Annotated in this window: 48 protein-coding genes; 31 read left to right on the top strand and 17 right to left on the bottom strand. The window is 61.0% G+C overall.

Going from position 1 to position 50,872, the window contains the following annotated elements; translation table 11 throughout:
- Positions 1-179 precede the first annotated feature (179 nt).
- Complete coding sequence (locus PLU72_15965) at positions 180-614, top strand: hypothetical protein (protein ID HOT29672.1); 435 nt, start codon at positions 180-182, stop codon at positions 612-614.
- Positions 615-829: 215 nt separating this feature from the next.
- Here PLU72_15965 and PLU72_15970 read toward each other — a convergent pair whose 3' ends face one another.
- Entirely contained in the window at positions 830-1,825 is a 996-nt protein-coding gene (locus PLU72_15970) for a PrsW family glutamic-type intramembrane protease (GenBank protein ID HOT29673.1), read from the bottom strand.
- A gap of 210 nt (positions 1,826-2,035) precedes the next feature.
- On the opposite strand from PLU72_15970, the gene PLU72_15975 reads away from it, so the two are divergent.
- The 18 genes from PLU72_15975 to PLU72_16060 all read left to right on the top strand — a co-directional run bounded on the left by PLU72_15975 (position 2,036) and on the right by PLU72_16060 (position 18,750).
- Positions 2,036-3,229: an ATP-binding protein gene (locus tag PLU72_15975; protein HOT29674.1), complete on the top strand. Its 1,194-nt coding sequence runs from the start codon at positions 2,036-2,038 to the stop codon at positions 3,227-3,229.
- The gene (uvrC, locus tag PLU72_15980) at positions 3,226-5,046 is read left to right on the top strand and encodes an excinuclease ABC subunit UvrC (protein HOT29675.1); all 1,821 of its coding nucleotides are present in this window, start codon (positions 3,226-3,228) and stop codon (positions 5,044-5,046) included. The genes PLU72_15975 and uvrC overlap by 4 nt, the downstream gene beginning before the upstream one ends.
- A gap of 196 nt (positions 5,047-5,242) precedes the next feature.
- Complete coding sequence (locus PLU72_15985; GenBank protein ID HOT29676.1) at positions 5,243-6,025, top strand: DUF2993 domain-containing protein; 783 nt, start codon at positions 5,243-5,245, stop codon at positions 6,023-6,025.
- Positions 6,026-6,027: 2 nt separating this feature from the next.
- Complete coding sequence (locus tag PLU72_15990; GenBank protein ID HOT29677.1) at positions 6,028-6,729, top strand: TrmH family RNA methyltransferase; 702 nt, start codon at positions 6,028-6,030, stop codon at positions 6,727-6,729.
- A gap of 261 nt (positions 6,730-6,990) precedes the next feature.
- On the top strand, positions 6,991-7,410 hold the full coding sequence (locus PLU72_15995; GenBank protein ID HOT29678.1) for a hypothetical protein: 420 nt from the start codon (positions 6,991-6,993) through the stop codon (positions 7,408-7,410).
- Between the two features lie 123 nt (positions 7,411-7,533).
- Complete coding sequence (locus tag PLU72_16000) at positions 7,534-8,802, top strand: TIGR00300 family protein (protein ID HOT29679.1); 1,269 nt, start codon at positions 7,534-7,536, stop codon at positions 8,800-8,802.
- 160 nt (positions 8,803-8,962) lie between these two features.
- Positions 8,963-9,490 (top strand): signal peptidase I, encoded by a 528-nt coding sequence (gene lepB, locus PLU72_16005; protein ID HOT29680.1) that lies wholly within the window; start codon positions 8,963-8,965, stop codon positions 9,488-9,490.
- A gap of 99 nt (positions 9,491-9,589) precedes the next feature.
- On the top strand, positions 9,590-10,240 hold the full coding sequence (locus PLU72_16010; protein HOT29681.1) for a DUF2225 domain-containing protein: 651 nt from the start codon (positions 9,590-9,592) through the stop codon (positions 10,238-10,240).
- Positions 10,241-10,345: 105 nt separating this feature from the next.
- Complete coding sequence (locus PLU72_16015; protein ID HOT29682.1) at positions 10,346-11,107, top strand: metallophosphoesterase family protein; 762 nt, start codon at positions 10,346-10,348, stop codon at positions 11,105-11,107.
- Between the two features lie 49 nt (positions 11,108-11,156).
- Positions 11,157-12,374 (top strand): type II secretion system F family protein, encoded by a 1,218-nt coding sequence (locus PLU72_16020; protein ID HOT29683.1) that lies wholly within the window; start codon positions 11,157-11,159, stop codon positions 12,372-12,374.
- A 17-nt stretch (positions 12,375-12,391) separates the two neighbouring features.
- Positions 12,392-14,284, top strand: coding sequence for a GspE/PulE family protein (locus PLU72_16025; protein ID HOT29684.1), 1,893 nt, complete (start codon positions 12,392-12,394; stop codon positions 14,282-14,284).
- On the top strand, positions 14,281-15,360 hold the full coding sequence (gene pilM, locus PLU72_16030) for a pilus assembly protein PilM (protein HOT29685.1): 1,080 nt from the start codon (positions 14,281-14,283) through the stop codon (positions 15,358-15,360). Before PLU72_16025 ends, pilM begins: the two co-directional genes overlap by 4 nt.
- 9 nt (positions 15,361-15,369) lie before the next feature.
- The gene (locus PLU72_16035; GenBank protein ID HOT29686.1) at positions 15,370-15,957 is read left to right on the top strand and encodes a PilN domain-containing protein; all 588 of its coding nucleotides are present in this window, start codon (positions 15,370-15,372) and stop codon (positions 15,955-15,957) included.
- Positions 15,954-16,487 (top strand): type 4a pilus biogenesis protein PilO, encoded by a 534-nt coding sequence (gene pilO, locus PLU72_16040; GenBank protein ID HOT29687.1) that lies wholly within the window; start codon positions 15,954-15,956, stop codon positions 16,485-16,487. Before PLU72_16035 ends, pilO begins: the two co-directional genes overlap by 4 nt.
- Positions 16,484-17,089 (top strand): hypothetical protein, encoded by a 606-nt coding sequence (locus PLU72_16045; protein ID HOT29688.1) that lies wholly within the window; start codon positions 16,484-16,486, stop codon positions 17,087-17,089. Before pilO ends, PLU72_16045 begins: the two co-directional genes overlap by 4 nt.
- Entirely contained in the window at positions 17,086-17,487 is a 402-nt protein-coding gene (locus PLU72_16050; protein HOT29689.1) for a type II secretion system protein, read from the top strand. Before PLU72_16045 ends, PLU72_16050 begins: the two co-directional genes overlap by 4 nt.
- Positions 17,474-17,902 (top strand): type II secretion system protein, encoded by a 429-nt coding sequence (locus PLU72_16055; GenBank protein HOT29690.1) that lies wholly within the window; start codon positions 17,474-17,476, stop codon positions 17,900-17,902. The genes PLU72_16050 and PLU72_16055 overlap by 14 nt, the downstream gene beginning before the upstream one ends.
- 257 nt (positions 17,903-18,159) lie before the next feature.
- The gene (locus PLU72_16060) at positions 18,160-18,750 is read left to right on the top strand and encodes a hypothetical protein (protein HOT29691.1); all 591 of its coding nucleotides are present in this window, start codon (positions 18,160-18,162) and stop codon (positions 18,748-18,750) included.
- Between the two features lie 340 nt (positions 18,751-19,090).
- On the opposite strand, the gene PLU72_16065 is transcribed toward PLU72_16060, so the two are convergent.
- The 5 genes from PLU72_16065 to PLU72_16085 form a co-directional block, all read right to left on the bottom strand.
- Positions 19,091-20,125, bottom strand: coding sequence for a M23 family metallopeptidase (locus PLU72_16065; protein HOT29692.1), 1,035 nt, complete (start codon positions 20,123-20,125; stop codon positions 19,091-19,093).
- Between the two features lie 122 nt (positions 20,126-20,247).
- Entirely contained in the window at positions 20,248-21,273 is a 1,026-nt protein-coding gene (locus tag PLU72_16070; protein HOT29693.1) for a hypothetical protein, read from the bottom strand.
- Between the two features lie 10 nt (positions 21,274-21,283).
- A complete protein-coding gene (locus PLU72_16075) occupies positions 21,284-22,291 on the bottom strand; it encodes a peptidoglycan DD-metalloendopeptidase family protein (protein HOT29694.1) in 1,008 nt (335 codons plus the stop codon).
- A gap of 57 nt (positions 22,292-22,348) precedes the next feature.
- On the bottom strand, positions 22,349-25,222 hold the full coding sequence (locus tag PLU72_16080) for a dynamin family protein (GenBank protein HOT29695.1): 2,874 nt from the start codon (positions 25,220-25,222) through the stop codon (positions 22,349-22,351).
- Entirely contained in the window at positions 25,219-27,054 is a 1,836-nt protein-coding gene (locus PLU72_16085) for a dynamin family protein (GenBank protein ID HOT29696.1), read from the bottom strand. Before PLU72_16085 ends, PLU72_16080 begins: the two co-directional genes overlap by 4 nt.
- An 80-nt stretch (positions 27,055-27,134) precedes the next feature.
- Between PLU72_16085 and PLU72_16090 the strand changes: the two genes are divergently transcribed.
- The 6 genes from PLU72_16090 (at position 27,135) to PLU72_16115 (ending at position 33,625) form a co-directional block, all read left to right on the top strand.
- The gene (locus tag PLU72_16090) at positions 27,135-27,665 is read left to right on the top strand and encodes an RDD family protein (GenBank protein HOT29697.1); all 531 of its coding nucleotides are present in this window, start codon (positions 27,135-27,137) and stop codon (positions 27,663-27,665) included.
- Positions 27,655-28,704 carry a HEAT repeat domain-containing protein gene (locus PLU72_16095; protein ID HOT29698.1) on the top strand — a complete coding sequence of 350 codons (1,050 nt, stop codon included), beginning with the start codon at positions 27,655-27,657 and terminating at the stop codon, positions 28,702-28,704. Before PLU72_16090 ends, PLU72_16095 begins: the two co-directional genes overlap by 11 nt.
- A 104-nt stretch (positions 28,705-28,808) precedes the next feature.
- On the top strand, positions 28,809-30,086 hold the full coding sequence (locus tag PLU72_16100) for a hypothetical protein (GenBank protein HOT29699.1): 1,278 nt from the start codon (positions 28,809-28,811) through the stop codon (positions 30,084-30,086).
- Positions 30,083-31,357, top strand: coding sequence for a DUF4350 domain-containing protein (locus PLU72_16105; GenBank protein ID HOT29700.1), 1,275 nt, complete (start codon positions 30,083-30,085; stop codon positions 31,355-31,357). The genes PLU72_16100 and PLU72_16105 overlap by 4 nt, the downstream gene beginning before the upstream one ends.
- Entirely contained in the window at positions 31,350-32,309 is a 960-nt protein-coding gene (locus tag PLU72_16110; protein HOT29701.1) for a MoxR family ATPase, read from the top strand. The genes PLU72_16105 and PLU72_16110 overlap by 8 nt, the downstream gene beginning before the upstream one ends.
- Entirely contained in the window at positions 32,306-33,625 is a 1,320-nt protein-coding gene (locus PLU72_16115; GenBank protein ID HOT29702.1) for a DUF58 domain-containing protein, read from the top strand. Before PLU72_16110 ends, PLU72_16115 begins: the two co-directional genes overlap by 4 nt.
- Here the strand turns inward: PLU72_16115 and PLU72_16120 are convergent.
- From PLU72_16120 to PLU72_16130, 3 genes are read right to left on the bottom strand one after another with little or no spacing between them, the layout of a single operon-like run.
- Positions 33,592-34,554: a stage II sporulation protein M gene (locus tag PLU72_16120; GenBank protein HOT29703.1), complete on the bottom strand. Its 963-nt coding sequence runs from the start codon at positions 34,552-34,554 to the stop codon at positions 33,592-33,594. The two genes, PLU72_16115 and PLU72_16120, sit on opposite strands and share 34 nt — an antisense overlap.
- On the bottom strand, positions 34,554-35,057 hold the full coding sequence (locus PLU72_16125; protein ID HOT29704.1) for a hypothetical protein: 504 nt from the start codon (positions 35,055-35,057) through the stop codon (positions 34,554-34,556). Before PLU72_16125 ends, PLU72_16120 begins: the two co-directional genes overlap by 1 nt.
- Positions 35,058-35,115: 58 nt before the next feature.
- Entirely contained in the window at positions 35,116-35,622 is a 507-nt protein-coding gene (locus PLU72_16130) for a zinc ribbon domain-containing protein (GenBank protein ID HOT29705.1), read from the bottom strand.
- Positions 35,623-35,863: 241 nt separating this feature from the next.
- Between PLU72_16130 and PLU72_16135 the strand changes: the two genes are divergently transcribed.
- From PLU72_16135 to PLU72_16145, 3 genes are all read left to right on the top strand, one after another.
- Positions 35,864-36,544: an SH3 domain-containing protein gene (locus PLU72_16135; GenBank protein ID HOT29706.1), complete on the top strand. Its 681-nt coding sequence runs from the start codon at positions 35,864-35,866 to the stop codon at positions 36,542-36,544.
- Positions 36,545-36,582: 38 nt separating this feature from the next.
- Entirely contained in the window at positions 36,583-37,317 is a 735-nt protein-coding gene (locus PLU72_16140) for a DUF1045 domain-containing protein (GenBank protein ID HOT29707.1), read from the top strand.
- 167 nt (positions 37,318-37,484) lie between these two features.
- Positions 37,485-37,799, top strand: a complete 315-nt coding sequence (locus PLU72_16145) for a hypothetical protein (protein HOT29708.1) — start codon at positions 37,485-37,487, stop codon at positions 37,797-37,799.
- A gap of 66 nt (positions 37,800-37,865) precedes the next feature.
- On the opposite strand, the gene PLU72_16150 is transcribed toward PLU72_16145, so the two are convergent.
- From PLU72_16150 to PLU72_16185, 8 genes are all read right to left on the bottom strand, one after another.
- Entirely contained in the window at positions 37,866-39,158 is a 1,293-nt protein-coding gene (locus PLU72_16150; GenBank protein HOT29709.1) for an alpha-amylase family glycosyl hydrolase, read from the bottom strand.
- 20 nt (positions 39,159-39,178) lie between these two features.
- Positions 39,179-39,688, bottom strand: coding sequence for a hypothetical protein (locus PLU72_16155; GenBank protein ID HOT29710.1), 510 nt, complete (start codon positions 39,686-39,688; stop codon positions 39,179-39,181).
- A 58-nt stretch (positions 39,689-39,746) separates the two neighbouring features.
- Positions 39,747-41,933 carry a hypothetical protein gene (locus PLU72_16160; protein HOT29711.1) on the bottom strand — a complete coding sequence of 729 codons (2,187 nt, stop codon included), beginning with the start codon at positions 41,931-41,933 and terminating at the stop codon, positions 39,747-39,749.
- Positions 41,934-44,306 carry a glycosyltransferase family 39 protein gene (locus PLU72_16165; GenBank protein ID HOT29712.1) on the bottom strand — a complete coding sequence of 791 codons (2,373 nt, stop codon included), beginning with the start codon at positions 44,304-44,306 and terminating at the stop codon, positions 41,934-41,936.
- Positions 44,281-44,571, bottom strand: a complete 291-nt coding sequence (locus PLU72_16170; GenBank protein ID HOT29713.1) for a lipid-A-disaccharide synthase N-terminal domain-containing protein — start codon at positions 44,569-44,571, stop codon at positions 44,281-44,283. Before PLU72_16170 ends, PLU72_16165 begins: the two co-directional genes overlap by 26 nt.
- A complete protein-coding gene (locus PLU72_16175; GenBank protein HOT29714.1) occupies positions 44,561-45,277 on the bottom strand; it encodes a glycosyltransferase family 2 protein in 717 nt (238 codons plus the stop codon). Before PLU72_16175 ends, PLU72_16170 begins: the two co-directional genes overlap by 11 nt.
- Positions 45,278-45,353: 76 nt before the next feature.
- Positions 45,354-46,274, bottom strand: coding sequence for a hypothetical protein (locus PLU72_16180; GenBank protein ID HOT29715.1), 921 nt, complete (start codon positions 46,272-46,274; stop codon positions 45,354-45,356).
- Complete coding sequence (locus tag PLU72_16185; protein HOT29716.1) at positions 46,271-47,515, bottom strand: SH3 domain-containing protein; 1,245 nt, start codon at positions 47,513-47,515, stop codon at positions 46,271-46,273. Before PLU72_16185 ends, PLU72_16180 begins: the two co-directional genes overlap by 4 nt.
- Before the next feature lie 143 nt (positions 47,516-47,658).
- Here PLU72_16185 and moaA point away from each other — a divergent pair, with 143 nt between their 5' ends.
- From moaA to PLU72_16200, 3 genes are read left to right on the top strand one after another with little or no spacing between them, the layout of a single operon-like run.
- Entirely contained in the window at positions 47,659-48,624 is a 966-nt protein-coding gene (gene moaA, locus PLU72_16190) for a GTP 3',8-cyclase MoaA (GenBank protein ID HOT29717.1), read from the top strand.
- 21 nt (positions 48,625-48,645) lie between these two features.
- Entirely contained in the window at positions 48,646-49,602 is a 957-nt protein-coding gene (locus PLU72_16195; GenBank protein HOT29718.1) for an ROK family protein, read from the top strand.
- Between the two features lie 3 nt (positions 49,603-49,605).
- A complete protein-coding gene (locus PLU72_16200; GenBank protein HOT29719.1) occupies positions 49,606-50,535 on the top strand; it encodes a hypothetical protein in 930 nt (309 codons plus the stop codon).
- Positions 50,536-50,872: the final 337 nt, after the last annotated feature.

A 50,872-nucleotide genomic window follows, 5' to 3' on the forward strand; every position in this document is an offset into this window, starting at 1 on the left:
CTGATTGCTGGAAAGCTAAATTTTGGTCTACCCACGTAAAATAGCGAGGAACCACTTTTTGAGACAAGTAGTAATCGGAAATGATCCATGTATTATGGCATGTATATATACATTCGGTTGCGTTGGTTCCATGAATCAGAATATCAGATGACATAATACTCATTTTGTGAGAGGTTTACATGGTCGATTTCGGTTTTTGGGCCCTGGTGTTGATTCTTGGCGTGGTTTTCACCTTCTGGGGCTGGTTCGGCCGGAAGCGGGAGGCGGAGCTGAAAAAACACCTGCTGGGGAAGGTCCCGTCGGTCACGATCACGGCCCCATTCCCTGGGCCGTCGGTCAGCACCGACAGCGGCACCCCGGCGAAAACAACGTGCAAAAAATGCGGGGTCGTGTTCGAACCGGCCATTACCCTGAGACTGCCCCTCACCGCCGCAGGGATGCTTCTGGGGTACAGTATCGGCGCGTCAATCGAGAAAATCCCCATCATCCCGATGCTGATGATGCTGATCGGCAACCGCTACATCGACATGATCATCTTCGGCGTCCTGGGCCACCAGATCGGCCGCAGATATGGGCGCTGTCCCGCATGTGGAGCGTTTCAACGGCTTTATTGAGTCCTGCATATCAAAAACCAGCTTCGTGTCTCCGTTCGTGCTGAGCTTGTCGAAGCACGAACAGCCACTTGCCGATGGTTCCTCATTTCGCCCTTCGACAAGCTCAGGGCGAACGGTTGGTTTTCATTCTGAAGGACTCAATAGATCGTCCTGAGCCTGTCGACGAGGCAAGGACTTCTCGTGCTTCGACAGGCTCAGCACGAACGGGCTGGGCCTTACGCTGAAGGGGCGGGGCGGGAGGCCTGGAATTTTCTTGCTTGTCGCCAGTAGGATGACGAGAGGAAGCGGGCGAGGATGAGGGGGAAGGCGGTCAGTATGACCGTGCCGAGGAGGGTTTCCTGGACGGGTGTCCAGCCGTATTGGCTGGGGTCTTGGGCCTGGGCGTACAGGCCGAGGAGGATGAGGGCCCAGAAGCCGGCCGCGAGGGTGTAGATCAGGCGGGCGACGTAGAGTTTCAAGGCAGAGGGGGCGGTGGCAACGGGTTCTTCCGTTTCTTCCACGACGGGCGGGCCGCCGTGGCTGGCGATCCGCTGGAGGGAGAGGCGGCGGCCGGTTTCGAAGAGGTTGCGAAGGGTCTTCCAGATGTAGACAGGGCCGGCCAGGAACATGATCAGAACGAGAAGGGGCTGCTGGCTGAGCAGGAAGGCGTCGTAGAGGCCGTGGCCGAAAACGGCGTAGAGGTAGCCCCGGACGATGAGGGATTGCTGCTGCTCGGGCGGGGCGAACTTCGCAAGACCGGCGTAATACCCCATCATGGCACCCCAGGCGAGGTGGCCGGGGACCGACAGGACGGCGCGCAGGACACCGACGCCGGCGCCGTGGTCGAGGACGTAGAAGAAGTTCTCGACGCCGGCGAACCCGAGCGATGCGGCCGAGACGTAGACGATGCCGTCGTTTTCCTCGTTGAAGTTCGGGTCGTTCCAGACGGGAACGAGGCCGGCGAGAAGTTTTCCGAGCTCTTCGACGGCGGCGATCCCGAGGAACGAGAAGAGGAAGATGCCGGCGAGGTCTTTCGGCGGGCCGCCGAACGCGAATTTCTCGATGGCGACCTCGACGATCACAACGGGAACGATCGCCATCGCGCCCCATTTCATGACCTTCATGACGAGCTCGACCGGCTCCGGCTCGGCGCGGTCCATATAGCGGAGATACCGGAAGAACATCACGATCGGGGCAATCGACAGAATTGTCAATACAAGAAACGGCAGCACGTGCGAACCTCCCGGAAAATCCTTCTCACATTGCCATTGTTCCCCATCGCCCCCTGAAAAGTAAAGGGCGATTTTCGAACCGGTTTTTCGCCATTCCGGATAAGGTCGTCACCGTCACAGATCTTCATCTGAACTACTTTTCAGACTAATCGGGTATTTTTGCAAGTTGAACTTGCATAAATACCCTCCCGATCGTATGATTAGGTTGGAATGATACCGCGCACGATCGAAAACCTCCTGAAGAAGCTGGCCCGGCAGTATCCGGTGATCACCGTAACGGGGCCACGTCAGAGCGGAAAAACCACGCTCTGCCGGGCCGCGTTTCCGAAGATGCCGTATGTCAGTCTCGAAGCCCATGATATCCGTTCATTTGCCATGGATGATCCTCGCGGCTTTCTGGCACAGTATTCCGGCGGTGCGATTCTCGACGAGATCCAGCGTGCACCGGAACTGCCCTCGTATATCCAGACGCTCGTCGATGAAGACCCTGCGCCTGGGCGTTTCATCCTGACCGGCAGCCAGCAACTCGAAATGACGAATGTCGTTTCGCAGTCACTCGCGGGCCGGACGACGCTTCTGAAGCTTCTTCCGTTCAGTATCGACGAACTCGGGCCGAGGCGGTTGCCAAAGAGTCTCGACGAGGTTCTTCTCACGGGGTTCTATCCTCGGATTCACGATCGGGGCCTCGACCCGGTGCGCACTCTGGCCGATTATTTCGAAACGTATGTCGAGCGTGACCTCCGGCAGTTGGCCCATCTACGCGACCTCAGCCTCTTCACGCGGTTCGTCAAGTTGTGCGCGGGAAGGGTGGGGAACCTCTGCAATCTCCAGGGACTGGCCGCCGACACGGGCGTCTCGCATACGACGGCCCGGGCCTGGATGAGGCTTCTCGAAGCCTGCTACGTCGTCTTTCTCCTGCCGCCATGGTATCGAAACGTCAGCCGCAGACTGATCAAATCACCCAAGCTCTACTTTTACGACGTCGGGCTCGCGACGCATCTCCTCGGCATCGAAACGCCGGAACAGGTTTCCCGTGATCCTCTGCGAGGCGCCCTGTTCGAGAACCTGATCGTGCTCGAATGCCTGAAGCATCGATATCATCGCGGTCAGCGGAGCAACCTCACCTTTTTCCGGGATGTGAAAGGCAACGAGATCGATCTCGTCATCGAAGAGGGTCGCGAGGTGTTTCCCATCGAAGTAAAGTCCGGCGCCACCGTTCCCGGCGATGCCGGCAGAGGGTTCGAGTCATTCGAGCGTCTTGCCGGCCCCTTTCCCCGGGGAAGCGCCGTCGTCTACGGCGGCGATCGCCCCGAGAAGCGCACCGACCGTTCCTTCGTTCCCTGGCGCGATCTTCACGACCTGCTGAACGGGCTCAGCGGTACAAGCGGTGGGAATTCCCCGTGATCGACAGGGAGATACTCGACAGGTTGCTGGCGCAGATACCGGCGAAGCCGGGGGTGTATATCATGCGCAATACTTCCGGGCAGGTGATCTACGTCGGGAAGTCGCGGCGGCTGGTCAGCCGGGTCAGGTCGTATTTTCGGGCCCGGCATCGGGATGCGAAGACGAACCGGCTCGTCGCGGCGGTGGCGGATCTCGAGTTCGTCGTGACCGACACCGAGTCGGAGGCGCTGATCCTCGAGAACAACCTGATCAAGAAGCACAAGCCCTGGTATAACATCCTCCTCAAAGACAGCAAGACGCACCCGTATCTGATGGTGACGACGAGCGAGACGTACCCGCGCATCCTGAAAGTGCGGCGGGTGACGTTCAACGATGGCAACCTGTATTTCGGGCCGTTCACGGACGAGTACGGCCTCAAGCGCATCATCGAGTTTCTGAACGTGACGTTCCGGCTCTGTTCGTCGGGAAAGGTGATCGATCCCGACAAGCCTGCCCAGCGGAAACAGTGCCTCCGTCACGATCTCGGCGCATGCCGCGGCGCCTGCTACGGCAGGATTTCCCCCGATGAATACCGGGCTCTCGTCGACAGGGCCGTCCGGGTACTCACCGGGAAAGAGCCGCCCGACCTCGGCGCCCTTACGAAACAGATGGAAACCCTCTCCGCGCAGTTCCGGTTCGAGGAAGCGGCGGAGCTCCGCGACACGATCGGGGCCTTCACAGGCTTCATGGCCGCGCAGAAAGTCGAGTTCCTCAAGCCCGTCGACGGCGACGTCTGGGGACTTTCCGAGAGCGGCGACACCTTCATCGCGTCGGTCTTCTTCATCCGCGACGGGAAACTGATCGGCCGGCGCACGATCGAAGCCGAGCGGGAGCCCGGCTCGAACACAGGCGAGCTTCTCGGCACGCTGATGTCGCGGTTCTACGACGCCAATATCATTCCGCACCGAATTCTCACCTCGATCTGCCCGCATCCGCTGTCGGCGCTCAGGGACATGCTTTCCGCAACCAGCGGCCATGCCGTGCGCATCGCGACGCCGCGGCGCGGCAGGTTCAGGAAGCTGCTCGCCCTCGCGAACCAGAATGCCCTCGAACTGATGAAGAACATTCGCGCCGAAGGGGAGGGCAGGGTGGCCGACGGGGTTCTCGAACTCGAGCGCATGCTTTCGCTGAAGCGCACGCCGCGCCGCATCGAGTGCGTCGACATCTCGCACGTCGGAGGCGTCGACCCCGTCGCGTCGCTCGTCACGGCGATCAACGGCGTCCCGAAGAAGAGCGAATACCGGCTGTATCACATCAAGACCGCGTCCGGCGGGGACGACCCGGCCTCGATCGGGGAAGTCACCCGGCGCCGGTTCACCCGCAGGCTCGAAGAGGGCAGCCCATTGTGCGACCTGTATGTGGTCGACGGCGGCATCACCCAGGTGCGATCGGCCAGGGCTGTGCTCGACGAACTGGGCGTCGACCGCGAGGTGTGGGGGCTCGCCAAGAAGGAGGAGCTCCTCGTGCCGCCCGAGGGCGAGCCCGTGAGGCTTCCGCACACGTCGTCGGCCCTGCGCATGCTCGTGAAACTCAGGAACGAAGCGCACCGGTTCGCGAACTCGTTCCAGAAGAAAGTTCACGGGAAATCGACGATGCGGTCTTCGTTGTTGAATCTGCCGGGCGTCGGGGAAAAGACGCTCCGCAAGGTGATCGATGCGTTCGGGTCGGTTCTCCGGGCTTCTGAGGCCACGGCCGAGGAACTGGCGCATCGTGCGGGCATACCGCTCAAGACGGCGAACCTGATTTGGACGGCCCTGCGGGGGAAGGGGGGGGCGTGATACAATGTTCGCCATCCCTCCGCGACGGGTATTCATGGATCGCGGACGGGGCACACAACGCGTGCGGGTGTGCCGTTTGCATTTGCTGGCTGGGGGCGGGTTTCAAACCCACCCCTACGGAAGATGGGGTTGTCATATTATCAGCAATATAGATTTTATTCGGATTCGTTTGTTTGTATACATATTCGTATGTTGCATGATGATGCCCGGTCATGCCACACCGGCAAGCGGGGCGGATCAACTCCTTGCGGAGGCTTTTTCGACGGCGTTTCGGGACCCGGAGGAGTTTCGGGCGACGGGATTGTTCGAGAAGCTCGGGTATGCGCCGGACCAGGTCAGGGCGATGGCCGAGATCACGCCGCGGCCGGCATCGCTGACGGTCGAAGCCGAGCCGGCCGGCGACGCTTCGGGGGCGTTCCGGCTGATTCGGGTCAGGTGTTCGGGAGTGCAGTATTACAACCTGACGATCGATCATGCGGGGTTCGAGTTTCCCGACGTGCGGGTCGACCCCGAAGCCCTCGCAAACGGGCATCTGCGGTTTGTTTCGGCCGGGCGCATCGATCTCGAGACGCATGTTTCCGCCGACGACATTCTGAAGGTGTTCCGTTTTTTCGCGAAGGCCCAGCGGCTTTCCCAGATGTCGCTCCGGATCGCGCCGCAGGAAACGGTTCTGACAGGCAATGTCCGGAAGGGGATTTTCGTCGCGAGATTCCGCGTCAACGGACAGCCGAAACTCATTTCGACGGACCGGATCGCGTTCGACTGCCGCAAGATGGACATCAACGGCGTTCCCCTTCCCGCCGCCGCGATCAGGGCGATGTTCTCGCGCATCAACCCCGTCTTCGACGCCAGGAAAACCTGGCTGAACCTGAAACTCCGGGAAATGGGCGTCGAAAGCGGTTTTGTCGCGACGAAAGCCACGATTCACCCGGCGCAGGCCACGGCCGCGTCGGCAACTTCCATTCTTCCGCGAGGATGACCATGCCCAGCCCACGACGCATTCACCGCATTGCAACGTCCCTGCACAACCGTCAGACGGACATCATCGTCGCGCTCGACGGGGTGCACGATCCACATAACGTCAGCGCGATCCTGCGCACCTCCGACGCGGTCGGCGTCGACCGGGTCATCTGGCGCCCAGATCCCGAAGCGAAGTGGGTGAACCCCGAAGTCACGCGCGGCTCGGAACGCTGGGTGGCTCTCGAGGATTACGATGACTTCCTCGGCGAGATGCAGAAGTTCAAGAAGGCGGGGTACAAGATCGCCGCGACCCATCTCGCGCGCAACGCCGTCGATTTCCGCAAGATCGACTGGACGAAGCCCTGGATCGTCGTCATGGGAAACGAGCATCGCGGCTGCACCGACGAAGTGCTCGAGATCGCCGATGAAAATATATTCTTACCTATGTACGGTCTCGTCCAGAGTCTCAACGTCTCGGTCGCAACCGCAGTCACCCTGTACGAGATTCAGCGCCAGCGCGAACTCGCCGGAATGTATGGGCGCCAACGATCTTCAGAGCACGTCGAATACATGATGCAGCGCTGGAATCTCGGAGTCGAGGGATTTACGCTGACTGACCTCCTCGAGTATCCCAGCTCCCCCCTTCCCGCCGAATCTGGTGATCATCAGGACGGACGGAAGGTTCCTCGCAAACGGAAAAAAGTCGTTACGGCAGCCTGTTGAACGTCTCGACCATGGCCGGGTCTGTCGTTTCGTCCAGTTTGACCGTCCTGGGCAATTCTGATACGCTTGTGTCGTATCGCACAGATTATTGATTCCTGCAGAATGAAAGCCACCCCTTCGCCCTGAGCCTGTCGAAGGGCGAATTGAGGAATCATCGGCAAGTGGCTGTTCGTGCTTCGACAAGCTCAGCACGAACGGAGACACGAAGCTGGTTTTTGATATGCAGGACTCAATAGTATTTTTCCCGAGGAGGATATCGAGATGGAAATGCCTCGTGTTTCCCGTCGTTCAGCCTTCGTTGCTGCTTTGACCTGCATGGTGTTTTTCCTGGCTTCCTATTGTTCCGTCCCCCTGTCTGCTGATCCCGACACGATCCAGAAGATCAACCAGATATTCGACATGAGGCTGGAGAACGAACTTCAGCTCAGACAGACACATAAAGAGTATTTGAAATATTATAAGAGCGACCATCCGCAGGACATGCAGAAAACCTATGAACTCGAAGCGCAGATGAATATCCTGAAAGAAAAGGGCGAACGGCTCTATCATGAATATCACTGGCTTCTCGCGAAAATTCCTGAACCGCAGAAAACGCAGATTGTCATTGCCAATAACGTGAAAGAAATGGAATTCTTTAAGAAGCATTCTCAGAGCAGTTCCGGGAATCATCGTACCGACTGACGCCCCTCGGGTTGCAGAGGAAGCAAACAGGCCGGGTTCGTTCCCCGGCCTGTTTGCTTCCCCGACGATGTTCCTTTATCATTCAACATTCATTCTTCATCCCCCTTTTGAAAGGACATTTTCATGAATCCCACCAGGCCTGGCTACCCCTTTTCGCGCGAGCTTCATGTCGAGGGGCATCTGATCGATTCGGGCATCATGTCAGCCTGTATGGATCTGATCATCAAGAACGAAGGCGAGTACGAGATCCACGAGTTCGTCGTCGGAAAGTCGCACGAACAGCCGTCCCGTGCCAGGTTCACGGTGTTCGGAAGGACGGAGGCGGAGCTTCAGACGCTCTGCGAAGGACTTCACGGGCACGGCTGCCAGCCGGTCGTCGAAGAGAACGCGGTTCTGAAACCGGCTTTGCAAGACTGGGTCGTTCCCGAGGATTTTTACGCCACGACAAACCACCTGACCGAGGTCCGTCTGGACGGCGTGTGGTACAAAGCGCGAAACCAGCGCATGGACGCGGTTCTCGTCTGCTCGAAGCAGGGAAGCGGCTGGGACATCGTCTGCCGCAAGTTCCGCGACGTGAAGGCCGGCGACCTGATCGCCTGCGGCATTCGCGGCATACGCATCAAGCCGGAATCCAAGGAGCGCGACCGGGAAGAGTTCGCGTTCATGAACAGCGAGGTCAGTTCCGAGCGCCGTGTCCGGATCGCGGTGAAAAAGATCGCGCAGACGATCATCGACAAGCGGAAAAACGGCGGCAAACTCGGCATCACGCTCGGTCCCGTCGTTGTACACACGGGCGGCGCCGAGTACCTTTCGCGCATGATCCGCGACGGGTACGTCGACTTCCTTCTTTCCGGCAACGCGTCGGCGGTACACGATATCGAGCAGAGCCTCTTCAGGACGTCGCTGGGCATCGACATCGAAAGCGGCGAACCGGTCGAGGACGGCCATCGCAATCATCTTCGGGCCATCAACGAGATCTTCCGGTGCGGGTCGGTGAAGAACGCGGTCGAACAGGGCGTTCTCACACACGGCATTTTTTACGAATGCGTGAAGCGCAATGTTCCGTTCGCGCTCGCCGGAAGCATCCGAGACGACGGCCCGCTTCCGGAGGTGTACACCGACATGGTCGTGGCGCAGAAAGCCTATTTCGACCTGATGCAGGGATGTACCGTGATGCTGATCCTTTCGACGATGCTCCACGGCATCGGCGTCGGGAATATGCTTCCCGGTTGGGTCAAGACGATCTGCGTCGACATCAACCCTGCGGTCGTCACGAAACTCGCGGACCGCGGTTCCCACCAGACGATCGGCATCGTGACCGACGTCGGCAGCTTTCTGGCCGCGCTGTACCACGAACTGAAGAAGCTCGACCCCGGAACGACTTCCGCCTGACGGAGAAAACTTTTCTCTCGCGCGCGAAAATTCGTTAAGAAACCTGCGCTTCCGGCCGAAGAGGGATAAAGCGGACCGGATATACCCTCCAGCCGCGCGTCGTCGAGACGCATACGGGGTATTGGCGCTCGGTCGCCGGCACGTCAGGGAGTCGTTCCATATGGGCGAATACAAGGAAGCTGTTCGCGAGTGGGTCAAAGATTTCGTGAAGGCGTTGATCTTTTTCGTCATCCTGCAGACCTATTTTCTGCAGGGCTTCATCATCGAAGGCGCCTGCATGGAGCCTCAACTGAAGTCGCACGAGAAGATCCTCGTCAATAAGATGATCTATCATCTTCGGAAACCGTCGCTGGGTGAAGTCGTCGTCTTCACGTTCCCGCTCGACCCCAAGAAAGATTTCATCAAGCGCGTCGTCGGCGGCCCGGGCGATCTTCTCGAGGTTCGCGACGGGTATCTGTACCGAAACGGCGTCAGGGTGTCGGAGCCCTTCGTGAAAGAGTATGTATTCGGCTCGTATGGCCCGCTGCGCGTTCCGAAGGATAAGATCTGCGTCATGGGCGACAACCGGAACAATTCTCACGACAGCAGGGCGTGGGGGTTTCTCGACATCTCCCAGGTGAAGGGCCGCGCAGAGTTCAAGTTCTGGCCCCCCTGGGACATGGGTCCGATCCCCGCGATTCCCTATTGATGCGGAGTTTCATTTGACATGATCGATTTGCAGCGATACAATGACACCGGTTCCGGATGCCAGCCGTCCGCAACCAGTCACATACGAGGGAGCGGTCAGGTGACCACGAGATTGGCTCTGCAACATTTCCGTTGTCCAACCTGCCTCGCCGAGTTCGATGCGAACATCGTCGAGGCCGTCAGCCACCAAGGCCAGGACTCGGATTTCTATCCCCACTACATCGGGGAAGACCCTCTCGAACATTTCCTCGTTCAGTGTCCGACCTGCCTTTTTTGCGCGTATCCTGACGATTACGCAAAGACAGATGACGTCGAAGCGATCAGCCAGGAGCGTATTCGGGAGATTCTCGAGCAGCCGCTTGCGAAAAAGCTTCCGAGAGTCGCTCAGATGTATTATCTGGCGGGAAAACTTTACGAATACCAGAAAAAAAATCCCTACCATATCGGGAACCTGTATCTGCGCGGCTCCTGGGTCTGCCGCAAGTCAGACAACCGGAAAGCGGAGATCGAGATGCAGCAACTCGCCGTCAAGTTTCTTCGCGTTTCCGTCGAGCGCTCGACCGTCGCCAATCCCGACAATCTTCCCGTCGTGACGTATCTCGTCGGCGAATTGTACCGAAGGCTCGAGGATAAGTCGCAAGCCCGCGAGTGGCTGAACAGCGTCGAAGAAGTTCTCATCGACCAGGACCAGCAGTGGCTTCTCGAACTCGCAAAGAAGCAGGCCGAGTTGAACGAACATTTCATCAATTAGCGCCGGTATACGATCATGGAACGAACGGGGTTGAAAAACCCCGTTTTTTTCTCTCATCAGAACCACGCATCGTTCCGATAGCAGGGAACCGGGAGAGATTGCAGCATGCGCGTTCTTCTCGTTTCTGACATTCACTCGAACATCGAAGCTCTTACGGCAGTCATCGAAGCAGCAGACTTGTCGCGGTTCGACGCGGTCTGGTGCGCCGGCGACGTGACGGGGTACGGCCCGAACCCGGATGAATGCGTCAAATTCTTCTCGGGCCTTCCCAACCTAAAAATCGTCCTGGGAAACCATGATTCGGTCATCTCGAAAGTCTCCGCGCCGATCGGATTCAATCCCAACGCGATCAATGCGGCACTGAAGAACATCGAGTCGATCACTCCCGAGTCGCAGCAATGGCTCGCCGAGCTCGAGCCTTCCCTTCGTATCGATCCGGAAATGATCCTCGTTCACGGGAGTCCTCTCGACCCGGATGAGTATCTTCTGTCTCTCGAACTCGCGATTCCCTCGCTTTCCTCGATGGCGAAGTCCGGCATCCGCGTGGGCATGTTCGGGCATACGCACATGCCCGCCGTCTACGCCTACGACAAAGCGAACGATCAGTATTCCGAGGAGTCCGTCAAGGCCGACAAGGATATAGAACTTCGTATTTCAAGCGAATTCGTCTATCTCGTCAATCCCGGGTCCGTCGGGCAGCCCCGAGACGGCGACCCCCGGGCGTCTTTCATGGAACTCGAAATTCACGAAACCCGCATCATCGTGCGGAACAGGCGCGTCTACTACAAGATCGCCTCGTGCCAGGAGAAAATGCGCGAGAGGAAGTATCCGGAGGTTCTCATCAACCGGCTGAACTACGGATGCTGAAACGCCGTTCGGAATATCATCCGGCGTATATAGCTAACGGAGTATATTCGTGATCAAGGCAAGAGTGAAATATGCGGATGAAAAAGGCCGCATGCAGGAGTTCGTGCGCGAGGTCGAGTCGATCGAGGAGTTGCGCACGGCCCTGACAGATCACGGATGTTACGTCCTGCGCATCGACGAGGAGCCGAAAAGCTGGACGGAGCATCTTTCAGAAATCCTGCAATTGAGGCGCGGCGTCGGCATCCGCGAACTCATGGAGTTCACTCGCCTGCTGCGCACGCTCATCAAATCGGGCCTTCCTCTGAAAGAGGCGCTTGATCTTCTCGTCGAGGACGCTCCTCCCGGGGCTCTCTCGAGCGCCGTCAGGGCCGTCAGTCGAGACGTCGGAGAAGGGGTCTCATTCAGCCAGGCGCTCGCCAGGCATCCGCACGTTTTTCCGGACATTTTCGTGAAAACGGTCGTCGCCGGCGTCGCCGCGGGCGCGCTCGAGAGCGTGCTCGATCGGATGTCGTCGTATTATGCCGGAATTCTCGAGATCCGGGGCAAGATCTTCAACGCCCTCATCTACCCGGCCGTGCTGCTGCTGGTCTCAATCGCGGCCGTCGCCTTCATGATGGTGAAGGTGGTTCCAGAGTTCACGGACCTGTTCCGGAATCTCGACGTGCCGCTTCCCCCCTTCACGCAGTTCGTGCTGGGGGCGTCCGGTCTTCTGGCCGAATGGTTCTGGCTCGTCATCGTCGCGGTCGTCGTGCTGTTCGTCTCGTTCCGGAAATATACCGCCACGGCCGTCGGGAGAACGCACGTCGACGGCCTGAAACTGTCCGTTCCGATGATCGGAACTCTCGAGGAAAAAATGGGCTTCAGCCAGTTCGCTCGAACGCTCGCGACGATGGTAGAGGGGGGCATCCCGCTCCTGCAGAGCCTTTCGGTCGTAATCGACAGCCTGGAAAACCGGGCCCTCGCCCTGAGGCTTTCAAATATACCTGAATCTATTGAGCGCGGCGACAGCTTCGCGCAGGCACTCAAATCGATCCCACAGGTTCCGCGCATGGTGCCCCGCATCGTCAAGGTCGGCGAGGAGTCGGGCAATCTCGGGGAGATGCTCAACGGGCTTGCGGACCATTACGACGAGGAAATCGACAATCTCACCTCGTCGCTGACGAGGCTGATCGAGCCCCTGCTTTTCCTGCTGATGGCCGTCGTCATCGGCTCCATCATCGTCGCCCTTCTGCTGCCGGTTCTGACCGCCGCGACGAACATCCGCTGACCACGGGAGAGGAAAGAATGGACCATATCCGACAGTTTCTCCTTGACCATCATCTGATCGGGAAGGACGCTCTTGCGAAACTTGAAGATCGCGCACATCGCGAGAACAAAGCTCTTTCCGATCTCGTCGCCGAGGATGCGTCCGTCGATCAAAAAGCCCTTCATCGCGCTTTCGTCAAGCTGTTCATGAAGAAACCACCGTTCGAGATTCTTCTCGAAATGAATCTGATCACCCCGGACCAGCTCCGAAAGATAGAAGAGGAGTTCGGGGCGCCTCCGGCCGACCTCGGCCGCATTCTTCTCGAACGGAAACTCATCACCGAGGAGCAGTATGCCCAGGCCGTCGCCCGCGAACTCAGCCTCGAATACGTCGATCTGACGAACTACAAGATCGACGACGACCTGTTCAACAGCGTCGACGTCGCCCTGATGCGCACCTACTCGTTCATCCCGGACTCCCGGAACGACAAGGAGTTCGTGCTCATCATGTCCGACCCCGGAAACGTCGACGCGATCGAGGAGCTCGAGGTAAAACTCGGCCTGCCGATCCTTCCGAAGGTCGCATCGCTTCACGCGATCCAGAAGCAGTTATCGCTGATGATCGAGACAAGCCTCGACTCGAAACTCGTCCTCGCCGACATGGACAACATTCAACCCCTGGAACTCGTCGTCGAGAAGGAGAGCGCGGAGGAAGCCGCCCCCGGCCTCGCGATCAGCGAGGAAGTGAACCAGGAGGCGCCGGTCGTGAAAATGGTCGACTCGATCCTCCTCAAGGCCGTACGAAAAAAATCAAGCGATATACATTTTGAAGTTTACGAATCGCAATTGAAGGTGAAATTTCGCATCGACGGCGTGCTGCACGAGATCTTTTCAGACGTCGAGCCGCGTCAGCGGGCCCCGATCATCTCGCGGCTCAAGGTCATGGCGCAGCTCGACATCGCCGAGAAGCGCATTCCGCAGGACGGGCGTTTCAAGCTGAAAATCGACGACAGGGCCGTCGACTTCCGCGTCTCGGTGCTTCCCTCGATTTTCGGGGAAACGGTGGTCCTTCGCATTCTCGACAAATCCTCGCTGGGCCTGGACATTCAGAAGGTCGGGCTCCAGGGGAACGATCTTCTGGCGTTCCAGCGCAACGTGAAAAAGCCGTATGGCATGGTGCTGGTAGCGGGGCCTACGGGCTCGGGCAAGACGACGACGCTGTATTCGGCCATCAAATACGTGAAGACGCCGGAAGATAAGTTCATCACGATCGAAGACCCCGTCGAATACCAGCTTCCCGATATCGTCCAGATTCCCGTGAACGAGAAGAAGGGGCTGACGTTCGGTTCCGGCCTCCGCTCGATCGTCCGACAGGACCCCGATGCGATCATGGTCGGCGAGATACGCGACCAGGAGACGGCGCAGATCGCGGTCAACGCGGCCCTGACGGGCCACCTGGTGATGAGCTCCATCCACGCGAACAACGTCATCGACGCGATATCGCGGCTGACGAACATGGGAATCGATCCCTACGAGTTCGTCAGTTCTTTCAATCTGATTCTCTCCCAGCGTCTTATCAGGCGCATCTGCCCGAACTGCAAGACGGACGACGACACGATCACCGACGAGATGAAGCGCCTCAACATCGATTTCGAGGAGCATGCGTCCACCGCCTTCAAGAAGGGCGCCGGCTGCCGATACTGCCACAAGACTGGCTACCAGGGCCGGTTCGGCATCTTCGAGGTTCTCGAGATGACGCCGCGCATCAAGCAGATGATCCTCTCGAAGGAGTCGCCCCTTCTCATCCGAAAAGCAGGCATCGAGCAGGGGATGGTCCCGCTCCGGCAGGCCGGATGGAAGCGTGTCGAAGCCGGCGACACGACGTTCGATGAAATGAACCGTGTGACGTTCGAGGAAGGGAACCTGTCATGAGACTGTTCACGCAATACACGGCAATAGACATCGGAACCGCTTCGATCAAGGCCGTCCAGCTGGAGCATACGAACGGCAACGCCGGATATCGCCCCGCCGCTCTCGTCTGCGAGCCCGTTCCGGACGGCATGATCGGAGGCGGCTTCACGAATCCGGTCATCGGCGCCATCGGAAAGTTCCGGGATCTTCTCAGGAACGTCTTCTCGAAAATCCGTCACGGCCGCCAGGGTTGTATCGTCGGCCTTCCCGACAGATGGGTGAAGCTCAACCTGCTCGACATGACGTTGAAACCGGGGGAAGGCGAGCTGCGGGAATTCCTCGAACACCGAATGAAACGCGACCTGAAAGTTTCGCCGGGCCTCGACGTCGCCGTAGACTTTCAACTGCTCTCGGCCGAGAAAATCCCCGAAGGCACATCGCACCGGTATCTCGTCGGCATGGTCAGCCGAAATCTTCTCGACACGCTGTCGGAAGTGCTCGCCGAGCTGAAGGTCCAGGTGATGGCGTTCGACACATCGTCGCTCGGCGTCTACAACGTGTTCGAAGGCCTTCACCCCGAGAACGCGATCGACCGCCACATCATGATGTGCCACGTCGGACACGAGACGACCGTCGTGAAATGTTTTCAGAACGGTATCCTCCGATACGAGCGGGTCATCGAGGTCGCCGGCGCGGAGTTTACGCATCATTGCATGGATATTCACCAATATACGATCCATGACGCCGAAGAGTTCATGAAAAGCACCGTCTTCTTCCCGGTCGACACGGCGGGGATCCTGGCGATGTATCCGAAGCGCAACGACATTGCGCGCATATTCGGGAACTGGCTCCGCGAGTTGAACGTCACGTTCCGGTTCTACCAGGAGAAGTTCAAGATTCAGAAGCTCCCGAGAGTCTATCTGACGGGGGGTTCGTGCCTGTTCGCGGGGCTGACCGAGTTTTTGAGCGATTACTTCGGCACGCCCGTCGAACGGTTCAACCCTCTCGCCCAGCTTCCCGGCGTCGGAACGATCGAGCCGTCCGTCCTCTCGCTCGGCCCGCGATACGCGCCCTGCATCGGACTCCTGGTTGAGTGAGGTGAATCGATGAGACATCTGCTGAACTTCGTTCCGACCGTGAAATACCGATCCGGCAGCAGCTTCATGTACAAGACGATCCTGAGCCTTCTCTACGTGGTTCCAACGATGATGACGGGGTACATGGGCTACCAGTATGCGAACACGAGCGAGATGATCGAACGGTTGAACGCCGCGTCGGACGTGCTCGAGAAGCATACCTCCGAGTTTCAGAAAACGCTTGCCGAATCGCGGCCCGATCTCGACGAGATCGATCAGATCAATCGGCGACTCGTCACCTACCACCACACGAACCAGACGCTCCGTTTCTCGTGGAACGATCTCTACAAAACCCTCGAAACCATTCTTCCGCAGGGCGTTCGACTTACCCGGATCCGCATCGTTCCGAAGAAACTCATCAAGATAGCGCTTACCGGAAACGCCCGAGAGCTCGGCGACGTGACGGCCCTGCTGAAGTCGCTCTACACGCTCGACCGGTTTGCGAACCCGAGACTTCTTCGCCACGCGAAACTTTCGGCGAAGGACGAGTCCGGCGTGACGTTCGATATGGATGTCGATTATCTGCCGCTTTCGGGGCAGGAGGGAGCGCAGCCATGATGAATCCGACAGAGATCAGGAAGCTCCGGGAAAAGGCCCCGCTGCCGGCTCTGATCACCCTGATCATGTATTTCGCCCCGTCCTTCGTTCTCATGCCGCATTTCGAGAATCTCGCGGTGACGGAGGCCTCGTTTGACGCGTCGCTGAAAACAGCAACCGAAGTACGGCAGCAGAAAGCGAGCGATGCGGTGCTGAAGGAGAAATACGCGAAACTTGCGAGCGAGGCCGCGGCGCTCGACGGCTGGCTTCCTCCGGAAAGCGATCTTCCGCTGCTGATCGACCGTATCAACGAAACGGCTTCACTGCTCGGCATCGAGATATCGTCGGTCCGGTATGAAATCGACCGGTCGCCGGCGACGACGCTCCCTCCCTGCGTTACGCTCCGGTTCGACCTCAATGCGGACTACGTCGGCATCAGGGCGTTCATGCAAGCGGTAAGGGGGATCCGTATGCCTCTTCTTCTGACTGAAGTGACGGCGAACGAGAACCGCAACTTCACGATCTCGATGATTCACCTGGTGAAGCCATGAATACGAACGCACAGCCCTTTCCCACAAAAACCCGTTCGGAAGTCATTGACACGTTCGCCCAGCAGCAACAGGAGATCCGGGTGCTGAAAGGGCTCCTCATCCTGCTGTTTCTGACGGCCGCCTACGAGTTCGGTCCAGGCATCGTCGCGGAATACGCGATTTCGGGCATCGAGATCCGCGAACCCGAACAGCAGACGGCCTCCAAACCGTTGCCGCCGAAGCGCGTTCAACGCGTGATCAACGAGCTGAACCGGCTCGAAACGTCCTTCCCGATCGTCCGCTCATCCATCAGGCCCGAAAAAGCGGCGCTCGAAGCCATCCGCGAAATTCAGCCGGCGAAGATGACCGCCTCGCAACGTGAAAAAATCCTCGTCGAGCATCTCGAAAAACTCTGGACGTTCTTCTCCCAGCCGACGTGGGAAGATGCTTCCCTCTTCGAGCCCGCAAAGAGGGAAATTCAGGCGATCATGATCCTGCTGAAACGCAAGCTTCCCGAAACCGCGGACCTGCCGCCTCTGCCTTCGGGTGACGTCCGGATCTCCTACATCGAGCTCGCGGGTCGCGATGTGTTTTCGTATGGAACGGAGGGCGGCGAGAAATGACGGGGCATACCTCGACGAGAAAATCGTCCGCCGGCGGGTTCACGCTCATCGAGCTGATCGTCGTCATCTCGATCATCGGGATTCTCGTCAGCATCTCCTCGACACGGAACAGCCTGGCGTTCGAACGTTCGAAGGACGCCGCCGTAATGGTCCAGCTCAATCATATTCGTACAGCTATACATCAATTCGCGCTTGATCACGACGGGCGTTTTCCCGATCGCATCGAGGCTCTTTCCCCAACATATCTGCCCCGGCCCGTACTGAACTGGACCGGAAGCCGGGCGTCGGGGATCATCTCGTTCGACGCCGTGACGGGCTGCGTTCGCCTACACGGCTCTTCGGGCCAGTCGCCGGAGAATACACCTGACAGCAGGGGCAGGCCGTATGCGGAATACTGATTCGCGACGGGGGCTCACGCTCATCGAATTGATGGTCTGCACCGTGATCATCGGCATTCTCGCCGGAACGGCCCTTCCGCTTTCTCGGAATTTCGTCAGGAGCAAGAAGGAGGAAGCCCTGAAAGAGCGGCTTCGCGATTTGCGACAGGCGATCGACCGGTATCATGACGTGATGCTGAAGAGAAATCCCGGAGCTTCCCAGGACGCCCTGTATCCGGTAAAGCTCGAAGATCTGACGCAGGCGCGCGTGCTCAGACGCATCCCGCTCGATCCCTTCCTGGGCCGGCCGGAATGGGGAACCCGTTCGACGACGGACGATGCCGATACCCCGTTCACCGACGGCCGCAATATCTTCGATGTGCGATCCCTGGCGACGGCCACGGCTTTCGACGGAACGCCATACTCGACCTGGTGACGAAAAAACTGATATCCAATTTTTTATCAATTTCCGTACGAAGTTTTGTCACCCCTGTGCAATTATCGCGTCGCTCCCCGCTCGAAAGCAGGGCCCTTCACAAACGCTGATCCGATGCCGTTTCCATGGCATCCACATGATGCGGCGAGGTGCCCTTTTTCGAGTTGGCACGCCTTATGCACTATGCGGATTGCGGTTTTCAAACGACCTTTTGGGGCCGCAGTTCGAAGAGAGCATGGGATGCTCCGGAGTGACATATGAAATCGATTCTGAACATTGCACGATACATCGTTCTCATCGTATCTCTCGCCCTCATCCCCGCGGGAATCGCCGGAGCCTCCGATGATATCGCGGAAGCTGGCATGCCGAACGAAGACATCGAACCCATCGGCGTTCAGACGCATCGCTTCGTCGATCACGACGGCGAAGTGAAGCTCACGGTCGAATGGCTGCGCAGGCCCGGCGAGTTCGCCGTCACGATCGATTATTTCGGGTATCTCACCCAGGAAGGCAGGGTGAACTGCTACCTCGAACTCAACGGCACCCGGCGCGAATTCATTACGCTCCGCGAGAGCGCTTCGGACAGGCACCAGCGGATCAGGATCCTCTCGTTCCACCCGACGGTCACGCGCGGCAGCTCGCGCGGCCTGAAGAAGCTGACGCCCGAGGAAGTCGTCGATTACCTGCTCTTCACGAACGCCCCGTATTATCCGCAGTTCGGCAACGTGAACGTCGAGATGAAGTTCTTCTCCCACGGCCGCTGGGACGGGGACGGCAACAACAATAACGAAAACTACAGAATCAGTTTTCCCTGCCCGATCAAAGTTCAGGCCGAAGACCATTTCTGACGCCCCCGATAACGCCGCGCCCCTTTCGAGAAGCGGCAGTTGAGGCACACATTACTACTCGTCAAGTAACACGACAATCACCCGCATACTCGATACCGTTCGTGCCGAGCTTGTCGAAGCACGAATGCACTCGCCCTTCGACAGGCTCAGGGCGAACCTTGGAAGCAATGGGCGATCGCCGGTTCGTGCTTCGATACCTCAGCACGAACGAAGCCAGCAAATTGGCTTTCGATGAGAGAAGACAATACCATATGAGACGCGCAGCGAGGAGCCGGTAGGTTACATAAAGGAACGACCCGTCAGAGAATGTCTGGCGGGCCGACTGCGGGGTTCCTTCGTTTCAGCGGGGCGGGAGCGGAAGTCCGGGAACGCTTCTGGGATTCACGTACGAACCGTTTCTCTTGATCGCGAGATGCAGGTGGGCCCCGGTCGTCCATTCACCGGTGTTGTCCGAACGTGCGATTTCCTGCCCGTTGCTCACGCGCTGGCCGACAGAGACGGAATAACTCTGGAGATGGCACATAAAGGATTCATAGCCGTTGTCGTAGCGAACCTTCACGAACCGTCCGCCGCCGGATTCATACCCGGCCGCCGTCACGACGCCGTTGCCCAAGGCGTTGAGGCGGGTTCCGGTCGGAACGGGGAGATCGATGCCATAGTGATAGCTATGTCCGAACAGGTCGCGCGGCCCGTATTCGGAGGAAGTGCGGGAAGGCATCGGCGAGCAGGGGGCCGCCCCGAACGCCCCGCCGGCCGACGGCGGGGTGCCAGCGGACGAACCGCCGTCGACGGGGGTCTTGCCGGCGGCTTTCTTCGGCGTCGAAACGTAGTTGGCATGCACGTATCCGTATTTCGAGCCGACCTTGATCTTGTACCAGTCGCCGCTCGTGCCGACGATCGCGACCTTGTCGCCGTCGCGGAGCGAGCCGATGATGCGGCCCCAGGGGCCGTTGCGGATGTTGAGACTCGAATTGACGACGACGGTGCCGGTCATCTCCTCCGTGGAGTTCGAACTTGTCTGGGCGTCTCCCGGCAGCTTGAGCGTCCAGCCTGCGTAAATCAAGCTCGGGTTCTTCTTGAGGGAAGGATAGCGTTCGGAATTTATATCGACGAGTTCCATATACCGGTCGCCGTCCCCCAGAAGACGTTCGGCGATCTTGTAGAGAGAGTCGCCCGACCTGACGGTGTATGTTTTCGACGATGCCTCGCTTCCGCCGCCCGCGTTCGCAGGCACGACCCGTCCGTCTATCACAACGGTGCCAGCGTCATCACCAACCTTGACGTCCGTTCCGGTGAAGGGCGTCTCACCGAACGTCGTCACGGAAAGGGCAACGGCACAAACTGCTGACAGAAGCGCAATACTCTGTTTCTTCATGCGGCACCTCGGTAGATGATAGTCCGATCAACAATACGGAGTTTCGGCAAATTTGTTTCCAAAAAAAGAGAAAACGTTCCCGAGCGGTCGGCGGGGAACGCTTTCGCCTGTTTCACAGGCCGTCACGGCAGATCGTAGGAGATCGGGATCCAGGACGTTCCGTCGCTTCTGAAGCCGAACAGCACGCCGTCCGGCGTGACCGTCAGATGACGGACCATGTCGGGGGCAAGGAAGGGAATCATCAGCAGATCGGCCTGGGCAAGCACCTTCCCGTCGCCGGCAAGCCGCAGAACGCGGTGGCGGTGCACGACGCCGTTTTCGTCGCACGCAACCAACTCGAGATAGACATGGTTCTTCGCATCGGCACCGATCAGCTTCGCCGAAACGTAGCTAGCTTTTCGGTCCTCCGGAAGATCGAGCGGGAACTTCGCGAGCGTCACTTCCGCGACGGGCGATGCCGTCTCAGCCTTGACCAGTTCAGCATTCCGGTCGTCGAACTTCACCCCCAGAGGCTTGTCGTCTGCGCCGACGACGGGCGAGAGATGCGTCTGGCCGTCGTATTTCTCGATCAACTCGCCTTCGGGATTGAACCGGAGAAGGGACTGCATGACCGGGTTCGTGACGAGCAGGTTTCCCTTGCTGTCGACGCCGACTTCCCGCGAATCGGCGAGACCTTCGATCTGGACGAGAGAGACCCCCTTCGCGTCGACGCGGTCGACGACCCCGTCTGTTGAGTTGTACAGATAGAACCCGCCGTTGGGATTCACGGCCAGGTCGGTCATGTGAACGAAATTCTTCTCGCCGGATCCGGGGTAAGGCAAGGCTTCGAGGAGCTTTCCATTTCTGTCGAAATGTTTCAGTTTCTGGTTGACGGTGTCGAGGAGCCAGAACGAACCATCCGCGATCGGCCGGAACGCCGTCGGGGCGCCTTCCGTGCGGTGCTCGACGTCCTGGATGTCGCCGCCGACGCATGTGTCCGAGGTTCCATACGGAATCGAGCAGATATCCTTGTGCGCGACGGCCGACGAGGCAAGCGCCGCTTCATACTGCATGCCGTTGACCATCACAACGGAGAAGGGCTGGGCCGAAACGGCCGCCGGGAGCGAGAGGGCAGCAGCGAGCAGGGTACCGATCAGAATGTTTCTCATGTGTCTTTTCTCACTTTGGAGGAAGTTTGATGCCTGAAACGGAGCGAGGGTTCACCGATTTTCCGCTTCTGTCGTAGATCGTCATGTGGAGGTGAGCGCCAGTCGTCCACTGGCCGGTGTTGTCCGAGCGGGCGATCTGTTGGCCGGCCGAGACGCGCTGGCCGTTCGAGACGTTGTAACTCTGGAGGTGGCAGTAGAAGGACGTAAAGCCGTTGTCATACTTCACCTTCACGAATCGGCCGCCGCCCGATTCGTAGCCGCAGGCCACGACGGTGCCCGCGCCGAGTGAATTCAGGCGGGTCCCGGTCGGAACGGGGAGATCTATGCCGCTGTGGAACGAATGGCCGAACAGATTCCGGGGGCCGAATTCAGAACTGGCGCGGCCGGGCATGGGCGAGCAGGGAGCTGCGCCGAACCCGCCCGTGCCGGGTTTGGAGCCGGAATCGGGAGGTTTGCTGCCCGAGGAGGAAGAGATCGAGACGCCGGACGACCGGTTCGATGCGCGAGCCGTTGGTTCGGCGCCCTGATGCGCCTTGTGACCGGGTGCGCTGACGTAATACGAATGAATATAGGCATACCCGTTGCCATGTTTGATCTTGAACCAGTCGCCTTCCTTGGCGACGATCTGAACCTGGTTGCCGTTCCCGAGTTTACCGACGATCTTTCCCCAGGGCCCCGAGCGGACGTTCAGGCTGGTACCGACCTGTACAGTGCCGGTCTTCGTTCCGGCCGCCGGTCTGGAGACTGCGGTCCGGCCCTCGAGCTTCTTGATCAGCGCCTCGTATTGCTTCACGAGAGCCTCGAGACTGGAGATGGTTTTTTCCATCTGTTCCGCCGTGACGCCCGAAGCGGCGGCGCCGGTCCCCGCTCCCTTGGCAGCGGCGGCGCTATCTGAATCGGTGATCGCGTGGTCCTGCAATGTCGCCAGCGGGTCTTCGGCATGAAGATGCGCTGGCAACAGGCCACAGATGAGAACAACGCAGGTTATCAGGAGCGGAGCAACATGGTTCCTGACCATACACGGCCTCCCTGACGATGAGTTTCATGATATACATTTCCGCCCCGAGGCTCAAGGTTACACCTTCTTGTTCATCCAGGGAAGATCGTCGATCCGGTCGTCCGTGAGACCGCGAATGGTCTCCAGAAGCGGGGTGGAAAACAGCATCCGCCTGACGGCCAGCTCGGAGCGGGCAATCGCAAGCGCCTGCCGGCGTCGGGCGCGTTCCCGGGCGAACGATCTTCTGCGCAAAGCGGACGTCTCGCGGGCAATCCCATCGCAAACGCTCCTGACCAGACGAAAGTCCGGCATGGCGCCGCTGACGATCTCCCCGGTAAGACGGACGAGAGCGAGACTGCCGGCGAGATCGATTTTCAGGGTTTCGCCCGCCAGCGACTCCACCGTCTCGGGAAGTGCGGAGGTCGGCATCCCGAGGCGCTTCCACTCGTCGATCCGTCGTTGGAGCCGGCCAACGAGATCGCGAACCGCGGCATCGCCGATCCGGAAGGGCTGCGGGGGCTGCGGGGGTTCTTCCTGAAGCTCCTGGCCGGCAAGGAGGTGAGAGGCTTCAACCTCCTCCTGGAGCCGTTTGAGGAATTCCAGGAGGCGCCTCTTCCGGTAGCCGGCGATCATCTGCGGCGCGGAGGCGTTCATGGCGGAAAGCCACACCGAAAACTCCCTGATCCCCTCGATGCACGATGGGTCGGGCGGGCAGGCGGTGATGAAGAGCCGATGGTCGTTCGTGTCGCCGAGATGCTGGAGCCAGCCGGAAATCACGTCGCTTCGCTCCGCCGGCTCAATCTCGTCGACTCTATTCAGCACCAGGATCAGCGACTGCCAGGGTTTTGCGAGCCGCGTCCGGGAAGCGGCGTTCGAGGCCGCCGCGAACTGCGTCGCGTTGTCGATCCAGACGACAATGTCCGCTTCGGCGATCGCGGTTTCGGAACAGGTCTGGTGACGAACCAGGCGTGCGTTCAGCCCGGGCAGGTCGAGAATGCGGAGATGGGTGATCGTCGACAGACGGACGAAGAGAAGCATCCGTTCGAAACCGGAAAGCCGCACATCTGTTCCGCCATGCGATTCCGCGAGAAGGGCGCGGAGGTCCTGGAGGGGGCGTGGAGTCACGATGCCGCCCTCCCTGACGCCGATCAGGGACTCGATATCGGCATACTCGATCGCGCACGGGATGCGCGTCGTGGGGAGAACGCCGGTCGGCAGGAGAGGGCGCTGGAGCAGGGCATTGACGATCGAGGATTTCCCCGCGTTGAACTCCCCCATGAATGCGATGGTGAGCGGGTTCCCGGCCGTCGCCACGATGCTGTTCCAGGCTTCGGCGAGCGCGGTTCGCCGTTCTTCGGGGACGATCTGAAGGGATTTTCCGACGACGGCGGAAATTCCCGCCCAGCGGAGGTTCGAGAGGGCGGCCGGAATTTTGTTCCTCAGTTCGTCGAGACGAAGCCGCAGGGGATCGGTCGGCGTATCTTCGATCAGCGTCGACGCCCGGATCAGCTCGGCGCGTGCGTCGCGATGGTGCTCGACGGCGGCCTCCTTTTCGGCGAGAATGAGACGGAGTTCCGCCGCGAACCGCGACGCTTCGGGGTGGCAAGCGCCATCGTCAGAGTCCATCAGCGGCTCGAGACAGTTTTCCGGATGTTCGCGTGAGGGTTTCCCGTCGAGGTGCGATTCGATGATGGCAAGCCTGCGGAGGACGTCCGGATGCATGACCGTCCGCTCTTCTGGTGTGATGCCCTCGAGCAGAGCGGCCGCTTTCCCGTGCTTTCCGGCGCGCCAGAGGAGGTGGGCCAGGACGCCCCGCTCGTCGGGCGCGAGATCGAAATCGGCGCTGTCGGCTGATTCGAGCCACTCGAGGAGTTTTCGTTCGTTCCCGCTCGCCGATGCGAGGCACATCAGGGGCATCGCCGCTACGCGGCCCCGGGCGGGCCAGAGGCGAAGGAACGCGGTGCCGAAATCCCCGTCGAGGGCGAAACAGGCGGCTTCGGCCAGCATCGAGATCAGCGGGTCGAACCACGTTTCGCGGCGCGCCGGGTCGAGCAGGTTGACGGCTGTTTCGCGGTCATCGTCGAACAGCGCGGCGACGAGTTCGAGGGTCTGCACCCCTGGCGAGAGCAGGGCTTTGCGCACGGCGGGCCATTCCGGCCTGATGCAGCCGTCGCGCAGGAGGGGGGCGATGAAAAGCTGTTCGAGCCAGCCGGGCCACGCGCCGGCGCGGCCGGGCCGCTGGAGGCGGCAGACGAGGCCAAGCCTGGCACATGCCTGGGTGAGCCCCGCGATATCGGCGTTCATCTCGTTCAACAGGATTTCCGCCTGCCGGGTCCTGCCCGCGCAGATCATCGAGACGATCATCATCAGCTGTTCGTTTTCACCCCGCGCCCGCCCGGATGCGGCGAGCAGATCGATCGCCTCGGCCGGGTTCCCGGCCGCGTTCATCAGGGCCGCCTGGCGGCAGACGATCGCGGGGTGGCCGGGGAAGACGCGTGCCAGTTCCTCCATGACGCGCGCGGCTTCTGCCGCCCGTTCCATGCCGCAATCGGGCAGGAGGACGGCGGGCCAGGCCGCGCCGCGCGCGACGATGCCGAGCATGCGCAGGCGAATCCGCGAGGCCGCTTCGGCGACGTATCCGGGCTGGGTTTCGGGGGAAGGCACGAACGCGATCGTCTCCACCCGCCCCTCATGCGCAGCACGGAACTCGAAACGGGCGGGCGCACAGGAGAACAGCGCAACGTCGTCGTAGGCGAGATTGAGATCGAATCCTTCGTCCAGGAGTGCGGACGGCCGGCAGAGCGCGACGCCCCGGGGATGGACGACGAGGGCCCCATCGCCGTCGCCGCCGTCCTCGATCGAAATGCGACCCCAGAGGGTGATCTCGTAGGCATCCGGCTCGATGCCCGGATAGGCCTTCGCGAGGCGGGAAACGGCGCGCGCGAGCGTCATGACGTCCGCCCCGCCTTCAGGGCTTCGAGGCCGGCCCTGAGCGATGTTATTTCGCCAGGTATTCTATCGAATCTTTTCGTATCCTGCATGGCGGGCGACGGTTTCAGGGAAGCGGCGACAGCTTCCCGGATGACGGCGAACCCCTGGTCGAACCGTACCGCCAGGTCGCTCTTCCAGACCTGGGAGATCTCGGCCCGACGGCGGACGATCTCGTGCCTGAGTTTCTTCTTTCCCTCGGCGATGAAGTGTTCCATGTTCGCCGTCACCTCGCGCGTCATATCGCCCGTCAGACGCGCCGCGAGCGAGGCGCCGAGCGAGGCCGCCGCGAACAGAAGGTTTCCCTGCAGCAGGAAGGCGACCGCGGCGAGCCGTCCGAAACCGGAAACGAACTGCCGCGCTTCGAGGCCTAGCGACACCGCCTCGATCTCGAAATCCTTTTTGAACTCGACCAGCGGCGCCGTCGAGCCCTGCCGGCCGAGCGAAACGCGCGAATCGAACCTGGCCAGCTGCTGCGAAAGTTCGCGGGAACAGTCCGCCGCGAGCGGCCTGACGGCCCGGTTGATCCGCTCGAAGATGTTCTCGGCTTCGATCAGGACATGATCGCGGGCGAGTTGATGCAGGCCGGCGATTTTCGCTTCGTCGAGCGAGTCGCTCGAAAGAATGGCCTCGACGGCGGCGCGCAGGGTGAGATGCTCCGGCGAAGGGGCATCGGCGCCACGGGCCGCCGCGACTCTGCGACCGTGCGGCGGAACGAGCGGCCGGTCGGCTTCCGCGGCGCGGGCCGTCTCGAATATGAGGCTTTCGACGCCGTTCGCGAACCGCGTGAGAATGCGTTCGCGATCAGCCTCGAGCGTTTCGATCTCGCGTTCGCGCTCGTCGGCGGCCTGCTCGCTCTCGTGCCGGCTCCGGTCGAGCGCCGCCATCAGCATGGCAAGCCCCTGCTCGAGATCGTCCAACATCGACTCGAAGCGGGCCAGAGGAATCTCGCACAGGGCATCGCGGCGACTTTCCACGAGATCGACCGAGAGGCCGTTCAGCAGGTCCGCGACGCCCGATCTTCTCCACGCCTCATCGTCGCCGTTCCGCCGCGCCTCCAGCGCGGACTTCGCCGAAACTCCCCAGATGCGGATTTCCGGGTGAATTTCGGCGAGGTTTCTGCGGCAGTATTCGACGGCTTCTCCACGCTGGGCCTCGTCTGGAATGCGGTCGACGCCGTTGACGACGAACCAGCATTTTCTGATGTGGTGCTTCAGAACCCCGTTCTTCAGGAACCGCACCTCCGAGTCGGAAAGGGGCTGTCCGGCGTTCAGAACGAAGATGACCCCGTCCGCGCGCGGGATGAACTCCTCGGTGAGCCGGCGCCGCACCTCGTCGGTATCGTTGACGCCGGGCGTGTCGATGATGACGACGCCGTCGCGCAGGAGGGGGAGGGGCCAGCCGATCTCGACGTGGTCGACGTGCTGGGCGGCCGTATTCCTTCGCGTGACCCAGTCCTTCAGGGTAAGCGGGTCCACGTCCTTTGAGCCGCCGTCCCGGTCACGGACAATGGCGACGGGCTTTTCGGCATGTCTGATCAGACACAGCGCCGCGGTGCATACCAGCGCCGCGCGCGGCAGGACATCTTCGCCCAGCAGAGCGTTGATGAGGGTCGATTTTCCGCGCTTGATCTCGCCCAGAACGGCGACGGAAAACCGCTCGGCGAGAACGCGGCGTTCCAACTCGCCGGCGGAGCGAATCAGCGCGGTGAAGCCAAGCTCCCGTGCGATGTCGGCGGCTTTGCCGAGCAATCCGAGCAGGTTTTTCTGAAATTCACGGTAGGTTGAAAGATCCATGGTCGACGGCCAGCTCCGAGATTCGTGAAATCATATCACACGCGCTCTCCATGCAGATGTTTTTGTTTCGGAGCTAATCGTTGTATAGTGGTCTTATGCCAGAACAGCTCACCGTCGTCACGCCTGAAAACATCGAACTCCGATTCCAGATGGCGGGGCTGTATTCGCGCGGCCAGGCCCAGTTTTACGATTTCTTCTACCAGGTCGTCGCCTGCGTGCTCCTTCACGTGAGCCCGCTCTACATCGGCTTCGGGGGATACGGCTACAGCGGCATCTACGCCGCCTACTCGATCATCGTCTATTTCCTGCTTTTCTGGTGCTATTACCCGATCTTCGAACTCTACTTCGACGGCCAGACGCCCGGAAAGCGAAAACTCGGGCTCCGGGTCGTCATGGCCGACGGCGGCCGGGTCGGCTTCGCGGCCTCGCTTGCGCGGAACATCATCCGCATCGTCGATTTCCTTCCGGTCTGTTTCCTGCTCGGCATGGCGTCCATCCTGTTCTCCGAACGTCACCAGCGGCTTGGTGATCTCGCGGCCGGTACGATCGTCATCCGGGACGCCGAGGACCTGACCAAGGCGCCCGGAGGCGGCAAGCCAGATGAACACTGACCCCGCGACCACGAACGGGTTTTCCGACTGCCTCGCGCTGATCGAGAGCGCCGATCCCGCATCGAGGCGGAAGGGCGTCGCTCAGCTCGAGCGCTTTCACGAGCCGCGCGCCCTTCGCGTCGCCCTGTCGCTCTCGAATGACCCCGACGAAAGCGTCAGGGAAACGGCGGCCGAGGTTGTCGCCACGCTTCGCCGGGCCGGCGTTTCGGCCGAGAAGCCGGGAAAAGCGAAACCCGCCCGCCAGGTCGCGACGGACACCCTGCTCTCGTCGCCGGAAGTCATGGACGAGGTGTTTTTTCTCTGGCGGCGAAACCGGAAAAACATCATCAAGGCGTGGCTCCTCGCCGATCTCCCCCAGATTCTCATCTGCATCTCGATGTTCGCGACCCGCAACCTTCTTGGAAACGGCCCCGTCTCGAGCTCTTCGGCCGATGCCGTTCTGACGGTCATCTTCCTGGTCGTCTGTTTTTTCGGCCGCCCCTTCGCCTGGATGCTGACGGGAAGGGCCATCATGGCTGCGTTCCCGGACCGGCCCTCACAGACCGTCGCGAAACGACCGATGAGCGCCCTCGAGTATATCGGGCTCACGCAGATGAACCTGGTCGCCCAACTGCCGCTCGTGGGCGGGGCCGCGCTCCTGTATTACGCCCCGCCGTTCGAACCGGTCCTGTTCTTCGTCGTCTACCTGCTGTTCTTTCTCGCCTATCACAGCTACACCTGCACGCTCATGCCGCGCCAGTTGATCGCGAACGCCGACGTGTTCGTCGTTTTCCGAGCCCTGTTCAGGGACGGGTTCGCCTGCTGGACATTTCAACGGACGCTGTACATGTCTTTTCTCTGGATGATGGTGATGCTGTATTTCGCCATCATCGTGAGCGGGATCTACCTCATCGAGTTGCTCAATTTCCACAACCCCGGATATATATTTGTCGCCATCGTCACACTGGCGGACACCCTCGTCGATACGTTCTGGATGGGGTGGCAACTTACCGTCGCCAGGCTTCTGCCGGGCGACGTCCTGAGGCAAAGATCGGCATGAACCCTTCCGCGTCGAGCCCACGCTCTCTCATTCGAGCATATATTATATCATATATATTATTCATCACGCATCTTCTTTCGCCCTGCACCGGGCTCGCAGGCACGATGACGTGCAGAGTCCTGAAAAATGTCTCCGCCGATATCGCATCTTCGGTGACCGACCTGGCAAAAGGCGATGCTCTTCCCGACGACCGCCTGCACCAGCTCGCTGGGCAGTTTCGGGACATCGACGCGATCCTCCTCGATGATGAAACGGTGATGCCCGCCGACGTCTCCTGGATCCCGGGGAACCTCCCCGAGATCGCGAGGGAGCCCGACCTCCGCCGGCGCCGTCAGATGCTGCTGCAATGGCGAGATACGATCCGGCTCCTCGCGGAGGATGCGACGGCGAAACCCGGCACCGGACGCGCGACGCGACAGGAGATGGAAGAAGCGTTGAAACGAGCGGAAAAGGTCTCGTCGGTACCGTCGGGCTGTCTGTGGGAGTGCAGTTCCGGCGACGGCGGGGAGGGCGGAACGCCCCTGTACGATTCGACGATCATCGGTGAAACGGTTCCCGTTGAAGGCGCACCATCCGGAAACGCCCACGGTTCGGGCGGCTCTGGAGGCTCAAGCGGCTCGGGCGGTTCAGGCGGTTCGGGCGGCTCGGAAAGCTCGGGAGGCTCAGGCGGAAGCGGTGGGTCCTCGGGCAGCGGCTCCGGCGGTTCAGCAGGCGGCGGTTCCGCTTCGCAACCCGGCACCCAGCAAGGGTATCAACCGACAGGCCAGACCGGCCAGGGGAGGCCCGTCCAGACCTCGCCCACGACGGTTGGCGGCAGGCCCCCGGCGCCACGCCATCAGCCGTCGCCCCCGCCGCCGAAGCCGCACGTAAAGCCGCCGGCTCCCCCCCCGAACCCCCCTTCGGGCGGCTCCTCCTGGGTCCAGTCCCTTTTCAAGCTCCTGTACTGGGTCATCGTCGTTCTGTGCGTCATCGCCTGCGCGATCGTGATCTGGGTCATCTGGCGAACGTGGCGCCAGCGCGTCTCCGGAGATGACTCTTCCCAGCTTCTCGGCATGTCGGCGCTTCCGGAGGTGCGCAAACAGGCCCAGACCCTCTTCCGGCAGGCCGAAGAGGCGGCCACGGCGAACGATTTCCAGGAAGCCCTGCGCCTGATCACGACCGCCTGCCTGCTCCTGCTCGAAGAACGGTCCGTGGTCGCCTTCCAGGAGAGCCTCACGAACGGCGAGTATCTCGGCATGCTGGCCGAGCGCCGCCAGCTCCAGGACCTGTTCCGCGCCCCCCTGAAGCGGTTCGACGGAATTTTCTACGGCTTCGCGGCGCCGTCGCGGCCCGATTACGACGCTTTCCGCGACGTGTTCCGCAAGCTCGGGGGCGCATCATGAACGTCGCCACACCCCGCATGAAAGGCTACCTGATCCTGCTGCTCTCGCTCTTCATTTTCACGATGTGGGGCGTGAATCTGCTGAGTCTCTCCCAGATCGAGATCGACAAACCCGAACCCTCAGGAGCACCGAAACAGAGCGGCGGCGGAGGTGGGGGGAATCGCGTCATCGAGGTGAAGCCCTGCCCGTTCCTGTATTTCTACTTCTACGAACTCGGCTACACCCTCTACCTCACGTCGGCCCCCCCTCGCGAGCCGAACGGCACGATGCTGATGGTCGAGCCTCCCGAGCGCCTCCCATCGGCCCTCCTGCGCCAGCTTGCCGAATGGCTCGGCAAGGGCGGCAACCTGGTCATTCTCACCTCCCGATCCCATCCGATCCTCAGCCAGGCGGGAATCGACGTTGCGACGTCGAAAGAATCGAAGGAATCGTCCCAGGTCTCACGCCTCTTCATGCCGTATCTCTGGCTGAATGACGCCCGCGAGTTCGACGCCGGATACGCCGGCTGGAAAGCCCAGGCAGGCCGCTCTTTCCTCAAGCCGTTTTTGCCGCCGAGCCCCGGCGTCGATCCGGTCCTCGTGACGGGGTGGGGAAGCGGCCGCCTGTGCATCGCCGCCTCCGCCGAGCTCACCGGCCCGGCCGGCCTCCGCAAGCGCGACAACCTCGTCCTGCTGACCAGGCTCGCCGAGCGGCTGACCCCCTCGAAACAGCTTTTTTTCTTCGATCCCGAACCCGGGCGCCGGCTGAGGGCCGTCGTCTCGAGCGGGGGCGGCGGCGGGGGCGGCGCCACGCCCGTCGTCAAAACGAAAATTCCATACCTGTCACTATGGAGTTTGATGAAGGCGAACGCCGTCAGTTGGGCGCTGCTCCAGCTCGTGCTGGCGCTGGCGATCTTCGCGATCTCGATCGGCAGACGTTTCGGCCCCGTCAGGCCGATTCCGCCCGAAGACCCGCCCCAGCAGTCGTTCGTCGCATGTCTCGGGCAGCTGCTCCGGCGGCAGCAGATCAACTCGTTCGCGGCGAGCCACGCCATCGCGCACTTCCTGCCCGCCGCCTTCAAGCGGTTCGGCCTCCCGCCCGACGCCCCCGCCTCGGCCCTGGTCGAGGCGATGAAGAGCGTCAGGCCTGACCTTGCCGAAAAGCTCGGCGCGGCCCTCACCGGTCTCAAACGCATCACCGAAAGCGAGGGGAGCGACGAAAGCGACGCCCGCCTTCTCCATCACATGCAGACTCTTGCGCAGATACGAAAGGAACTACGCATCAATGGCTGATTTCTCGAAGGTCCAGCAGGTGTTCTCCAATCTCCGGAAAGAGCTTCAGAAGGTCATCGTCGGCCAGGACCAGGTCGTCGACCTGATCCTCACGGCCCTTCTCGTCCGCGGCCACGTGCTTCTCGAGGGCGTTCCCGGCACGGCGAAAACCCTCACCGTCAAATCGATCGCGCGACTGATGGGTCTCTCCTTCCAGCGTATCCAGATGACGCCCGACCTCATGCCATCCGACGTCCTCGGAACGACGGTGTTCGATACCCGCACCGGCGCGTTCCAGGTGCACAAGGGCCCGATCTTCTGCGACCTCGTCCTCGTCGACGAGATCAACCGCGCCCCCGCCAAAACCCAGTCGGCCCTCCTCGAATGCATGGAGGAACGCCAGGTGACGATCGAGGGTAACCGCTTTCCGCTTCCCCGCGTCTTTATGGTGCTGGCGACGCAGAATCCGCTCGAATACGAAGGTACGTATCCGCTTCCCGAAGCCCAGCTCGACCGGTTCCTCTTCAAGATCCTCATCGACTACCCCAGCGCGGCCGCCGAGACGGCGATCCTCGAGAAGTTCGAGGCCGGCTTCCGCCCCGACCGTCTCGAGGAGGCGGGCCTCCAGACCGTCACCAGCCCAGAAGAGCTTGTCGCCTGCCAAGACGCCCTCCGCCAGATCCAGACCAAGCAACCGGTCATGGAATACATCACCTCGATCGTCCGGCTGACCCGAACCTGGAGCGACCTGCTCGTGGGCGGCGGCATCCGCGCCGACATCTCTCTCTTCCTCGCGAGCAAGGCCCGCGCCCTCATGGAAGGGCGCGAGTTCGTGACGCCCGACGACGTGAAGGCCGTGACGCCCCCCGTGCTGCGCCACCGCATCATTCTCAAACCCGAGGCAGAGATTGAGGGGGCCACGCCCGATCAGATTCTCCAGAACGTGCTCGCACAGGTGAAAGTGCCCAGATGAACGCCGGCCTGGTGACGACCCGCGTCGTGCTGCTGTTGCTGTGCGGCACGCTTCCGCTCATGGTGACGACGTCACACATGCTGGCCGTCGCCGTCCTTGCCGCCTGGAACCTCTTCGTCCTGCTGCTCGTCGCCGCCGACAATCGTCTCACACCGAAGGCAACGCTCGTCGACGTGAAACGGGTCATCGCGAACAAGCTGTCGATCGGCGAATCGAACGACGTCATCCTCCGGGTCGAGAACCAGTCGTTCCAGAAGCTCGAAGTGACGCTGCTCGATGCGCCGCCCGAGTCGTTCGGCGCGCCCGGCGAGCCGCTGGTCATCACGCTCGAACCCCGCACCCGCGCCGAGGTCCGCTACCGCGTCGTTCCGCCCAGGCGCGGCAAATTCTCGTTCGGGAACGTGTCGATCCGGTTCCGGGGCCGTCTCGAGCTGATCGTGCGCCAGCGTGAGGTTCCCTGCGAGATGCCGGTCGATGTGTATCCGAACATCAAGAACGTCGCCCGGTTCGAACTTCGCGTGCGGCGCAGCCATCTCATCGAGACCGGCCTCAAGAGCGAGCGCCGGCGCGGCAACGGCACCGATTTCGAGAGCCTCCGCGAGTACGTGCGCGGCGACGAGTTCCGCCGGGTCGACTGGAAGGCGACCGCGCGCCGCCACAAGCTGATTTCCCGGGAATACCAGTCCGAAGTAAACCAGTCGGTCCTCGTCCTGCTCGACTGCGGCCGGACGATGGGCGCCCCGCTGCCCCGCGGGACGATGCTCGACGCGACCGTCGACGCGGCCCTGCTGCTCATTCAGCGGGTCATCCGCAACGGCGACAACGCAGGCCTTCTCGCATTCACCGACCGACCGATCCGGTTCGTACCGCCGGCGAAGGGGAAACGCCAGCTTCATCTCGTCATGTCGCAACTCGCGGCCGTCCAGCCCCAGCGCACCGAGTCGGATTACGGCGCGGCGTTCCGATATCTCATGGCGCGCCGCGTCAAGCGTTCCCTGCTGATCATCCTCACCGATCTCACCACCGGGGAGGCCGCCGCCCGGCTCACGAAGGACGTGCCCATCCTGCTGCGCAAGCATCTTCCCGTCGTCGTCTCGGTCTTCCATCCGACCCTCGCCGCGAGCATGGCCCAAAGCCCCGACACGCTCGACCGGGCCTGGGAAAGCATCGTGGCGCGCGACACGCTCGCCCGGGTGAAGACGGCCCACAAGGATCTCGAGCTTCTCGGCGTCGGAACGCTTCTCCTGCCCCCGGAAAAACTCGGCACCTCGCTTCTCGCGAATTACCTGCGCCTGAAACTCCGCTCGAAACTCTGAGCCAGGGCGGGCCACGTCAGGTAGATCACCGTCGCGAGAAACAAAACCGCAGCGACCAGGTATTTCAGGGGAATCGGAAGCTGCGCCGGCGTCACCCACGTCTCGACCAGGGCGGCGATCACGAGCATCGGCACGACGCCCGCGACGAGTTTCGCCGCGGTCCGGCCTTCGTGCGCGAGCCAGTCGAACCGCTCGTGCCGGCCCGGATCGACCAGCGCATACCCGAGAACGAGGCCCGCTCCCCCCGCGATGAAACAGCACGGCAATTCGATCACTCCGTGGGGAAGGATTAGCGACCAGAAGGCGAGCGCCTGGCCCGCGTCGTGGTAGACCGACGCGAGGCCACCGAGAAGCAACCCGTTATATATCATAATGTATATAGTTCCGATGCCAAACAGAAAACCGAAGGCGAAGGCGTAGAATGATACCTTGATATTGTTCGTCATGATGAAGCTCGAAACCTGGACGCGCGACTCGTCGGCCATGTCGCGGCCGACCTTTCCCCGGGCGAGGTCTTCGCTGATCGCGCTTCGCATCGACGGGGGAATCACGAGATCGATCAGTTTCGAGTCAGCGCCGACGCACAGAAACCCGATGATTCCGGAGAACAGGAAGATCAGGAGCGCCGTCATGATGAAATGGCCGCGTTCCAAGACGAGCATCGGGAAGCGCCTGAGAACGAAGTCGAGACCGCTCAGCAGGATCGAATCGTCGTTCCGCCTGTAGATGTGCGAATAGGCCCGGGCGACGAGGCGGTTCAGATACCGCTGGAGTCGCTCGTCGCCGCTCGTCCGGGCGCGGCCGAGGTCGCTCAGGGTCTCCTGGTACAGGGCCCCGAGTTCGAGAAGGCGGCTCGGCTCGACGCGGCCGACGATATGGCGGTCGAGATGGTCCAGCGTCGCCTCGAGCTGCTGCCAGCGTTCGTTCATCACTCGACGGTCCCGTGGACGTCGCACGTGATTTTTCCGACGGTCGTGATGTCGCCCGTCGAGGAGTAGCGACACGTTGGCTCGGGCTTCGACAGGCTGGATCGAAGATATTTGTCGTTGACCAGGCGTTGTTCGGTGTCTTCCCGGAAGGATTTCAGCGGTATCTTGTTGTCCATGTTATACATCTCGATCGCGCCGAGCAGAACCCTCATGTTCGCATAGCAGGCCTTTTCACGCGCCTGGTCCCGGAACAGCCTCGAACTCCTCCTGTCGGCGGCGATTCCCAGAAATATTCCGAGAATCATGAAAAAGCCGATCACCTTGACAATGCCGGCAACGCAGGACGGGCCGCTCTCTGCCGCAATGGCGGCGCGGAGATTTCGTTCTTCTCCAACGTCTTCCGGTGGGAATTCAAACCCACACTGACGGCAGAACTGCTGGCGGTCAGCCGCAGCGATGCCGCACTCGGGGCAGAATTTTCCCTCATGATTCTGGTCGCTCATAATTCCTCCAGACTACCCGATCGTCCCTGAAAAGTCGATGCACCGTGCGAACGAAATCCTACCGATCCTGCAGGTCGCTTTCGACGGTTCCGTGAACGTCACAGCAGATCCTGCCGTTTGCCGTCATGTCGCCGGTGGAGGAATACCTGCATCCCCGTTCGGGCTTGCTGAGTCCGCCTTTCAGATAATTTTTTTCCGTCAGACGGTTGATGACCTGCTCGTTCATGGATTTCTGCATGACAACGCTGTCCATGTTGTACATTTCGATGGCGCCGAGCAGAACGCGCATGTTCGCATAACAGGCTTTTTCCCTCGACGTGGTGCGAACCGTCCGTCGCGGCGGGATGAGAACCATCACGATGCCGATGAGAAACAGGACGACGGCAATCCTGAACGCGCTTCCGATGCAGGATCCCACGCCTTTCTCGGGAATCGCGGCACGAAGGGTCCGTTCCTCCTCCAGCGATTCCGGGGGAAATTCGAGGCCGCACCGGCGACAGAACTGCTGCTGGTCCGATGCGGTCGTCCCGCATTCCGGACAGGTCTTCATTTCCGTTCGATCCATCCTCGGTCTCCTGCAGCTTCCGCCGCAACCTCCCCGAAAGTGGATCGCCGGAACACGAGGTCCCGGCGATCTATTGAAAAGCTATCCATCTTGGATAGCATCAGCGGGGACGAATCCCCGGTATTTCCACTCTAAAATCCCTGGGTGAATTTTGTCAAATATCTTGGGCGTTTTCCGTGTTACCATGGGGCAACCACTTCGCGGGCTTTCAGTCACGCGGAACGAGGGAGGGGGTACACCCATGAAGACTACGGGAAGAAACGTTTTCCGGCTCCTTCTTGCAGCCGTTGCCGTTCTCTCTCTGCCCTTCGCGGGCGAAGCGGCCAGGCGATACGTGATACCGACCTGGTATGGGTACGGCGTCGTCTCGCAGAGCGTCGGCGTCATTTCTCCGTATATTATATCATCGACATTTCATCCATCGATGCACCCGGGATACCTGCCGTATTATCTCCCGTCCCAGGACCCCGCCTATTACTCGGCCTACCGGCCCTGGAACCCCGCGGGCGTGACCGCGCCCGGCTACTATTATCAGACGCCGGCCGGATCGCTCGCCCCTTTCTGGGACGGCACGGCCTGGGTCTATCGCCAGGCGAGCCCCGCCGGCACGGCCGGCGTCCCCTTGACGAATCTGAACCTCCGCTCCAATCCCGGGTTCGGCTCGAGCCGCAACCGTGACCGCAACGTCATCGGCAGCATTGCCCGAGGCGAGCAGGTGTATGTGCTCGGCCGATACGGCGACTGGTATTACGTGCAGTCCGCATCCCAACCGCAGAAATTCGGATATGCCTACGCGCGATACATCCAGCTGCAGGGCGCGTTCAACATGCCCGCCTTCTCCGCCTGGCCCTCTTCGTATCCCATGTATTCCTATCCGAACGGCTGGCAGCAGCCCGTCGCCGTTTCCCCCGCGGGCTATTGAATCCTTTGAAGAATCCTTGACGATCACGAGGTGACGATATGCAGATCATGAAACAGCGCATCCTTTCCGCCCTTGTTCTCTCCCTGGCCCTCATGGGCTTCCTGGCCCTGACCGCGTCGTTCGGACAGCCGGCAAGCGGCCCCGCGCCCCTTCCCGAGACGGTGAAACTGAACGTCTTCGCGATCGTTTCCGACGAGCTCGAAACAATGGCTTCAAAAGCCGGCGAAGCCCTCAAGACCGAGGAACAGCTCGACTCCTACCCGTCCATGGGCTACCAGGTGCACTGTACATTATATATGACACAATATGCTCCGGAAAAGGCGTCTCTCGTCCAGGGAATCGTCGCCTCGCTCGCCGAGACCGTCAAGCCGTTTCCCGTGACCGCGGCGGGGATATCCGCGACCAAGGATTTCTGGCTGTTCATCAACCTGGACAAAAACCGCAACCTCCAGACGCTGTCGGACACGGTCGTGCAGCAGCTCTGCGAACACCGGTTCCCGAGCGACTTCGTTCCCGACTGGGTGAAGCAGTATCCCCAGAAACTCGAGTATGTCACCAAATACGGCAGTCCGAACGTGTTCGCCGAGTTCGAGCCTCATTTGACGCTTCTCGCCAAGTCCGATCCGGCGAAAGTCGACGGCTTCGTCAAGCGCCACGCGAACGACGCCGAGTTCGGCACCCCGAAACAGGGCCATATCGTCGGCATCGGCGTCGGGATCGCGGACAGGGCAGGGCAGATCAAGCAACCGCTTGCCGTGTACCGGTTCAAATGACCGATCCGGGCGGACGGATTTCCCGCAGACCCTGCTGAAAATTCGACGTCCCGATCGGATGAAACCCCTGCAAATCACGATGTTTGCAGGGGTTTTCACATTGGCACGATCCCTGCGGAAGACCCCGTCGTGCTTCACATCACCCCAGGAAACAAGGAGCGTTCGGAATGAATTACAGAATCAAGCTTACCCTCGCCGCCCTGGCTGCGTTCATCCTCATAAGCGGCGCCAGCGCCTTCGCGGCCCCCTCGACGGACGTCACCTGCATCCGCCAGACGACCGATTCCCACCACATTCCCTGGCCTCCGCCCGGCAATCCGGCCGACCCGACCGATCCGAACAACGGCGACGATTACGGTTCGGGCTCATCGTCCGACTCCGGCAGCGATTGCGGCCACGATCACCACGATGACGACGGCGGCTCCGACGGTTCCTATCCCGACAATCCCTACGATCCTGACAACGAGCCGATGCCCAACTGATCGTTCGAGATCACAACGGCGGGAAGACCGATGGTCTTTCCGCCGTTTTCGCTACCGTGATGGAGATCAGCCGAGGGTGAGGATTTTGATCTCGGCGGGTCGGAGGGTGTATTCGAAGCATCTCGGTACGGAACTCATCGCATATTCCGGCGAGATGTCCCTCGGGATGCCGGGCCCGAGAACGCTTGCGAGATCGGGAATGAAGAGCCGCTGATGGTTGTAGCGGTCCTTGTTCACGGCGACGAAAACGGTCTTGCAACCGGGGGCCGAGCGTTTGAAACAGAAGATGTTGTACCAGTTTTCCTGGTCGACGATCTGAAGACCGGCTTCACGGTTCAACACTTCGTTCGTGTCCTTGAGCCGGCACACCTTCTGAATATATTCCGTCATATCTATCCCGGTGTTCTCCCACCACGATGGCTCGGTGCGCACGACGTCGCAATGGCGGCGGAAGCCGAATTCAAAGCCGATCGGCATCATGAACCCCTTGCTGAACAGGGCGCAGAAGAGAAGCTGTCGCTTGACGGCCGCGAGGTTCCCTTCGTATTCCTCCATGAGACGGTTCGTGTCGTGCGACTCGGGGAACGCAATGCTCGCGACGACGGGGCTTGTCCTGAAATACTGCTCCATGCCCCACGGCTGATTGTAATCCCAGTATTTGATCGAGTTGAACAGGTAGTCGAAGCCGAGCTTCGCGAGGTTCTCGACCTGCTGAAAACTGCAGCCCAGCGACTCCGCCAGGAACATGCACCCGGGCTTTTTTTGTCGGGCCCGCTGGATCAGGAAGCGCCACAGGTCGTCAGGCACCTGGTAGGCCATGTCGCATCGGAAGCCGTCGATGCCCATATCCATGTAATAGGACATCATCTTCCACCAGAACTGCCAGAGATTCTCGCGGTCGGGTGATCCGGCGTTGTCGACCTCTGCAAGATCGCCCCATTCGACCCATTTGCCGTTGTCCCAGGCGCCGGGATGAATGACCTGTCCGTCGGCAGATCGTTTGAACCAGTCGGGATGCTCCTGGATGAGGGTGCAGTCGATCGCGGTGTGGTTGATGACCAGATCCATCATGAACAGCAGCCCCTGTTCGTGGCATGCCGAAACGAACTCCTTGAGCTGGTCGGCCGGGCTCGATGGAGAATCATTGTCGATGAAGAGGGGGTTGAATTTGTAGTAATCCTTCGGCGAGTAGAGACTGCCGCTGAACCCGGGGTAATGGAAGGGGTTCACGTACAGGGCATTGAAACCCATGAAGGAAATTCGGCCCAGATGAGATTTCCAGCCGTTCATGCTTCCGGCCAGCCTGGGGAAGAGATTGTAGAGACGGATACCTTTCGTGCCAAGCAGGTCTTTCGACATCGTTCACTTCCTCCTGGGAATCAATGCGGCGTGGAATCGCGCCCGGGAACGGCGGCAGGGCTATTTCTCAGTTCCTCGAGGGCGTCGCAGATCTCTCCGGCCTCTGCAGCGTTCACGCTCCGGTATACCTCGTGCGGGCCGTCCGAGCCGACGAAATAGACGGCGATATACTCCTTCCCGTTCTCGCCGGCGACGGCGCCGGTTCTCGTTCCGTGCCAGTCCTGGAGTTTTCTCGTCAGGTTCGTCTCGGGCGATCGCATATCTTGCGATATATGAATCGCGGCGCCGCCGGCAACGGCGGCACGGAACGATTGGAACGCGAGCGACCGGCCGAGCATCAGGAAAAAGGCCATGAAGACGAGGCAGAAGATCCATTCCGGCATCGTCCGCTCGCTGGCGGGGTTCATTCTGAAATACAGCAGGGGTAGGAGGACGGCGACGCCCATGAGAAACCACCCGACGGCGATCTCCCATGCCGGCACGTAGGTGAATCCCTCAGGGTATCCTCGCGGGGCCATCCATCGAATCACGTTCAGCTCCTTGCCGTTCTGGAAATATTACCATAGGAACATCTCTGCGCATACACTGTCATTCGCTTTTCTTCATCCCAAGCAGCAGGGTCGTCCCCCCGGCAGCGGTGGCGAGAAGGAGCCACGATCCCTGCATCCCAAGCGTCGGGAGCATCCAGATGCCCGCCGTCGCGGCCGCGAGCATCGCCGGCAAGTTGTCCGCCACGACCAGACCGGCAACGGCTCCGGCAGTATCTCCGGAAAGACGCGCGAGAAGAGGAAACTCGACCCCGGCGAGGACGGCGACCAGGAGCGTCATTCCCCCGAGAGTCCAGAGCGAATGCAGGGCCGGATTCTCCAGCAGGAGAAATCCCGTACCCGCCAGGACGAGTTGCCCGAACTTCAGCAAGCGGACCGTCCCCCACGCGGCTTTGAAGCGGCGGGAGACGAATCCGCCGAGGGCCAGGCCGAGCATGTAGAGGGCGAAAAACAGAGATGCCATGCCGAAGATGGCTCCGTGCCGCACCTGGTAGGTAAGCAGGAGCATCATTTCGGCGGCGAGGCCGAAGAAGCCGGTGAGGGCGACGGCCGACGACGCGGCCGCGATCGGCGAGAACCGGACGACGCCCGAGGCGACGGACGCAAGAACCAGGGCGAGAAAGGCGCCGAGGATCACGAGCGCGCGCCCCAGATCGATGCGTTCGGCAACACGCAGAGCGGCGCCGATCCCCGAGCCGCTGTAGATGTCCCACAGATGGAGTTGCCGGGAAAGGGCCGCCGGTCTGGCATCGGTGTTTTCCGGCGCGGGAACGGTTCGAGAAAGCCACTCTTCGAGTTCGGCGACCCGGAACGGCAGAAGAAGATCAGAAAACAAAGCCGGCCTGAACGATACGGTCTGGATGCCGTTTCGGTCGAAGCGCCGGGAGAGTTCTTCCGGCGAGGTCGCGATCGCGTCGGCGGACCGCGAGGCGCGAAAACGGATCGGGTCGCCGGGAACGGCAACGGTCTGGCCGGACGACGACTTCAGGTCGCGATACAGCGACAGGACCGCCTTTTCCAGGTCGCCGCCGAGGTAGTTCTCCGCTCCGCTGACGACGTATTCGACCACGCCTCTCTCCGTCAGCGCCGCCATGGCTTCGCGGATCGCCTCGCGGGTGAACATGCGGTTCCCGACGAGGGTCGTCGGGTCCGACGGCAGGACGAGGACGGCGTCGAATCGCCCGGGGTTCGCCCGCAAAAACGCCCGCGGATCCGCCGCTTCCCACCGAACACGCGGATCGGAAGGAGCGAGATTTTTCATGAATGCGGCGAGCGCATCGTCGAGGTCGACGACATGAATATTCTTTACTTTATATTTCAGACACTCTTCCAGGATGTCGGGAGCCGGAATTCCGACGAACAGGACGGTCGAACTGCCGAAGGAAAAGGACGCCGGAAGGGACGAGAAGAAGGTGTGAACGCGTTGCTCCGCCGCAGGCCGGTCCGGCCAGGTCATGATGAAGTTGTTGTCCAGGAAGAGGGAATACTGGCCGCCGTAGCTCGAGATCTTCACCGACTGGTAGGCCGTATCGAAACTTCGCACAAGCCCGTATCCCGGATGGAACCGTTTCCAGAGGTATTCGTCCATGATCCGCTGAAACGCCGGGAGAGCCGGCGATGCGAGGGGCGTCAACAAGGCGATGAGACCGGCGACGATGCGGAGTCTCCCGTTCATGACAAGGCAGAGGGCCGAGGAGGAAAGGATAAAGCAGGCCCATATGAGCACGATCGGCTCGGTGGCGCCGCCGGCAACGAACGCGAACAGCCCTCCCCCGATCGCGCCTCCGGCCGATTCGAGAGCGTAGAGACGATCGACCGGGGCGCCGGGCCGGCTTCCGGCTCCTTTCACCATCGCGGGCAACAGAGCGCCAACCGCTATGGAGACGGGAAAAACCGTGACGGCGATGACGGCGACGACCGGCAGGAAGGGAAGGAGCTCGCCCGCTGATTCCGGGAGGAACGTCGCCGTCCCGAACATGAACAGGAGGAGAGATGCGGCAGGGGCCAGGGCGGTTGCCGTGACGACCGCCTGCGGCCCGGGGCTGAGTGCGGCGGCGAGCCGTCCTCCGGCGGCGAGCCCCAGCAGCCAGACGGCGAGAAACGTGCCCAGATGAAGCTCGGTACCGTAAAACTGGCCGAGAATCGTTCTCAGGAGGGCGATCTGGCCGATATTCGCTGCAGCGCCGGCGAGGAAAACGGAGAAGAGCCCGGCCCTGTTCCGGCTCATTCAGGGGTTCTTGGACGGGCTCGCCGTGGGCACCGGTTTTTCAGCCGGCTTCTGTTCGGGTTTCACGGGGGTATTCTGAGGACGTTTCTGGACGGGCTGCGTCGCCGAAGCCAGATCCGGCTTCGGCGCGGGTTTCAGAGGATGTTTCGGGGCGGGTTTCGGCTGCGCCACCGGCGACGTTTTCGAAGCGGGTTTCGGCGCCGACTTTTCCGTTTCGCCGGGAACGGTGAGGCGGGCGCCCCTGCTCGCCATGGCTGCGACCCAGTCAGCTGCGGCGGGGTCCCGAAGTTTCATCTCGGTTCCGGTGGATGAGATGGCGTCGATATGTGCCGTTACCGGAGGCGTCCTCCCCGCGAACGGAACCTGGATTCCGGGAGTCGCCATCGATCCGGTACCGGCGATGTCGCCGATGTCGTAGACGGGAGGCTCCATCGGAGCTCCGGGCGCGGCGCCGGGGGCAAGGGCGGGGGCGGGGAGTGCGGAGAGTTCGCTGTCGGTGAGCGAGCGTCCGCAGAGGTAGAGCCCCCATTTCCCCTGAATTTCGACCTCGTCGATCGAATACTGCGTTATCGTCCGTATCGCGTCGCGCGCGGAACGGCGCATCAGCAGATATAGATCGGGGGCGGCCATCGTCCGGAGAAGTTCGTCTCCGAACAGCACCAGCTTTTCGGACCTTGGCTCGAAGCGGGTCTCGCGCTTCACGCCCCACGTTGGAATATCGCGACCGGTATAGAACCTCGTCCCTTCCAGGACGTCTTTCGCAAAAAGAATCCTGGCGTTGGGGGGAAGGGCCGCCACTCTCCGGAGGAGCTTCCTGTATCCCGGCAGGGGGCGTTCCTTCAAAAGGATCTCGTCGCCATTGATCGTGGGCAGAAGCATGAGCATAATGCCTGGAACGGTGACGCCGAGAACGAGGATGATCCCCTTCACGATGCCGAGGTTCATGAAGGTATAGCCGAAAACGGCCAGGAACATGAAATAGAAGGCGATGAAGAACGCGACCCGGGCGATTTTCGGATCGGGCAGGGCGCCCATGAAGGACATCGTCATGATCGTAACGCCGAGAAATGCGAAAAAGATGATCGTCAGCGCCGACTCGAGCTTGTAGGCGAAGGGCTCCTCGTTGTCGTAGCTGAACAGGTTCGACAGGTATCCGCCGGTCATGAGAGACGCCGGAACGAGAAGCGGCAGGGCATAGGGAGCGAGTTTCGATCTGGCGAGGGAAAGCACGATGAAAGAAACCGCAAACCAGAGAAAGACCGGAAGCCCCCATGGCTGATCCTTCGCTTGCGCTTCGCGGAAATTCTGCACAACCCCGCCGGCAAAGAACGCCGTCCAGGGAAACATTCCGGCAATCATGACGAGGGCGAAATAGAAGATCGGCCCGGTCCTTCCATGGGCTTCCGAGGCGACGCGGGCGATCGTTTCGTCGAAAATGAAATACCTGAACAGCCCCGGCACGTTGTATCCCATCCAGAGATACCACCCGAGGCCGATCACGCCGAATGCAGCCCAGCCGGTGACGTGTTTCAGAAGGGCCTTGATCGATTCTCCGCCGCCGCGCAGGGCGATTCCCGGGATCAGACCGAGCAGCGGAAGAAGGCCGGGGGGGCCTTTCGTAAGAAACGCGAAGCCGGCCAGGGCCCAGAAGCCGGTGGCGAGAGCGTTGGACGGCTTCGTCCGATACCGGATCAATGCCCAGATCATCCAAGTTTCGAACATGGCCAGAAGCGGATCAGCCGTCAGCCCCCGGAACTGGACCGCGAAAAACAGGCTCGTCAGCAAAACGATCGTGGCGCACAGCGCGCTCCGGACCGTTGTCAGCAGCAGACCGATGCGGTAACAGCCGACGGCCGTCAGGGCCGCGGCGACAGGCAGAAACGCTTTCACGCCCTGCTCCGTGGGACCGAACAGCTTGATCCCGAGGGCCCCGGCCCAGTATGTCAGCGGAGGCTTGGTGAAATGGGAGACCCCGTTCAATTGCGGCCTGAGGAGACTGCCGCCGTCGGCCATGGCCCGGGCCACCGACGCATAGCGCGCCTCCGACGTCTCGAAGAGGTTTTGCGTTCCGAGTTGGAAAGCGATCAGAGCGAACGCGGCGATGCCGACGAGCCACTGAATCGCCATCGGGGACAGCCGGAGGTTGATTCGAGATGCGATGTTTTCCGCGAGAGCCGGAAGAACGGGAACGACTTCCTCGTCAGCTTCGTCCGATTCCTCTGCTTCCATGCCTTCCGTGGGCGGCTGAACATCGGAGCCCCGTTCGGCATCCCCGGACTCCTGCCGGGAGTTGCCATCAGGGCCAGGTTGAGGTTCCGCCATGTGGCCGGCTTCTTTCCGATCTTCTTCAGGCGGCTGTCGTGTCTGATCCATCACGTGTTTCCCGTTCTTTTTTTATAAGCATCAGATTGCGGATGTAGATGAAAAATCCCATGGATTGTCCCAGGATGAAAACCGGGTCCTTGATGTGAACCGCATACACCGCCAGTATCGCCGATCCGGCGAGGCTCAGATACCAGAATGACACGGGAATGACGCTCTTTTTCTGCCTCTCGGATTCGAGCCACTGGACGAAAAAACGCATGAAGAACATGAGTTGTCCGAAAAGCCCCAGCACCAGCCAGAATTCAAGATTCATCGGCCACCTTGTATGTAAGCTTTCGCCATTTCATCCACCGGATCGCGAGCAGGTCGAGGAAGGATCGGAAAAGCCGGTTCCAGACGTTGTATTTCGACTGGCCGCGCGAGCGGGGATGGTGACTGACCTCGACCTCGGTCACCGTGCCGCCTTCCATCTTGACGAGCGTGGGCAGAAACCGGTGCAGTCCCTCATACAGCCTGACGCGGCGGATCGAGTCTCCCCGGAAGGCCTTCAGGGAACAGCCGGTATCGCGGATGTTCTCATCGCTCAGCTTGTTTCTGATCCAGTTGGCGATTTTCGAGGAAACGCGCCGCACGAAATCGTCCTGGCGCACGACGCGCCACCCGACGGCGGCATCGTATTCTCCGAGCCGGGACACGAGCTTCGGAATGTCGGCGGGATCGTTCTGCAGGTCGGCGTCCATCGTGACGATGACCGAGCCCCGCGCGGCGCGGATTCCGGCATCCATGGCCGCCGTCTGGCCGTGATGGCCGTTCAGGCGGAGGGCGCGAAGGGCAGGGAAGCGGCTTTTGAGAGACGTCATGAGCTCGAAACTGGCATCGGTCGAGCCGTCATCGACGAGAATCAGTTCCCATGGTTTCCCCAGGGGTTCCATCGCCGCGCTGATTCGTTCGACGAGTTCGCCGATATTCTCGGACTCGTTGTAAACCGGCGCCGTTACGGAATATTCGATGCTCGACACTGATCGCTCCCAGATGTACCCCGGTGATTCGGGGGGGAGTGTATCACATTTGCCGTCCGGGTGGTAGAGTCCAGAATTATTTCAGTGTCGGGCCGCGCCTGATACGAAATGCATTTTCGTCGGCCTCAGCGGCGTACAGTACCCCGTCTTCGCCTTGTATCCAGGGCGCGGGAAGAGGACAGCCGGGAAAAATAGGCACCTGGAGTTCCGAGACAACCTTGCCGTCCGCGTCGAACCGGACAATGCGGTAGACATTCGGCTCGGCGCGGGTCACGAGCATGAACGCGGGAAAATCGCCGGCCATGCCGAGCAGGCGGCTGAACACGATCTCGTTGGTTCCCGATACCTTGTACCGGGCGAAGACGTCCGGATCAGAGGCTTCGCCGGTCCAGCCGGCCCGAATGATGACGCGGGATGCGGCGTCGAATTCATACAGCGTTCCGAACAGCGTTTTGGAGGTACCGACCGGCTCCAATGCCGGTGCGGGGTGCATTTCCCAGGTTTTTCCCATGTACAGGAACACGCCGCCCTCGTTGCCGCCGACGGCGATGTGATCCTTGTCGATAACGTTGAGACGACCGCGCAGGAGGACCTTCGTATCGATACGCCGCGTCTCGGAGCCTGTCGTGCGGTCGATGAACGCGATTCCGTCCGGGGAACCGGTGATGACGGCGAATTCGTTTCCGAGCAGAAACAGATCGCCGAGTTTCGCGGCCTTCACGGCATACGAGAGAACCCCGCCGTCCCGAGCGAACCGCTTGACGGCTTTCTGAACGCTGTCGGAAATCCAGATGCCGCCGTCGGCGTCGACGCGGAACCCGCCGGGGCCCATGAACGGGCCTTCCGGCAGTTGCCCTCTGTCCTGGAAGATGATGCCGAGCCGGCCGATCCCGTCACCCCAGGAGATTTCCCGCACGACGGGACAGGAAAGAGGCTCTGCGCAGGCGAACGCCGGAATCAGGAACAGCAGGAGGAACGCCCGCAGAAACAGCTTCATGCCGTCAGCTTCTTCCGGACGTCGTCCATCCCCTTCATTCTATATGTGCCTTTATAATATTGAATCTTTTCGGCGGGAAGAATGCAGTTGTAGGGGACGTCGCCCATCATGACGACGTGGATGTTGCCGTTCACGTCCGTTCCGCGGTAGATCGCCGAGTGGCCGTATCGGTTGTGACCGTAGTCGAACAGAATCATGTCTCCGACACGCGCGTCGGGCGGCGGGGGCGGGCGGAACCCGGGGTTGATCTCCTTCGAATACGCGCTCGACGAGAGGCCGCCTGCCGAGGTGCGGCCCTGGATGGGCCACGATACCCCGGCCTGCTTGAAGGTATCCATCTGGACGCGCTGGACGAAGCCGCTGCAGTCGATGCCGCCGATCTTCTGGAACTCGGCATAGGCGGCGTTCGACTTCCACTTCCAGGTGCTGATGTCGACGAAATCCTCGTAGTATTCGCTCGATTCGAGGCCGATGCGGTTCCCGTTCGCCTTTTTCTTTCTGTATGTCGCCACATCGTCGAAGCCGCCGAACTTGAAATACACCGGTTCGTCGATGTACGGTCTGGTCGCGGCATCGATCACCTGCGAGAATGCCTCATCCTCGAGGGTGCGCTCGATCTTCGCGAGCTGGGCTTTCGCCTCGGCGTATTTCCCGAGCTGATACAGCGATTTGGCCATCAGGTATTTCGCCCGGAGCGGGTTCGACGCGTCGTCCTGCGCCAGTTCGTATGCCTTCTGCCAGTCGCCTTTCTGGTAGGCGGCCCACGCTCTTCCGAGTTTGTAATACGTGTGAATTCCCGAGTAATCGAGAACCGTCTTCGACAGGTGTTTGTCCCACCGGGCAAAACTCTTGTCGAGAGCGGCCTTGTCGGCACTCGTCGCGGGCAGGGGCGATATCCCGGAGCCGTCGGCGAGAAGGTCGGCGCGAACCCAGCCCTTCAGGCCGTTTCCGAAGATGACCTGGTTCCAGCCGTTCTTTTCAGCGACGACGTATCCGACGCTCCCGCGCGGAAGGGTTTTGAGAATGGCGTTGTTCGTGCCGGGACCCGATCGCACGTTCACCCAGCTCTCGCCGATGGAAACGACCCCTCTTCCGCCCGAGGCATCGCTCGAGGAGGAGGTCACCTGCACCTGCGAACCGCCGAACGGGCTCGTCTGGGCATGAAGGCTGGAACATGCGAACATCAGGGCGATCGCCGCGATCGCTCCGGCGGCCGGCATCCATCTGGCGCGAGAATACATGCGTCCCCTCCTGAGAGAGATACTCTCAATTGTATAGAGATTCGGAAGCGTGTCAAGTCTGCCGCCGCACCTGCCCCGGCTCGGCGCTCATCGACGGTTGAGCCGTTGACAGGGGCGATGAAGGGTCCTAAGATGAGTTCCGCATGAACGCCATGGGAAAAACGGGGTTCGAGTATCTGCGGCTTTCGGTCACCGATCGCTGCAACCTCCGCTGCGTCTACTGCATGCCGCCGGAGGGCATTCCGAAACTCGACCACGAGCAGATTCTGCGATACGAGGAGATGCTCGCGATCGTTCGCGCGTGCGTTTCCGAAGGCGTCCACCGCGTCCGCATCACCGGCGGCGAACCCCTCGTCCGCAAGGGCCTGTGCGGCTTCATCGAGTCGCTTGCCCGCATCGCGGGCATCGACGACATCAGCCTCACGACGAACGGCATCCTTCTCGCCGATTTCGCCCGCGACCTGCGCTCGTCGGGCGTTGCGCGCGTGAACATCAGCCTCGACTCCCTCCGGGCCGATCGGTATGCGACCATCACCCGGGGCGGCGACGTCGATCGCGTCATGGCCGGCATCGAAGCGGCGATCGCAGCCGGACTCGCTCCCGTCAAGATCAACACGGTGATGATTCCGGGTCAGAATGACGACGAAATCGAAGCCTTCGGGAAACTCGCCTGTCGCCTTCCGGTGCACGTCCGGTTCATCGAGCGCATGCCCTTCGCCGCCGGCGACATTGATACTGTACCATATATATCACAGGATACGATCGTCGATCGGCTTGTCAGGGCTGGTCTCACCCTCGATCCGGCGGAGCAGAATCTCGGGGGCGGCCCGTCCGAAAACTACAGCATACGCGGGGAAGCGGGGCACATCGGCTTCATCAGTTCCCGAAGCCATCCGTTCTGCTCCCGGTGCACCCGGCTCAGGCTGACCGTCAGCGGAAAACTGCTTCCCTGTCTCGACTCGAACGACGGGATCGATGTCCGCGGCCTCGACCACGCATCGATCGTTCGTGTCATACGCGATCTCTCGGCCCGCAAGCATGCGCGGCACAAGTCATGCGCGCAGTTTCTCGGCGCGCGCTGCGTTTCCCTGTCGGATATCGGCGGGTGATCCCTTCAGGAGGTTCATCGGATGACTACCAGGCGGAATTCGGGATACACGATCGGCATCGATCTCGGCGGCACGAAAATCGCCGCGGGACTCTGTAAGAAGGGCGACATCATCAGGCAGTTCATCGTGCCCACCCACCCGGAGCGCGGAAGCGATGCCGTTCTCGAGACCATCGTCGATGCGGCCCGAAAGGCCATCGGCGACACGGATGTCTCCGAAATCGCCGGCGCCGGCATCGGCGCGGCAGGCCAGATCAACCCGAAAACCGGCGCCGTCAACTACGCTCCGAACCTGAACTGGAGGAACATCCCGCTCGGCGAGTTCGTTTCCAGCGCTCTCGGCCTGCCCGTGCGGGTGACCAACGACGTGCGCGCCGCCACGCTCGCCGAATGGCAGTACGGCGCCGGAAAGGGCCTCGACAACTTCGTGAACATCTTCGTCGGGACGGGGATCGGCTCCGGCATGGTGCTCAACGGAAAACTCGCCGAGGGAACGACCAACTCGGCCGGCGAGATCGGCCACATCTGCCTCGACCCCGACGGCCCGGTCTGCGGCTGCGGCAAGAAAGGGTGTTTCGAGGCGTTTTCCTCGGGCAAGGGCCTCGAGAACCACGTCAAAGCCGCGTTTCCCTCGCTGAAGAACGGTCCCCTGATCGAGCTGACCGAAGGCAACCCCGACAGGATCACCGGCAGGATCATCGGCCAGGCGGCGAAGGCGGGCGACAAGACCGCCCTTCTGGCGCTGAAAAAGGTCGGCAGGTATCTCGGACTGGCCATCGCAAACGTTCACACCCTCCTGAATCCAGAAGTCGTACTGCTGGGCGGGGGCGTCATGGCGCTGCGAGAATACTTCATGGACGAGCTGAAAGCGACGCTCCACCGGCATGTGCTGCCGATGGCGGACCGCGGCGACAAGCTTCTCCGCGACGCGAAATTCGAGACCGACGCCGTCCTGATCGGCGCATCCGCACTATTCTGACCGATGAAACCCCTGAAACCCGCCGTGTTCCGCGAGGGCGATCTTCGCCCGGGCGGTTGGGCCGAACGTGAATCGACCAGCCAGCTCTGGCGCCATCTCCTGGATGTCGGAAGCCGTTTTCCATCCCTGACGATCGGCTGGGAGGCCCGTCCGGGGCTCGCGGACATCGTCGAACGGCTCGCGGAGATGCTGACGCACGCGGGACTCAACGTGTTCCTCGCGACCGGGCCCGTCCCCGTCGCGGCGCTTTCCCAGGCTCTCGGGCAGCGGATGCAGCCGCTCGGCCTGTACATCAGCGAAATCCCCGGCGGCGACTTCTCCGCGCTCGCGCTCACCACGCACGGCGGACCGGTTCTCGAAACCGACGTTCGCGAAGGCATCATCGCCAGGGTCGACCGGGTCGGCGTCATGGGGACGACGGACTTCCTCGAACCCTACGTGAAACGAATGGGTCAGTTGCTCGACCCGATGATCGAGAACCGGGTCAGGCTCTCGTCGCTTTCATCGCCATTCGACCAGCTTCACAAACGGATGCAGCCGCATGCCGAGTTCAGGCCGCTGTTCGAATACGCGGAAACGGGCCCCAAAGCCGTGATATCCCCCGACGGCCAGGGCGTCACCGTCCACGATGCCTCCGGGAAACCGATCCCAACCCGCCGGCTCGTCGAAACACTCGGCGCCTATCTCACCCGGCTCAGAGGCGCCGCGGGGACCCTCGTCGGGCCCCGAGGAACGGCCGAGATCGCCGCGGGAATCTCGGAGTTTTCCGAGATCGAGGGCGACGCCCTGGACATGAGCTCCCAGGCCGGCTACGTCGACCTGCTCCTCGGCTGGTGGGAAAACGGCATCATCGCCCACCAGGGCCACGCCCCCTTCGGCGACGCATACCTGACGTTATTATATCTCCTCGAAGCCTGGAACGCCGAATCGTGAAGAGTGACATTCCCCGACGTTCATCTGGATGTAGTTATTGATGTAAAGAGAGGATTATTATATGAGGAAACGCGGCGTAAGCGTATTGTTTCTAGTGATGGTTATATCTGCATTGTGTTCGGCCAGCGAATGGAAGAACGTTGACAATCTCGGGATGACGGCGTTGGAAGTGGCCATCAGAGAGGGCAACACGGCCGACTTTGATGCATTCGTGACACAAGGCATAGATCCCAATTTTCATGGGAAGGCCAATTTTCCTGTTTTTTCCTGGGCAGTCATGTTCCCGGCATTTCCGGGGTTTCATGTACACTCTGCGGGATTTTTCATGTGGTAGAGG

Source organism: Candidatus Ozemobacteraceae bacterium (genome assembly GCA_035373905.1).
Lineage (GTDB): Bacteria > Muiribacteriota > Ozemobacteria > Ozemobacterales > Ozemobacteraceae > MWAR01.

Bases quoted from the DNA above. Each gene is read 5' to 3' on its own strand.
- PLU72_15965 (HOT29672.1), top strand. From the start codon at position 180: ATGGTCGATTTCGGTTTTTGGGCCCTGGTGTTGATTCTTGGCGTGGTT.
- PLU72_15975 (HOT29674.1), top strand. From the start codon at position 2,036: ATGATACCGCGCACGATCGAAAACCTCCTGAAGAAGCTGGCCCGGCAG.
- PLU72_15985 (HOT29676.1), top strand. From the start codon at position 5,243: ATGATGATGCCCGGTCATGCCACACCGGCAAGCGGGGCGGATCAACTC.
- PLU72_15990 (HOT29677.1), top strand. From the start codon at position 6,028: ATGCCCAGCCCACGACGCATTCACCGCATTGCAACGTCCCTGCACAAC.
- PLU72_15995 (HOT29678.1), top strand. From the start codon at position 6,991: ATGGAAATGCCTCGTGTTTCCCGTCGTTCAGCCTTCGTTGCTGCTTTG.
- PLU72_16000 (HOT29679.1), top strand. From the start codon at position 7,534: ATGAATCCCACCAGGCCTGGCTACCCCTTTTCGCGCGAGCTTCATGTC.
- lepB (HOT29680.1), top strand. From the start codon at position 8,963: ATGGGCGAATACAAGGAAGCTGTTCGCGAGTGGGTCAAAGATTTCGTG.
- PLU72_16015 (HOT29682.1), top strand. From the start codon at position 10,346: ATGCGCGTTCTTCTCGTTTCTGACATTCACTCGAACATCGAAGCTCTT.
- PLU72_16025 (HOT29684.1), top strand. From the start codon at position 12,392: ATGGACCATATCCGACAGTTTCTCCTTGACCATCATCTGATCGGGAAG.
- pilM (HOT29685.1), top strand. From the start codon at position 14,281: ATGAGACTGTTCACGCAATACACGGCAATAGACATCGGAACCGCTTCG.
- PLU72_16035 (HOT29686.1), top strand. From the start codon at position 15,370: ATGAGACATCTGCTGAACTTCGTTCCGACCGTGAAATACCGATCCGGC.
- pilO (HOT29687.1), top strand. From the start codon at position 15,954: ATGATGAATCCGACAGAGATCAGGAAGCTCCGGGAAAAGGCCCCGCTG.
- PLU72_16045 (HOT29688.1), top strand. From the start codon at position 16,484: ATGAATACGAACGCACAGCCCTTTCCCACAAAAACCCGTTCGGAAGTC.
- PLU72_16050 (HOT29689.1), top strand. From the start codon at position 17,086: ATGACGGGGCATACCTCGACGAGAAAATCGTCCGCCGGCGGGTTCACG.
- PLU72_16055 (HOT29690.1), top strand. From the start codon at position 17,474: ATGCGGAATACTGATTCGCGACGGGGGCTCACGCTCATCGAATTGATG.
- PLU72_16060 (HOT29691.1), top strand. From the start codon at position 18,160: ATGAAATCGATTCTGAACATTGCACGATACATCGTTCTCATCGTATCT.
- PLU72_16065 (HOT29692.1), bottom strand. From the start codon at position 20,125: ATGAAGAAACAGAGTATTGCGCTTCTGTCAGCAGTTTGTGCCGTTGCC.
- PLU72_16070 (HOT29693.1), bottom strand. From the start codon at position 21,273: ATGAGAAACATTCTGATCGGTACCCTGCTCGCTGCTGCCCTCTCGCTC.
- PLU72_16075 (HOT29694.1), bottom strand. From the start codon at position 22,291: ATGGTCAGGAACCATGTTGCTCCGCTCCTGATAACCTGCGTTGTTCTC.
- PLU72_16080 (HOT29695.1), bottom strand. From the start codon at position 25,222: ATGACGCTCGCGCGCGCCGTTTCCCGCCTCGCGAAGGCCTATCCGGGC.
- PLU72_16085 (HOT29696.1), bottom strand. From the start codon at position 27,054: ATGGATCTTTCAACCTACCGTGAATTTCAGAAAAACCTGCTCGGATTG.
- PLU72_16095 (HOT29698.1), top strand. From the start codon at position 27,655: ATGAACACTGACCCCGCGACCACGAACGGGTTTTCCGACTGCCTCGCG.
- PLU72_16100 (HOT29699.1), top strand. From the start codon at position 28,809: ATGACGTGCAGAGTCCTGAAAAATGTCTCCGCCGATATCGCATCTTCG.
- PLU72_16105 (HOT29700.1), top strand. From the start codon at position 30,083: ATGAACGTCGCCACACCCCGCATGAAAGGCTACCTGATCCTGCTGCTC.
- PLU72_16110 (HOT29701.1), top strand. From the start codon at position 31,350: ATGGCTGATTTCTCGAAGGTCCAGCAGGTGTTCTCCAATCTCCGGAAA.
- PLU72_16115 (HOT29702.1), top strand. From the start codon at position 32,306: ATGAACGCCGGCCTGGTGACGACCCGCGTCGTGCTGCTGTTGCTGTGC.
- PLU72_16120 (HOT29703.1), bottom strand. From the start codon at position 34,554: ATGAACGAACGCTGGCAGCAGCTCGAGGCGACGCTGGACCATCTCGAC.
- PLU72_16125 (HOT29704.1), bottom strand. From the start codon at position 35,057: ATGAGCGACCAGAATCATGAGGGAAAATTCTGCCCCGAGTGCGGCATC.
- PLU72_16130 (HOT29705.1), bottom strand. From the start codon at position 35,622: ATGGATCGAACGGAAATGAAGACCTGTCCGGAATGCGGGACGACCGCA.
- PLU72_16135 (HOT29706.1), top strand. From the start codon at position 35,864: ATGAAGACTACGGGAAGAAACGTTTTCCGGCTCCTTCTTGCAGCCGTT.
- PLU72_16140 (HOT29707.1), top strand. From the start codon at position 36,583: ATGCAGATCATGAAACAGCGCATCCTTTCCGCCCTTGTTCTCTCCCTG.
- PLU72_16145 (HOT29708.1), top strand. From the start codon at position 37,485: ATGAATTACAGAATCAAGCTTACCCTCGCCGCCCTGGCTGCGTTCATC.
- PLU72_16150 (HOT29709.1), bottom strand. From the start codon at position 39,158: ATGTCGAAAGACCTGCTTGGCACGAAAGGTATCCGTCTCTACAATCTC.
- PLU72_16160 (HOT29711.1), bottom strand. From the start codon at position 41,933: ATGAGCCGGAACAGGGCCGGGCTCTTCTCCGTTTTCCTCGCCGGCGCT.
- PLU72_16165 (HOT29712.1), bottom strand. From the start codon at position 44,306: ATGGATCAGACACGACAGCCGCCTGAAGAAGATCGGAAAGAAGCCGGC.
- PLU72_16170 (HOT29713.1), bottom strand. From the start codon at position 44,571: ATGAATCTTGAATTCTGGCTGGTGCTGGGGCTTTTCGGACAACTCATG.
- PLU72_16180 (HOT29715.1), bottom strand. From the start codon at position 46,274: ATGAAGCTGTTTCTGCGGGCGTTCCTCCTGCTGTTCCTGATTCCGGCG.
- PLU72_16185 (HOT29716.1), bottom strand. From the start codon at position 47,515: ATGTATTCTCGCGCCAGATGGATGCCGGCCGCCGGAGCGATCGCGGCG.
- moaA (HOT29717.1), top strand. From the start codon at position 47,659: ATGAACGCCATGGGAAAAACGGGGTTCGAGTATCTGCGGCTTTCGGTC.
- PLU72_16195 (HOT29718.1), top strand. From the start codon at position 48,646: ATGACTACCAGGCGGAATTCGGGATACACGATCGGCATCGATCTCGGC.
- PLU72_16200 (HOT29719.1), top strand. From the start codon at position 49,606: ATGAAACCCCTGAAACCCGCCGTGTTCCGCGAGGGCGATCTTCGCCCG.